Here is a 56,580-nt window from a genome sequence, read left to right as displayed (position 1 = left end):
GCGGCCTGACCGATCGTCTCCAGCAGCAGCCACAGTCGTGCGTCGTCGACCGAGCGGGCCTCCTTGGCGCTGCTGCGGGCCGCCCCGGCCGCCGCCTCCGCCTCCGCCAGCCGGGCCCGGGCACGACGCAGTTCGGCGTCCGCGTCGGCGGCGGCCCGCGTGGCCCGGCCCCGCTCGGTGGCCAGCAGCTCGTTCGCCCGACGCTCGCGGACCTGGCTCTCCCGGAGCGTACGGGCCAACTGCCGGGCCTCCTCACGCAGCTGGCCCAACTCCTCGCGTACCCGGGCCAGCTCGTCGCGGAGCTTGTCGGCCTCCACCCGGGCCACCGCCCGGTCATGCTCGGCCCGGGTGGCCCGCTGCTCGGCCTGCCGGACCAGTTCGGCCACCACCGCCGTGTCCGCCTCGGCGCGGACCGCCGCCCCGCTGGCGTCGATCAACTCCCGCCAGCCGCGTGGGCGGGCCAGATAGGCCAGGGCGGCCACCTCGACCGGGTCGGCGGCGGCGGGGGCGGTGCCCTCCACCACGGCGGTGCCCAGGTCACCGGCGTCGGCCAGGACCCGGGCGGTGACCCGCTGCCGGAACAGCGGATCGGCGGCGAGCTGGGCGGCGATCGCCGGCGCGCCGAGCCGGGCCCGTCGGTTCGGGGCGAACTTGGCGACCCGGCGCAGCGGCACGGGCACCTCGTCACCGGGCAGGCCGGGCAGCACCGCTGCGGTGAGCGAGACGATCCGCTGTCGCACCGGCTCGGGCAGGCTCGGCTCCGGCTCCGGCTGCCCGGGCTCCATCGGCCCGGGGTCCACCACCGGGTCGTCGGTGGCACCGTCACCGGCCGCGGGAACCGCGACGACCTGCTCCTCCTGCGGGAGGTTGTCGTCGTGCGGCTCGGTGAGGGGCATGTGGCAAGTCTCCCACCGCGACCGGGCCCACCGCCCGGTGAGTGAGCCGATCTCTCATCCTAGACCCGGCAGTGGCGGGTGGGACGGATGGGGCGCGAGTGTCGGACCGGACCGTTACGGTGCCGCGGATGGCAGCACAGGAGTTCCTGCAACCGGCGCTGGCCGGGCTCGACCCGACCGTCGGCGGCGTCGACCCGGCGCTGCCGCTGTACGCGACGACGTTCGTGGTGGTCGACCTGGAGACCACCGGCGGAGCTCCCGACGGCGGCGGCATCACCGAGATCGGCGCGGTCAAGGTACGCGGCGGCGAGCAGCTGGGGGTGCTGGCCACCCTGGTCAACCCCGGGGTGCCGATCCCACCCTTCATCACCGTGCTGACCGGCATCACCCAGGCGATGCTGCTGCCGGCACCGCCGATCGAGCAGGTGCTGCCGAGCTTCCTGGAGTTCGTCTCGGACGCCGTGCTGGTCGCCCACAACGCACCGTACGATGTCGGCTTCCTGAAGGCGGCCTGTGCGAAGCACGGCTACCGCTGGCCGAACCCTCGGGTGCTGGACACCGCGGCGCTGGCCCGGCGGGTGCTGCTGCGCGACGAGGTGCCCAACCGCAAGCTCGGCACCCTCGCCGCGTACTTCCGGGCCGCCACGCAGCCGACCCACCGGGCCCTGGACGACGCCCGGGCGACCGTCGACGTGCTGCACGGGCTCATCGGACGCCTCGGTGGGCACCGGGTCGACACCATCGGCGACGCCATCGAGTTCGCCCGCGCCGTCACCCCGACGCAGCGTCGCAAGCGGCACCTGGCCGACGGCCTGCCCCGCTCCCCCGGGGTCTACATCTTCCGGGCCGCCGACGACCGGCCGCTCTACGTCGGCACCTCCCGGGACATCGCCACCCGGGTACGCAGCTACTTCACCGCCGCGGAGAAACGCGCCCGGATCTCGGAGATGCTGGCCGCCGCCGAACGGGTGGAGGCGGTGGAGTGTGCGCACTCGCTGGAGGCCGAGGTGCGTGAGCTGCGGCTGATCGCAGCGCACGCACCGCCGTACAACCGCCGGTCGAAGTACCCGGAGCGGGTGGTCTGGCTGAAGCTGACCGACGGGCCGTACCCCCGGTTGTCGGTGGTCCGGGAGATCTCCCCGGGCGACCGCGCCTACCTCGGCCCGTTCACCTCGCGACGCGCCGCCGAGCTGGCCGCCGCCGGATTCCACGACGCGGTGCCGCTACGGCAGTGCACCCACCGGCTGTCGCTGCGCACCGTCACGCCGGCCTGCGCGCTTGCCGAGCTGGGTCGCTGCCCGGCACCCTGCGAGCACCGGATCTCTCCCGAGGAGTACGACGTCCGGGCGGTCACGCCGTTCGCCACCGCCACCACCGGCGATCCGCAGCCGGTGGTCGACGCCCTGCTCGCCCGGATCGAGGCACTCTCGGCCGACCAGCGCTACGAGGACGCGGCCGTGCTGCGCTCCCGCCTCGCCGCGGTGCTACGGGCCGCCGTACGCATGCAGCGCCTCGCCGCGTTGAGTGGGCTCGCCGAGGTGGCCGCCGCCCACCCGGCGGCCGGCGGCGGCTGGGAGCTGGCGTTGGTACGCCACGGGCGGCTCGCCGGGGCCGGCGTGTCCCCACCCGGGGTCCACCCTCGACCGACGTTGGCCACCATCCGGGCCACCGCCGAGACGGTGCCGCCCGGGCACGGCCCGGTCCCGGCGGCCAGCCCGGAGGAGTCCGAGCGGATCCTGTCCTGGTTGGAGCGACCGGAGACCCGGCTGGTCGAGATGTCCGCCGGTTGGTCCTCCCCGGTGGCCGGCGCGGCACGGTTCCGCGACCTGTTGACCAAGGCCGAGAGCGCAGCGTCCCGGCAACTCTGGTCCGAACGCTCATGAGCAACTGTCCGATCGGACTACGTCGACTCACTTACTCTGTTAAGGAAGTGCAGTCCTGCCCGTTTCGAGGGTCTGCTCCCGCTTGCCGGATTCCGGTGGTGGTGCAGCAGGCGTGAGGGGGTGTCCCAGGTGGACGTCAACGCCGGACACGGCGGCGCCCTGGGCGGTGCGCTCCCGACACAGCCCGGCGAGCTGCCCCTGACCAGACGACTCCGATCGCTACTGACCTGGCCGACCGCCGAGACCGAACCGGTCGCCCAACTGGTACGCACCCACCGCGCCATCCACACCGGCACCGACCCGGCGGTGCTGCGGCGCGCCTACACCATCGCGGACAACATGCACCGCGGCCAGTTCCGCAAGAGCGGGGAACCGTTCATCACCCACCCGCTGGCGGTCGCCCAGATCTGCGCGGAACTCGGCATGGACACCACCACCCTGGTCGCGGCGCTGCTGCACGACACGGTGGAGGACACCCGTTACACGTTGCAGGCCCTCGCGGAGGACTTCGACCACGAGGTCGCCCACCTGGTCGACGGGGTGACCAAGTTCGACAAGGCGTTCTACGGGCAGGCCGCCGAGGCGGAGACCATCCGCAAGATGATCATTGCGGCCGGCAAGGACGTCCGGGTGCTCATCATCAAGCTCGCCGACCGGCTGCACAACATGCGCACCCTGGGCGTACGCTCGGCCGCCTCCCGCGAGCGCATCGCCCGCAAGACCCAGGAGGTGCTGGTACCGCTCTGCGACCGGCTGGGTATCCAGACCCTCAAGCGGGAGCTGGACGACGTGGTGCTGCTGCACCTCGAACCGGACGAGCACGCCCGCATCGCGCGGCACGTGCACGACCGGCCCGGCTGGGACAGCTACCTCGCCGAGGTGGTCACCCAGGCCAGGGTGGCGCTGCGGCGCAGCCGGGTCGACGCGGAGGTGGCGCCACGGCCCCGGCACCTCTACTCGATCTGGAAGGACACCGTGGCCGGCGGCCACACCGCCCCGTTCGACCTGCCCCGGATCACCATCGTGGTGGACGGCCCGGCGACCGACTGTTACGCGGCACTCGGTGCGGTACACGGCATCTGGCGGCCGGTGCCGGGCCGGTTCAAGGATTTCATCGCCTCGCCGAAGAACAACCTCTACCGGTCCCTGCACACAAGCGTCTGCGGGCCGAAGAACCGTACGGTCGAGGTGCTGATCCGCACGACGGAGATGCACCGCGCGGCCGAGTACGGGGTGGCCGCCGACTTCCGCTTCCCCCGCTCCGGCGGGGCCACGGCCCGTTCGGGTCAGCTCGACTGGCTGCGCCGGGTGCTGGACTGGGAGCAGGATGCCGCCGACCCGGCCCAGTTCCTCCACTCGCTGCGCTGCGACCTGTCCGAGGCGCAGATCCAGGTGGTCGCCGACGGTCGCCAGATCGTGCTGCCCGCCGGCGCCACCCCGGTCGACCTGGCGTACGAGCTGGGTACCGACCGGGGGGACCGGTGCCTGGCCGCACGGGTCAACGGTCGGCTGGTTCCGCTCTCCTCCGAGCTTGAGGAGGGTGACGTGGTGGAGATCTTCACCGAGACCGACGAGGAGAGCAGCCTCGACGCCGAGGTGGCCCCCCGCGGGCCGCGTCGCGAGTGGCTGGGGTTCGTCAAGTCACCGCACGCGCAGATGCAGATCAACCGGTGGTTCGCCGAGCACAGCGAGCCGGGCATCTCGATCAGCGACAAGGTACGCCTGGGCCGCGCCACCATCGGGCTGGCCCTGCGTCAGCACAACCGAGGGCTGGCCAGCGATCTGCCGCTGCTGCGGCTGTCGGAGGAACTCGGCTACCCGGATCTGGAAACCCTGCTGGTCGCGGTCTTCGACCGGGTCATCGAGCCGGACGCCGTGGTACGCCAACTCATCGACCTGGTCGACCACCGTCAGTGACCGTCCTGGCCCCATGCGGTACCCGGCGTGCTCCTCGTGGCGCGAGCGCGCCTCACGGCCACTAGCCTGGAGCCATGATCCCCCGTACCCGCCGCACCGGACGCGCCGTCGCGTACCAGGTCTTCTACCGGCTGCCGTTGCCGGTCCGACGTCGGCTGGTCCGGATGGCCGTACCCAAGTACATCGTCGGCGCGGTCACCCTGCTCCGCGACAGTGAGGCGACGGGGGCCGGTCGGTTGCTGCTGCTACGCCAGCCGCCCGGCCGGGGCTGGACGCTCCCGGCAGGGCTGCTGCAACGCGGTGAGAACCCCGCCGTGGGCGCAGCCCGGGAGCTGTTCGAGGAGAGCGGCGTCCGCCTCTCCCCCACCCGACTCACCCCGGCGGTGCCCAACGCCATCGTGCACGCCAAGGGCTGGGTGGACGTGGTGTTCACCGCCGAGGTGCCGGCGTCGAGCACCGAACTGACCGTCGACGGCGCGGAGGTCTTCGAGGCCGCCTGGCACCCGCTGGACGATCTGCCGAAGCTGACCTGGCCGACCGCCCGCCTGCTCGCGTACTACGACATCGGTCCGCTGGCCGGGCAGTTCCCGCCACCGCTGCCCGACACGACGCCATGACCCGGCCCGACGGTGCCCCGACCGGCCGTCGGCCCACCACAGCCTCCGACCGGATCTGTGCGGTGGTGCTCGCCGCCGGCGAGGGCACCCGGCTGCGCCCACTGACCGAACGGGTACCCAAGGCACTCTGCCCGGTCGGCAACGTGCCCCTGCTGGACCGGGCGCTGGCCCGGCTCGCCGGCCTCGGCCTGAGCGGCCCGGCGACGGTGGCGGTCAACGCCTGCTACCTGGGCGACCAGGTGGTGCAGCGGGTGGGTACCCGGGCGCACCTCTCGGTGGAGCCGGGCAGCCCGCTCGGCACCGCGGGCGGTGTGGGACGGCTGCGGGACTGGATCAACGGCCGGGGCGTGCTGGTCGGCAACGCCGACGCCTATCTGGCCGACCCGGCGGCACCGCCCGGCCCCGACATCGCCGCGCTGCTCGACGGCTGGGACGGCGACTCGGTACGCCTGCTCGGCCAGCCGGCCGCCGACCCGACCGCACCGGGCACCTTCGACGGACACGTCTTCACCGGTTTCTCCCTGTTGCCGTGGCGGCTGGTCCGCGACCTGCCCGCCACCTTCGGCGACCTGGTACGCACGGTGTGGCGCCCGGCCGAGGCCGCCGGCCGGCTGACCGTGGTCGGCTACCGGGGCACCTTCATCGACACCGGCACCCCGGCCGACTACCTCGCCGCGAACCTGCACGCCGCCGGTGCCGGCTGCCTGATCGATCCGGCCGCCACGGTCACCGGCCCCTGTCACCGTTCCGTCCTGGGTGCGGGCGCCACCGTCCGGGGTGCGGTCAGCCGCAGCGTGATCTGGCCGAACGCCTCCGTCGGCGCCGACGAGCACCTGCACGACGTGATCCGCGTCGGCGCCGACCTGACCGTTCAGGCGGCCTGACCCGTCGACACACCGCGGCCGGATCCATCATGCGCAGCTTGCAGAAAATTCTTTGCATAAACTTTTCTGCGTAGCTACGTTGTCCGGCATGACCGATCCTCGCCAGGAACGACGGGTATCCGATCCCGCGGACCTCAAAGCGGTGGCCCACCCTCTCCGGGTGCGGCTTCTGGCTGCGCTGCGGGAGCACGGCCCCGCCACCGCCACCGAGCTCGCCCACCTACTCGACACCGAGTCCGGATCGACCAGCTACCACCTACGCGTACTGGCCCGGCACGGGTTCGTCACGGAATCCGCGCTCGGGCGTAGACATCCCCGGGAACGGCGCTGGGCCGCCGTGCACCTCACGACCGGTTGGAGCAACACCGAGCTCTCCGCGAGCGATGCCGGTCGGCAGGCTGCCGCGATGATGCGGCGTCGACAGGTCGAGGTGCTCGTCGGCGATGTCGAGCACTTCGAGGCGCACCTGGACGACCTGGATCCGGACTGGGTGGAGGCGGCAGGTATCGGCGATATCGTGACTCGGCTCAGCCGCTCCTCGGTGGCCGAGCTGTGGGACCGCTTCTATGCCCACCTCGACGAGCTGAGAGCACGGGACGAAGCCGATCCGACTGCGGTCACCGTGTCCATCGTGGTGGCCGGTTTTCCGCGCACCGAACGCCGGTGAGCATCGACGCTGCCCGGCGTCGGTACGCATCGCTGAACTTCCTCCTGTGGCTGCCGACCGGGCTCTGTCTGGTGCCGCTCGTACTGCTGATGCTCGACCGTGGCCTGTCGGTACCCACGATCGCGCTCATCACCGCGGTGTACGGTCTCACGGTTGCGCTGCTCGAACTGCCCACCGGAGGGCTGGCGGACGCGATCGGCCGCCGCCCCGTACTCGTTGCATCGGCGGTGGCCGGCGCCGGCGGCCTGCTGTTCCTGGGCCTGGCCGACACCATCGCACCGTTTCTGGCCGCCGCGGTGCTGCGCGGCGTCGCCCGCGCGCTGTCGACCGGGCCGCTGGAAGCGTGGTACGTCGACACCGTGCACGCGCACGCTGACCGCGATGTCGACCTGACCACCGGTCTGGCACGCGGTGAGGTCGCCGGGTCGCTGGCGCTGGCGGCCGGCACGCTCGCTGGCGGTCTACTGCCGCTGGCCCTGGGTGACACCGGCACGCTTCCGGCCCTGGCGGTGCCGGTGCTGATAGCGGCCGGGGTCGAGGTGCTGCGGGCCCTGATGACGGTCCGGCTGCCCGAGCCGCCGCGTCCACGTCTGAATATGGCGGCCGTCGTGCGTCGCGTGCCCGCCGGCGTCGTCGCTGGGCTACAGGTCTCGGCGCGGGACCGCGTACTGACCCGGGTGTTGCTCGCGGCCGGCGGAGCGGGTGTCGCGCTGGGTGCCATCGAACTTCTCACCCCGGCCTGGCTGGCCGAGCTGACCAGCGGCCCGACCGCGGCCGCCACGTACGCCGTGGTCGCAGCCACAGGATTCGGCGCCGACGCCGTCGGGGGAATGATCGCGGGTTGGACGGTACGCAGCTGCGGATCACACGCGCGGGCGGCAGCGACCGGAGTGGTCGTGTCCGCACTGTCCATGCTCGGACTCGCCGGTTGCGCCCTCCTGCGGGGGCCGGGTGCCATCGCGCTCGCCGGGCTGGCCTACTGTCTGCTGTTCCTCGGTCTCGGCGCGGCCTTCCCGGCACAGGCGAAGCTGCTCCACGACCGCGTCGAGGCGACCGAACGCGCCACAGTGCTGTCTGTACAGTCACTACTCATGCAGGTCGTGGGGGCGGCGGGGCTACCGCTGATCGGCTGGCAGGCCACCCGGCACGGTGTCGAAGCGGGCTACCTGATCGGCGCGGCGGTGCTGTTCGCGTCCGCCGCCCTCTTCGTGCGCCTGCCTCGCGCAGCCCCGCACGGCGCTGCTGGCACAGCGCCTAGCATGGGCGAGTACGCCTACGAACGGAGAGTTTCGTGATCACCGCGATCGTGCTGATCGACTGCGCCACCGACTCGATTCCCGAGGTGGCCGAGGCACTGGCGAACCTGCCGGGGGTGAGCGAGGTCTACTCGGTGGCCGGGCACGTCGACCTGATCGCCATGGTCCGGGTCCGCGAGTTCGACGAGATCGCCCAGATCATCGCGGGCAGCATCTCGAAGGTGCCGGGCGTGCTCAACACCGAGTCGCACATCGCCTTCCGCGCGTACTCCCGGCACGACCTGGAGGAAGCCTTCGCCATCGGGCTGGGCAGCACCGACTGAGCCGGTCCACCCCTCGCGGGGTGGACCGGCTCGTCTCGTACCGCCGGGTCAGCTCTGCTGCGGCACCGGGGTCTCGGTGACGGTGCCACCCGGAACCGGCGCCTCCTCGGTGAAGGTCTCACCCGGGGTCGGCGTGGTGCCGCCCGGAGCCGGGACGGTGCCACCCGGGCTGGGCGTACCGCTCGGGCTGGTCTCCGGGACCGGGATGCCCAGTTCCTCGGCCAACATCACCAGAGCGTCGTAGTGCGCCTGCAGGACCGGCAGCGCGGTCTGCGCCAGCTGGACCACCTGCGGTTCGGTACCCTGCGAGATCTCCGTCTGGGTCGCCTGGATGGCCTGGACGTGGCCGGCCAGTTCCTGGGTCACCCAGAGCCGGTCGAACTCCTCACCGCTGGCGTTGTTCAGCTGGTCGAGACCGGCCTGCTGATCGGTGGTGGGCTCGCTCGGCAGCTCGACGTTGAGCTGCCCGGCCAGATCCTGCACCGACTGGTCCAGTTCGGTGTGGTCCGTGACGAACTGCTGCCCCAGCTCCTTGACCTGCTGGTTCTGGCCCTTCTCCTGGGCCAGCTCACCGGCGGCGATCTCGTACAGGTTGACCTGGTGGACCGCCTGCAGGTACTGGGTGTCCTGTTCCGACGGCTGCGCCGCCGCCTGCGCCGCTGCGGCGGGTGCGACGCCCACCAGCACCAGCGCGGCCAGCAGGCCGAGGCGTTTGATACCCAACATGCTTCCTCCCCGTTGAGACGTTGGACCGCACGGATACCCGGCTGGCCGGGGTTATTCCTGTGATCCGGCGACGGCGGGAAGCGGCGACGACGTCCGGAAGCGGCGAAACGGGCGTGGCGCCCGCCGGAAACGGTCCGGCGGGCGCCACGTCACGTTGCGACGGATCTCAGGGGCGGGTCTCCCCGCTGGTGATCTCCTCCCGCTCCGGGCGCGGCTCGACCGGCGGGTGCCCCGGCGAGACCGGAGCCTCGGCCGGCCGCTCGATCGGGTAGAAGAAGCCGCGGATCGCCGGGCCGAGCGCACCGAGCCGGTTCATCTTCTTCGGTACCACCCAACCGGCGTAGTCCAGCTCGCCGTGCCCGTTGCCCGCACTGAGCGGCTGGTGCACCTCGACGAACCGGCCGTCCGGCAGCCGCCGGATGATGCCGGTCTCCACGCCGTGGGCGAGAACCTCCCGGTCGTGCTGCTGCAGGCCGAGACAGATCCGGTAGGTGACGTAGTACGCCAGCGGCGGCAGGAGCAGCAGACCGACCCGACCGGCCCAGGTCATCGCGTTCAGGCTGATGTGGAACTTGTCGGCGATGACGTCGTTCGCGCCCGACAGGGTCAGGATCACGTAGAACGTGAGGGCCATGACGCCCAAGCCGGTGCGGAACGGGACGTCGCGGGGACGCTGGAGCAGGTTGTGGCTGCGGTAGTCCTTCAGGTGGCGGGCCTCCATGAAGGGATAGAGCAGGGAGATCGCCACCAGGATGCCGGGTAGCACCACTGTCGGCCAGAACAGCGGCGGGATCACGTATCCCTCGCCGATGGGTATGGTGATCTCCCAGTCCGGCATCAGCCGGGTCGAGCCGTCGAGGAACATGACGTACCAGTCCGGCTGGCTGGCGGCCGAGACCACCCACGCCTCGTACGGGCCGAACAGCCAGACCGGGTTGATCTGGAACAGGCCACCCATCAGCGCGATCACGCCGAAGACGACCATGAAGAAGCCGCCCTGCTTGATCGCGTAGCGCGGGAACATCCGCTCGCCGACCACGTTGCCGTTCGTCCGGCCCGGCCCCGGCCACTGGGTGTGCTTCTGTTTGAACACCAGGCCCAGGTGCACGGTGATCAACGCGACCAGCAGGGCGGGGATGAGCAGCACGTGGGCGATGAAGAACCGGCTGATGATGATCGTGCCGGGGAACTCGCCGTTGAAGACCGCCGCGGTCACCCAGGAACCGATCACCGGAATGGACAGCATGATCGCCGAGGCGATCCGCAGGCCGGTGCCGGACAGCCCGTCGTCCGGCAGCGAGTAGCCGGTGAAGCCGGCCAGGAAGCCGACCCAGAACAGCAGCGAGCCGATGATCCAGTTGGTCTCGCGCGGCTTACGGAACGCGCCGGTGAAGAAGACCCGCAGCATGTGCACCACGATCGCGGCCATGAACAGCAGCGCCGCCCAGTGGTGCATCTGGCGCATGATCAGGCCGCCGCGGACGTCGAAGGAGATGTCCAGCGTCGAGGCGTACGCGGCCGACATCGGCGTGCCCCGCAGCGGGGCGTAGCTGCCGTTGTAGATGACCTCAGTCATCGCCGGCTCGAAGAAGAAGGTCAGGAAGACACCGGTCAGCAGCAGGACGATGAACGAGAAGAGCGCGATCTCGCCGAGCAGGAAGGACCAGTGGTCCGGGAAGACCTTGTTGAGCAGTCGGCGCAACGGGGTCGCCACCTGGAAGCGGTCGTCGACCGCTCGGGCGGTGTTGCCCGGCACCGCTGCCACGTCAAACTTTCGCCGCTTCACGGCCGCTCCCAGAAGTCGGGCCCGACAGCCTCGGTGTAGTCGGACTTCGCCACGAAGTAGCCCTCAGCGTCCACCTCGATGGGCAGCTGAGGCAAGCGCCGGCTGGCCGGACCGAAGATCGGCTTGGCGTTGTCGGTGATCAGGAACTGCGACTGGTGGCACGGGCAGAGCAGCCGGTTGGTCTGCTGCTCGTACAGGCTCGCCGGGCAGCCCGCGTGCGTGCAGACCTTGGAGTAGGCGGCGAAGTTGCCCCACATGTAGCCGCCGTGGCCCTCGCGCTCGTTGTTGCGGCGCGACTCCTCGGCGTCACCCTCCCGCAGGTGGATCAGCAGGGTGGGCGAGTCGGCGTACCGGTTGCTCACCCCGTGCTCCACGCCCGGGAAGACGGTGATCTGACCACCGGCGCTGATGTCGGCCGGCCGGATGGGCCGACCGTCCTCGCGGACCAGCCGGATCTTCTGACCGTCCCGGGGGACGAACCCGGTGGTCATCATCTGGTCGTCCTTGTGCGGGTCGGAGATCAGCCCGCCGACCAGGGGCGCCGCGGCGACAGCGCCGACCGGCAGCAGACCGGCCAGCAGCGACACCCCGAGCAGCGGCCGACGCTTGACCCCCAGCTCATCGGCCATGTAGGCCATGGTCTCGCCGGTGATCCGCTGGTCCTCGGCGGGCGGGGCACCCTCGTGCCGGTCCTGGATCGACACCTCCTTGGGCAGCAGCTTCTTGCCCCAGGTGAGGATGCCGAAGCCGATGCCGAGCAGGGCGACGCCGAGGGTCACCCCGAGCAGCGGGGTGTAGAGCTTGTCCCCGCCGCGGCCCGGCTCGTACTCCCAGGGCCACCAGATGTAGATGGCCAGGAAGGCGGTCGCCGCGAGCCCGGTCAGCAGGAAGAAGCCCGCCACCGTGCGGACCAGCCGCCGTTCGGCCTTGGTGCCCGGGGCCACCTGCGGCTCGTAGTGGACGATCTCGATGTCGTCCCGCCGGGCACCCTCCCGGACGATGTCGAACCGACTGAGCCGGGGGTCGTTCACGTCGAGCGGTTCCCCGCCCGGCACGGCCCGCTGCCCGGTCTGGCTGCTCATGGTCCCCCCGCTCACGACTTGCCCGCGATCCACAGGCTGGCGAAGACCAGCGCGACGATACCGACGAGGAAGATCGCCACACCCTCGGTGGAGGGTCCGTACCGGCCCAGGTTGAAGAAGCCGCCCGGGTCACCGTCGTCCTTCAGCGTCTGCTGGATGTAGGCGATGATGTCCGCCTTCTGCTCCGGCGTGATCTGGTTGTCGCCGAAGACGGGCATGTTCTGCGGACCGCTGAGCATCGCCGCGTAGATCTGCCGGTCGGTCGCCGGCGCGAGGCTCGGCGCGTACTTGCCCGAGGAGAGGGCACCGCCGCCACCGCTGAACGCGTGGCACTGCGAGCAGTTGATCCGGTAAAGCTCGCCGCCGATCGCGACGTTGCCGTCGGCGTGCAGGTTGTCACCGGCCGGAACGACCGGGCCGCCGCCGAGTTCCTGGATGTACGCCGCGAGCTGGTCGATCTCGTCGCGGGTGAACACCTCGGGCTTGCGCGCCGCCTGGGCCTCCTGCCGGGCCATCGGCATCCGACCGGTGCTCACCTGGAACTCCACGGAGGCGGCACCGACGCCGATCAGGCTCGGCCCGCGCCCCTCGACCCCCTGCGCGTTGCGACCGTGACAGGTCACACAACTCACGTCGAACAGCGCCTTGCCGTCGGCGGCGGCGGTGCTCAGCGGCGGGTTCTCCTGGGCGGCGGCGCCGGGGGCGAGGACGGTGTAGGCGCCGCCGGCCAGCATCAGCGCGGCGACCAGCCGGACCGCAGCACCCAGCCGGCGGCGGCCCCTGCTGGGCGCCCCGGGCCGCCCGCGCAGCCGCGCGAGCAGACCGCGTCGGCGGTCGTTGTCAGAAGTCATGACCTGTGTCCTTAACCGGTTGGACCTTGTGTTGCGGGGGGTGGAGCAGCGGCAAGGCGGCTGGCGCGCGCCAAGATCACTGGAGCCAGTAGATCATGGCGTAGAGCGCGATCCACACGACGTCGACGAAGTGCCAGTAGTACGACACCACGATCGCGGCGGTGGCCTGAGCCGGGGTGAACCGGCCCATGGTGGTGCGGATCATGAAGATCACGAAGGCGATCAGACCCCCGGTGACGTGCAGGCCGTGGAAACCGGTGGTCAGGTAGAACATCGAGCCGTAGCCGTCACCGTTGATCTTGACGCCGTGGTGCACCAGCTCGCGGTACTCGTTGAGCTGGCCGAGCACGAAGATCAGACCCATCACGAAGGTGATCGTGAACCAGCGCCGCAGCGCGTGGACGTCACCCTTCTCGGCGGCGAACACGCCGAGCTGGCAGGTCACCGAGGACAACACCAGGATCACCGTGAAGGTGGTCGCGTACGGGATGTTGAGGACCTCGGTGTGCTCCGCCCACTGCTCCGGCGCCGCTGCGCGGATGGAGAAGTACATCGCGAACAGCGCCGCGAAGAACATGAGTTCGCTGGAGAGCCAGACGATCGTCCCGACGCTGACCATGTTGGGACGCGTCAGGGAGTGGATCCGGCTCTTGTCAATGGCTGGGGCCGCAGTCACGCGGTCATTATTGCCGTTCACCACGGCCGGCGATCAGCGGGGGGTGAAACCAGCGCCAGGTGTGGCCCGATCGGTACCGTCCGGTTCGCCTGACCTAGGCTGATTGGTGTGCTGCACGCCGCTCCGATCACCTTGGCCGCTCCGACCGCGCCGCTGCTCGCCACGGCCGCGACCGGGTCGGCCGCGACCGAGGTGACAAGCGTCGGAGCGGTGGCGGCCGAATCGGCTCCGCCGCCGTTCTCCATCACCGCCGTGGTGACCGAGACCCGGCTGGACAGCTGGCTCGCCGTCGGCCTGGTCCTCGCCGCGGGTCTCTACCTCTACGGGGTGTACCGGCTGCGGCTCCGCGGCGACCGCTGGCCGGTCGCCCGGACCATCTTCTTCCTCGGCCCCGGCCTGGGCGGCATCGCCTCGGTTACGGTCAGCGGACTGCACGCGTACGACACCACGCTGCTGTCGGTGCACATGGTGCAGCACATGGTGCTGTCCATGGTCTCGCCGATCTTCCTGGCGCTGGGCGCACCGGTGACCCTGGCCCTGCGTACCCTGCCGACCGGTCCGCGCAAGCGGTTGCTCGCGGTGGTGCACAGCCGGATCGCCCGGATCTATACCTTCCCGCTGGTGGCGTTCGCCATCTTCGTGGTGAACCCGTTCGCGCTCTACTTCACCGACCTGTACCGCTACACGCTCGAGCACGCCTGGGCGCACGAGGTGGTGCACGCGCACTTCATCATGACCGGCTGCGTCTTCTTCTGGCCGCTGCTCGGCCTGGATCCGCTGCCTGGACGCTGGCCGTACCCCGGGCGGGCGCTGCTGATGCTGCTGTCGGTGCCGTTCCACACCGTGCTCGGGCTGACGATCATGCAAAGCACCACCCTCTTCGGCGGCGACTGGTACCCCTCGCTCGGGCTGAGCTGGGCCGACCCGTGGGAGGACCAGGTGCTCGCCGGCGGGATCCTGTGGGCCGGCGGCGAGTTCGTCAGCGTGACGATGCTCGCAGTCCTGGTGGTGCAGTGGATGCGCCAGGCCGAGCGGGAGGCCCGCCGGATCGACCGCGAACTGGACCGCCAGGAGGCCCGCCGACGGGCGGCGGAATCGACCGCCTGAGGGCAGCCCGGCGACCGGCCGGGGCGGCGTGTCACGCGCACCACACCGACCGGTACGATCAGCCACGCAGCTACGAAGTGGGAGCCGTTGGAAGCCATGAGCGAGCACAGCGAGCGAAGCAGGCTCAGTGCCATGGTGCCTCAGGACGGCACGAAGCGAAGCGGAGTGTCGGCATGAGCGACCGTCTGTGCACCGTCCTGCTCTACAGCGACGACCCGCAGGTGCGGGACCGAATGCGGCTCGCCGTCGGCACCCGACCCGCGGCCGACCTGCGAGTCGAGTTCGTCGAGGCGTCCACCTACGCCGAGTGCATCCGACTGGTCGACGACTACGAGATCGACCTGATGCTGCTCGACGGTGAGGCCAGCCCCGGCGGCGGCATCGGCATCGCCCGGCAGATCAAGGACGACCGTGACGACGCCCCACCGACCTGTGTGGTGATCGCCCGCGCCGCCGACCGCTGGCTGGCGTCCTTCGCCGAGGTCGACGCCACCCTCGTGCACCCGCTCGACCCGGTCACCACCGCCGCCACCGTGACCGAGCTGCTGCGCGCGGGCGCACCCGCCTGACGTCCCACTCCGGCACCGCCACGGCGCCGGGCGAGCCGGCGCCGGTCCCGTCCCACCCGTAACCGTCTGCTCGGGAGGCCCGCCATGGGCGATCGGACCTGGCCGCACCTGCTCACCGCGCTGCTGCGCGGCGAGGAACTATCCGCCGCCGACACCGCCTGGGCGATGGGCGAGATCATGTCCGGGTCGGCCGCGCCGGCCCAGATCGCCGGCTTCGCCGTCGCGCTGCGGGCCAAGGGCGAGACCCCGGCGGAGGTGACCGGGCTGGTCGAGGCGATGCTCAGCCGGGCCGTCCCAGTCGAGCTGCCGGAGGAGGTACGCGCCGAGGCGCTCGACGTGGTCGGCACCGGTGGCGACCTCGCGCACACGGTAAACATCTCCACGATGACGGCGCTGGTCGTGGCCGGTGCCGGCGTACGCGTGGTCAAGCACGGCAACCGGGCCGCCTCGTCCTCCTGCGGTACCGCCGACCTGCTGGAGTTCCTCGGCATTCCACTGGATCTCGGGCCCGATCAGGTGGCCCGGTGCGTAGCCGAGGCCGGGATCGGCTTCTGCTTCGCCGCCCGGTTCCACCCCGGCATGCGCCACGCCGGCCCGATCCGCCGGGAGCTGGGGGTGCCGACCGCGTTCAACTTCCTCGGCCCGCTGACCAATCCAGGCCGTCCCCGCTCGGGTGCCGTCGGCTGCTTCGACGCGACGATGGCACCGGTGATGGCGGCCGTCTTCGCGGCCCGGGGCGACTCGGTGCTGGTGATGCGCGGCGAGGACGGGTTGGACGAGTTCACCACCGCCGCCGCGACCCGGTTCTGGATCGCCCAGAACGGGGCCGTCAGGGAGACCGTGGTGGACTCGGTCGACCTTGGCGTACCCCGGGCCACCCTCGCCGACCTGCGCGGTGGCGACGCGGCCCACAACGCCGACGTGGCCCGGCGTCTGCTCGCCGGCGAGCCGGGACCGGTGCGCGACGCCGTCCTGGTCAACGCGGCGGCGGCCCTGGCCACCCAGGGATCCCTGGACGGCGACCTGACCGACGCGCTCCGCGCCGGCCTGGGCCGGGCCGCCGAGTCAATCGACTCCGGCGCGGCCGCCCGCACCCTCGACCGCTGGATCGAGGTCGCCCGCAGCGCCTGACCGGCCCCGCCGTGGCTGTCGGAGGGTCGTGGGAAACTACAACCGAGTAGTTCCGGCGACGTCCAACGACCGGCCGCCGAGCGAAAGGAGAGGTCCGTGTCGGAGCGCGAGCTTCACTGCGACACCTGCGACAGCATCCAGCCGTTCGAGGCACCGCCCTGTGTCGACGGCCACGGCGCCGACTGCCCCGAACGAGCCTGCACCGGCTGCGGCGCGGCGATCATCACAGTCGTCATCAGCCCGCCGCGCCGGTCGACCCGTCGCCGCACGGCGGTCCGACACCGCGCCGCCTGACCGGCCCACCCGCTCGACCACCGACGACGAAGAGAGGGCCCGCCCCGGTGGGGGCAGGCCCTCTCGCGTTCCGAGGCTCAGTGCTCGGCGGTACGCCGAGTGCCGCTGTAGTACTCGAACAGCAGGCCGCAGGCGGCCAGGATCACGGCCACCGCACCGAGGCCGAGCAGCCAGAACTGCCAGAACACCAGGCCCAGGCCGGCGATCGCGGCGGCCAGGGCGAGCCCGAACGGCCAGTAGCTGCCCGGGCTGAAGAAGCCGATCTCGCCCGCGCCGTCGGCGATCTCGGCGTCCGCCCGGTCCTCCGGGCGCAGGTCGATGCGGCGGGAGACGAACCAGAAGAAGCCGCCGCACATCGCGCAGAGCAGGAACGACAGCAGCAGGGCCACGGTGCCGATCCACTCGACCCGACCGTCCGAGTCGGCCCACGTCCAGCCGCCGTACAGGACGGTCGCGAACAGCAGGAACCCGGCGATGATCAGGAAGATACGCCACTCGGTCTTCATGCCGGTTGCCTCAGCTTCCCGTGCCGGCCGGAGCGGTGTCCGGGTTGAAGTTGCTCTCGGTACGCCGTGTCTCGAACGGCCTCGTGGTGGTCGCGTACGGCTCCTCGCCGATCGACGTCAACGCTTCCTGGGTCGAGGCACCACCCTGCTTGGCGGCGAGGAAGCGGTCGAAGTTCTCCGGCGAGACGACCCGCAGCTCGAAGTTCATGAAGGCGTGGTAGCTGCCGCACAGCTCGGCGCAGCGCCCCACGTAGGCGCCCTCGGTCTCCAGCGAGGAGACCTCGAAGACGTTACGGATGCTGCCGGGCATGACGTCCCGCTTGAACAGCATCTCCGGCACCCAGAACGAGTGGATGACGTCGCGGCTGGTTTCCTCGAACCGGATGGACCGGCCGGTCGGCAGCACCAGGATCGGGATGACCTCGCTGGTGCCGAGCACCGACGCGGTGGTCTCGGCGTCGACGCCCTGGCCGTCGCGGTAGTTGAACTGCCAGTTCCACTTGAAGGCCACGACCTCGACGGTGACGTCGGGGTTGTTGGTGGTCTTCACCACGTCGGTCTGCACCACCGCGGTGTAGTAGAAGAGCACCGAGACGATGAGCACCGGCGCGATGGTGTAGAGGAACTCCATCGGCAGGTTGTAGCGGGTCTGCACCGGCAGCTCGTTGCCGCGCTTGCGGTAGCGCACCACGCACCAGAAGATCAGGCCCCAGACGAAGAAGCCGACCGCGAGTGCCGCGACGCACGAGGCGATCCACAGGTCGTACATCCGCCGGGACTCGGGAGTGATGCCGCCCTGCGGCCACCCGAAGCCCCCGAACGCCGCACCGACGTCACAGCCCGTGAGCAGGACCAGCAGCGCCGCCCCACTGAATCCGAGCCCGGCGAGACGCCCGGCACGACGCCCCCGCCGCCCACCGGCTCGCGGGGATGCGCTGCGCCGTACGGCCGTCGGCCGTACCTCCGAACTCCTTGCGACCACCTGGTCCTGCCTCCCTAGCGCGCCGCGGTGTCCTCGTTTCGGCCGGCTCCGCCGAGCGGAGCCGCCGCACCGGCGGCAAAGGCGTCACCGACGGTCGCAGATTACTCGACCATGACGGGCTGGACCCGGTTGGGGTCGTTGTCCGCACCCGACGGGGGATCTTGTGCCGACCGAGGCGATAGCGTGGGCAGACGTGACTTCCTCCCCCGTCTACCTGGACGCGGCCACCGCCGCGCCGCTGCATCCGGTCGCCCGGCAGGCGCTGCTGGCGGCACTCGACGACGGCTGGGCCGATCCCGACCGGCTCTACTCGCAGGCCCGGCGCGCCCGCCAGTTGCTCGACGCCGCCCGCGAGGCCACGGCCGAGACCCTCGGCGTACGCCCCGACGAGCTGTCCTTCACCGCCAGCGGCACCAACGCCGCACACACCGCAGTGCTCGGTGGGCTGCGCGGCCGTCGACGGGCCGGCCGGGTCCTGGTGCACTCGGCGATCGAACACTCAGCCGTGCTGCACGCCGCCGAACAGCACGTCGCCGGCGGCGGCGCGGCCGTCGAGGTGCCGGTCGACCGTCTCGGCCGGCTGGACCTGGACGCCTGGTCGTCGGCGGTCACCGGTGCCCAGGTGGCGTCGGCCGCGCTGATCGCGGCCAGTCACGAGGTGGGCACCGTACAACCGGTCGAGGCCGCTGCGGCGGCCTGCGCCCGGGCCGGCGTGCCGCTCTACGTCGACGCCGCGCAACTGGTGGGCCGGGTACCGGTGCCGCCCGGCTGGTCGGTGTTGACCGCGAGTGCCCGCAAGTGGGGCGGTCCGCCCGGCGTCGGACTGCTCGTGGTGCGCAAGGGCACCCGCTGGGAGTCACCCTGGCCGACCGACGAGCGTGAATCGGGGCGTACACCCGGCACGTTGAACCTGCCGGCGGTGGTGGCGGCGGCGGCGAGCCTGCGCGCGGCGGCGGCCGACGCGGCAGCCCAGGCGGCGCGGCTGTCCGCGCTGGTGGACCGGATCCGGGCCCGGGTGGCGGCCGAGGTGCCGGACGTGGAGGTGGTCGGCGATCCCGAGCATCGGCTACCGCACCTGGTCACCTTCTCCTGCCTGTACGTCGACGGGGAGGCGCTGCTGCACGCCCTGGACCGCCGGGGCTTCGCCGTCTCGTCGGGCTCGTCCTGCACCTCGTCCACGCTGCGCCCGTCGCATGTGTTGGAGGCGATGGGGGTGCTCTCGCACGGCAACGTCCGGGTCTCGCTGCACGCCGGAAGCACCGAGGCCGACGTGGAACGCTTCCTCACCGAGCTGCCCGGCATCGTCGCCGACCTGCGGGAACAGGCGGGGGTGACGGGGTTGTGAGCGCCACCGACGCCACCGGTGACACACCGGACAGCCCCGCCGGGAACGCATCCAGCGACCCGTCCGGTGAGCTTCCTGACGAGGTGCTCGACTGCCTCGGCCAGCGCTGCCCGCTGCCGGTGATCGCCCTGGCCCGCCGCCTGCCGGAGCTGCCGGTGGGCACGGTGATCCGGGTGCTCGCCGACGACCCGGCGGCCGCGGTCGACATCCCGGCCTGGTGCCGGATGCGCGGCCAGGAGTTCCTCGGCTCCCACCCCGGCCCCACCTACCACATCCGCCGAACCCACTAACCCGCCCAGCCCCCAACCCACCCGCGTTGATCATGAGGTTAGCGGCACCGTGGAGATCGAACACTGCCGCCAACCTCATGATCAACACAGACCCCCGACAACGGCATGCTGTTGCACGTCAGGTCACGCTCGACTTTCGAGTTAGGGGAGCATGTGTGGGCGGATCTCGTCGGCGGCGTGGTCGCCGTAGGACTCGGCGAGGCGCTTGACGAACACGTCGCGGCGCACCTGGTACTCCTGGGTGCCGACGGTCTCCAGCACCAGTGTGGCGAGCAGGGAGCCGACCTGGGCGGCCCGCTCCAGCCCGACCCCCCAGGACAGCGCGGTGAAGAAGCCGGCGCGGAAGCCGTCGCCGACACCGGTGGGGTCGACCGCCTGGGTCTCCCGGGCGATCGGCACGTGGATCGTCTCGATCTCCCGCCCCGCGATCTCCACCCCGTGCTTGCCCAGCGTGGTGACCCGGATCTTCACCCGGTCGAGCAACTGGTCGTCGGAGAGGCCGGCCTTGCTCTGCAGCAGCGACTTCTCGTAGTCGTTGGTCATCAGGTAGTCGGCGCCGTCGATCAGCGCGACCACGTCCTCGCCGGGCATCCGGGCGAGTTGCTGGGACGGGTCGGCGGCGAACGGGTAGCCACGCTCGCGGCACTCGGCGGAGTGACGCAGCATCGCCTCCGGGTCGTTGGCGCCGACCAGCACCAGGTCCAACCCACCGAGGCGCTTGGCGACCGGGTGCAGCTCGATGTTGCGGGCCTCGCTCATCGCGCCCGCGTAGAACGAGGCGATCTGGCACATGTCGGTGTCGGTGGTGCAGACGAAGCGGGCCGTGTGGGCGATCTCGCTGACGTGCACCGAGTCGCAGTCCACCCCGTGCCGCTCCAGCCAGGAGCGATAGTCGGCGAAGTCGGCACCGACGGCGCCGAGCAGCACCGGCTGGAGGCCGAGCTGCCCCATGCCGAACGCGATGTTTGCCGCCACCCCGCCCCGGCGCAGCACCAGATCGTCCACCAGGAAGGAGAGCGAGACCTTGTGCAGCTGATCGGCGATGAGCTGGTCGGCGAACCGGCCCGGGAAGCTCATCAGGTGGTCGGTGGCGATCGAGCCGGTCACGGCGATCTTCATGGCAACCCTCGGGATCGGCAGCAGAGCCCGATCAGCCTACCGGCACCGCGATCCCCAAGCGACCACCCGACTCCACCCCGCCGACCCCACCCTCACTTCGATCCGACCCACCCTCACGCCGGTCCGACCCCACCCTCCCGGATGATCAAGAAGTTTTGGCCGCGCCGCTGGCCGTATCGCGACCAGAACTTCTTGGTCAACTGGGTGGACGCGGCGGCGGCCGGGGTGCAGAGACGCGGACGGCGGTACGGCCGCTGGGGCCGTACCGCCGTCCGCGTGATGAGGAACCGGACTCAGCTGAACGAGTCTCCGCAGGCGCAGGAGTTGCCCGCGTTGGGGTTGTCGATCGTGAAGCCCTGGGCGTCGATCCGGTCGGCGAAGTCGATGGTGGCGCCGGCCAGGTAGGGGGCGCTCATCCGGTCGACGACGACCTCGACACCGTCGTAGTCGGTGACGACGTCACCGTCGAGCGAACGCTCGTCGAAGAAGAGCTGGTACCGCAGGCCGGAGCAGCCGCCCGGCTGCACGGCGACCCGGAGCCGCAGGTCGTCGCGGCCCTCCTGCTCAATCAGGGCCTTGACCTTCTGCGCCGCGACGTCGGTGAGGACGACGGACGTGGGGGCCTTGGCCTCGGTCGACTCGGTCTGCGCTGGCGTGGTCACGTGGAATTCTCCCTGCGGCGCGTCGGTGTGGTCCTCCCCTGGCCAACGTCAGCCGCCGGTCAGCGATTCCCACAGTGGTCCAGTTCTTGATTGTAGGCCGCCGGTGGCCGCGCGACCCGGCGGCGTGACCAGGCACTCGCCGGTTCAGCGGCTCCACTGCCGGGCCAGCCGGGCACCGAGCGCCCGCAGCCCCTCCGCCGGGCGCTCCAGCGCGGCGGCCAGCCCGCCGCGCTCCTCGCCGCCGAAGTGCTCCACCAGGCTGTACGTGTCGGTCACTCCGACCGATGCCGCCTCCCGCCGCCCGGCGCTTACCTGGCCGGCGAGCACGACGCAGGGTACGCCCCGGTCACGGGCCGCGCCGGCCACTCCGGCCACCACCTTGCCCCGCAGCGACTGGTGGTCGAACCGGCCTTCCCCGGTGACCACCAGATCAACCTCGTCGAGCACGGTTTCCAGTCCGACGGCCCGGCTGACCAGTCCGATGCCGGACTCGCACCGCCCGCCGAGGGCGAGCAACGCGGCACCGGTGCCGCCGGCAGCGCCGCCACCCGGCAGCGCGCCCAGCCCACTGGGGCAGCCGGGCAGGTCCCGTTCCAACACCTCGGCCCAGCGCGCCAGCGCGGCGTCGAGCAGCAGCACGTCGGCCCGGTCGGCGCCCTTCTGCGGGCCGAAGACGTTGCTCGCCCCGTGCAGACCGAGCAGCGGGTTGTCGACGTCGGTGGCCGCGATCAGCCGGGCCTCACGCAACCGGGGCAGACCGTCGAGCTTCGCCGCGGCGGTCAGGGCGGCACCGCCGTACGGCAGGGCCGCGCCGGTGCCGTCCAGACCCACCGCCCCCAGGGCGGCGAGCATTCCCGCGCCGCCGTCGTTGGTCGCCGAGCCACCGAGCCCGACCACCACCGTGCGCGCCCCGGCCTCCACCGCGGCGGCGATCAGCAGACCCAGACCGTACGACGTGGTGGCCAACGGGTTCCGCTCGGCGGTGTCGAGCAGGTGCAGCCCACAGGCCTGCGCGCTCTCCAGCCACGCGACCGCACCTTCGTCGGTGAGCAGCATCTCACCGGTGGCCGGACGGCCCAGTGGATCGGTCGTCGGCACCGGCACCCGCCGACCGGGCAGCGCCTCGGCGAGCACGTCGAGGAAGCCCGGTCCCCCGTCGGCCAGTGGTCTGACCAGCAGGTCGTCGCCGGGTGCCACCTCCCGCCAGCCGTCGGCCACCGCGGCGGCGACCTGCGGGGCCGGCAGCGTACCGGCGAACTTGTCCGGGCAGAGCAGTACGCGCATGCCTGGCAGTGTGGCAGCCCACACCGGCACGGGCGGCACGACGGTCACGCTGTGGGACCATGGAGGGCGTGACGTCGACCTGGGTTGAGCCCTCCAACACCGCCACTGCGTTGCTGCTCCTCGGCCGCGGCAGCGACCCCGCCACCGAACGTGGCGTGGAGTGTCCGGGTGACCTGCCGGCACCGAGCGACCCCGACCTGGTGGCCCGTGCCACGGCGGCCAAGGCCGCCCTCGGCGACCGGGTCTTCGTGCTGGGTCACCATTACCAGCGCGACGAGGTGATCCAGTTCGCCGACGTGACCGGCGACTCGTTCAAGCTGGCCCGCGAGGCCGCAGCCCGCCCGCAGGCCGAGTTCATCGTCTTCTGCGGTGTGCACTTCATGGCCGAGAGCGCGGACATCCTCACCTCCGACACGCAGCAGGTCGTACTGCCCGACCTGGCCGCCGGCTGTTCGATGGCGGACATGGCCGCGCTGCCGCAGGTGGAGAACGCCTGGGAGGTGCTCACCGAGCTGGGCCTGGCGGAGCGCACCGTCCCGGTCACCTACATGAACTCCTCGGCGGACATCAAGGGTTTCGTCGGGCGCAACGGCGGTGTGGTCTGCACCTCGTCGAACGCGAAGCGGGCCCTGGAGTGGGCGTACCAGCAGGGTGAGAAGGTGCTCTTCCTGCCCGATCAGCACCTGGGCCGCAACACGGCCGTGCTGGAGATGGGCTACTCCCTCGACGACTGCGTCCTGTACGACCCGCACAAGCCGAACGGCGGGCTCAGCGCGGAGCAGCTGCGCGAGGCGAAGATGATCCTCTGGCGCGGGCACTGCTCGGTGCACGGCCGGTTCACGCTGGACAGCGTCAACGACGTGCGGGAGCGGGTGCCGGGCGTCAACGTGCTGGTGCACCCGGAGTGCCGGCACGAGGTGGTGCAGGCCGCCGACCTGGTCGGGTCGACGGAGTACATCATCAGGACCATCGAGGCCGCCCCGGCCGGCTCCGCGTGGGCCGTCGGCACGGAGCTGAACCTGGTCCGGCGGCTCGCGCTGGCCCACCCGGACAAGCAGATCATGTTCCTGGACCGGGCGGTCTGCTACTGCTCGACGATGAACCGGATCGATCTGCCGCACCTGGTCTGGGCGCTGGAGGAGCTGGTCGCAGGTCGGGTGGTGAACCGGATCACGGTCGACCCCGACACCGCGCACCACGCCCGGGTGGCCCTGGACCAGATGCTCGCACTGCCCGGAGCCTGACCTCAACCGGGCGTCACCCTCTGTCACGCTCGCTGTACGCGAAAGTGCCGGATCACCGATAAATGCCCTCCGAGGCGGTGTGACCGGATCCATTCTCATCACGGAGGGCTATGCTGCCGGGCGACGACACACGCGGGCGCGGGCGTTTGGGCGCGACCGCTCCCCGGGTAGCGAACCGGTGGTGTCCATCCATCGAAACGGCAGCACGCACGCGCTGGAGGTTGCGTTGACCGACGACGTCCTGGTCGTACACGGAGGCACGCCGCTGCAAGGGCGGATCCGCGTGCGCGGCGCGAAGAACCTGGTCTCCAAGGCGATGGTCGCCGCGCTGCTCGGCGACAGCCCGAGTCGGCTGTTCGACGTACCGAAGATCCGTGACGTTGAGGTCGTCCGGGGCCTGCTCGGGCTGCACGGCGTCAAGGTCACCGACGGCGACGAGGACGGCGAGCTGGTCTTCGACCCGGCCAACGTGGAGAGCGCCAGCACCGATCAGATCAACGTGCACGCCGGCTCCAGCCGGATCCCGATCCTGTTCTGCGGGCCGCTGCTCCACCGCCTCGGGCACGCCTTCATTCCGGACCTCGGCGGCTGCCACATCGGGCCCCGGCCGATCGACTTCCACCTGCAGGCGCTGCGGGAGTTCGGTGCGACCGTCGACAAGACCCCCGAGGGGCTGCACCTGTCCGCGCCGAACGGGCTGCACGGCACCAAGTTCGCGCTGCCCTACCCGAGTGTGGGCGCGACCGAGCAGGTGCTGCTGACCGCGGTGATGGCCGAGGGCGTCACCGAGCTGCGCAACGCGGCCGTGGAGCCGGAGATCGTCGACCTCATCTGTGTCCTGCAGAAGATGGGCGCGATCATCAAGGTGCACACCGACCGGGTGATCGAGATCCAGGGCGTACCGAAACTGCATGGTTACACCCACCGGCCGATCCCGGACCGGATCGAGGCGGCGAGCTGGGCCGCGGCGGCGCTGGCCACCCGTGGCCACGTCGAGGTGCTCGGCGCGGAGCAGGCCGACATGATGACCTTCCTGAACGTCTTCCGCTCGGTCGGCGGCGAGTACGAGGTGACCGACACCCGTCCGCCTCGGCCCGGACAGCCGGGTCAGGAGGGCGGCATCCGCTTCTGGCACCCGGGCGGCGAACTCCAGGCCACCGCGCTGGAGACCGACGTGCACCCGGGCTTCATGACCGACTGGCAGCAACCGCTGGTGGTGGCCCTGACCCAGGCTCGCGGGCTGTCCATCGTCCACGAGACGGTCTACGAGCAGCGGCTCGGCTACACCGAGGCGCTGAACTCGATGGGTGCGAACATCCAGGTCTACCGGGACTGCCTGGGTGGCACCCCGTGCCGCTTCGGCCGGCGCAACTTCAAGCACTCCGCCGTGATCGCCGGTCCGAGCAAGCTGCACGCCGCCGACCTGGTCATTCCCGACCTGCGGGCGGGCTTCAGCCACCTGATCGCCGCGCTGGCCGCCGAGGGCACCTCCCGGGTCTACGGCGTCGACCTGATCAACCGGGGTTACGAGGACTTCGAGGCCAAGCTCGCCGATCTGGGCGCGCAGGTGGAGCGGCCGTAGTCGGCTCGACGCCGCCCGCCGCGCGTTCGCCGCACCGCGATGTGCACCGGGCGCGCGGCGTTGGCTACCCTTGCCGCGTGCCGTCGCTGTTTCGCCGCAAGTCCGCCGACCTCGCCGATCCCGCCACCGAGCCGCTGACCCCGGCGCAGGAGGAGGCGGCCGAGGCGGCCCGGTCCCGTGCCTACACCCCCGCCAAGGGTCGGGAGACGCCGAAGCGACCTGTCACCGGCCGTCGACCCGCCGGGGCGACGAAGCCGCTGAGCAAGGACGAGGCGAAGGCGCTGCGCCGGCAACAGCGCGCCGAAACGGCCGCGGAGTTCCGGCGTGAGGGCGGTCCCCGCGACCGGGGTCCGGAGCGGCTGCTGGCCCGCAACGTGGTCGACTCCCGGCGTACCGTCGGCACCTGGTTCTTCGGTGGGGCCCTGGTGGTGCTGATCGGCTCGAACCAGGCGATGCCGCCGGTGATCCGGCTGGCCTCCAACCTGCTCTGGGGCGCGCTGGCGCTGGGCGTGGTGGTCGACTCGGTGCTCATCTCACGCAGGATCAAGAAGCTGGTCCGCGAGCGGTTCCCGAAGTCCACCCAGCGGATGGGGTCGCTGTACCTCTACGCGATCATGCGGTCGATCACCTTCCGCAAGCTGCGTACGCCGGAGCCGCGGGTCGCCATCGGCGACCAGATCTGACCGCGACTCCCGGCACGCCCAGCACGGCGTGACCGATCCTCGAACCGAACCGCTTCGCCGTGCTCGCACCGGAGCTGTCTGAGCGAGCCCACCCGGCACCCGGGCAGCGGCGACGGGCGGCTGACGGTGGGTGCAGCATCGCCGGAAGCCCGATACCGGCATAGGGATAAATGTCCGGATCAGTAGGATAACGTTTGGGTTGACGAGGGTGCCGCAGTGGCGGTGACCGAGCCCGCGCCGCTACCCTCCATGCGCAGCCATTCGGTGCCCGGACGAGCGATTTCGCCGGCCTCCGGGGTGCCCAGCGCGACCATTTCCGACGAGGTGACATCGCCGTGAGCGAGCGGACGCGAGCCGACCACCGGGGCGCGACCGTGAGCGAGCGGGCGCCGGCCCTGGGTTCCGGCACGGGCCAGACCGGAAGATTCGACCGTCACGGTTGCGCAGGGCAGGCTCCAACTCACCGTGTCGCGGCCAGGGCCGCGTCCCGGCGACGTCCCGGCCGCAGCGACAGGTCCTGCGGATGAGTCGCGGCTACGCCGACCGGTGGCACGATCCCGCCGAGCCATCCTGGGTCGTCGAGCCGACGAGCGAATGGCAGCCGCAGTTCCCTGGCCAGCGTTATCCAGGTGACATCGGAGTCGAGCACCAGCCGCCTGCCGCACGAGGTCGAGCGAGCGCCGTCGGACGTGCCGAGGTGCCACCGCTCGCGCCGACCCGACCCGACGGCACGTACGTCGGTCGGTCCTGGGACGAGGAACCGGACGGCTGGCCGGGGCGGCACGAGATCCTCGACCGTCGACCCGCCGACGGCTCGAACGGTTCGCGACCGTACGACCGGTCGGTGCCGCCCGGCACCCGGCCGGAGCAGTCGCGACCCGAGGGACGGCGCTCGTCGTATGGTGAGCCGGCCCGGGGCCGCGACGGGGTCGTCTGGTCGGACTTCGGACCGCAGGCCTCCGGTCCGGGCGCGCCGTCGCGCCGCGACCAGCGCGACCCGGACCGATACGTCGATCGCCGCGACCAGCGGGACCCCGACCGGTACCCCGACCGTCGCGACCCGGACCGCCCCCGCGACCAGCGCGACCCCGACCGGTACGCGCGCCGCGACCCGGAGCGGTACGCCCGGCGGGAACCCGAACGGCGTGACCCGGACCGCCGCGACAACCGGTATCCGCGACCCGAACCGGAGCGACGGGGCCAGCGCGAACCCGACCGGTACGCGGATCGGCCGCGCCACTCCGAGCCGACCGGGCGCGACGATTACCGGCGTGGCGCACCGGTGTCCCCAGCCCCCCGCCCGGAACCCGGCTGGGTTGCGGAGGTCGACGAGGAGACGCGTCGGCCCGCCGCCGCACACCGCCCGGTCGAGGGTGCCGACCGCCGCACGGCTGAGGACGCCGCCCAGCGCCCTCGCTACCAGTGGAGTCACCACCCCGGGCAGCCGAACCGCACCGATGGTCCGGTGGTGGACGGTTACCGCAGCGACTTCGTCGGCGGCGGCGACCCGGACGCCGCGCCGTACCCGGACGGATTCGTCGACGAGGAACCGGCCCGTCCCGCCTCAGACGAATGGGACCGCCCGGACCGGGCCCGCCGACGGGGTCGCCAGGAGCCGCCAACGCCGGACCAGCAGGCGTACGACGCTCCGTCGCGCGGCGACCTGCCCTGGCCCGCGCCCGGACCGCTGCGGCCGAGCAGTGGGCGGGACCATCGCGAGTACCAGCGGCCGACCCCGCCGGAGCAGGATGCCGACCGGCGACCGAGCGGCGTACCTGACGGTCCCGGCCCGCAGCGGTTCGACGACCGGCCGGCCGCTGCGCTGCCCGACCCCGACCGGCCAGTCTCCGCGGCACCCGATCAGGACCCACGCCGCCGTCACCTGTCGGTGGTGCCGGACCGTCCGGTCTCCCCCGCGGCCGGGCGGGCCCGACCGGTCTCCCCCGCCCCGCAGCACCACCAGCCGGAGGTCGGTCACCCGCAACGGGCTCGCCCCGCCGCCGTTGCCGGGGACCGGAGCGACAGCCGCCAACCGGGCCAGGACCGTGGTCCGACCGGGCGCCCCGACCGGAACCGGACCGACCTCCCCGGCCAGGACCGGGACCGGCCCGCCGCCGCCTCCGGTGCCGATCGGGCACCGGCCGGGGACTCGGTCCGACCGGCACCCCTGCACCAGCACGAGGTGCGTCCCGCGCCGTTGCACGAGCACCAGGTCCGACCGGCTCCCCTGCACGACCAGCCGGTCGTCGCCTCGCCACCACCGACGTCGGCGCCCTCGGTCGCCGCTGCATCCCCCGTCACCCCGCCCCCGGCCCGGCCGGTCTCCGCGCCACCGACCCGACCGCCGGTCTCCGCACCGCCGGCCCACCGACCGGTCTCCGCACCACCCACCCGGCCGCCGGTCTCCGCACCACCGGCGCAGCCGCCCGTCGGCGCGCCGGCCGCCCGGCCGGTCTCCGCACCGCCCACCCATCGCCCGGTCTCCGCGCCACCCAACCGGCCACCTGTCTCCGCACCGTCGGGGCGGACGTCCGAGCCGGCCGGCATCGACCAGGCACCGCTCGGCCCGCCACCGGCGGCCCGCCAGCCCACCCGGTACATCCCTCCAGCGCCCGAGCCGTCCACGCCCGCGCCCGCGCCGGCGCCCGCCCGTTCAGCGTCCGACGGCCCGCAGAGCTGGTTCGGGCCGGCCGCCGAGCCGCCCGCCGCGGCGCAGGCCGGGCCCGCCGCCACGCAACCACGGGAGCAGCTCACACCCCCCGCCTCGGGGTCGCACGCCGAACCGGCACCGCCCGCCTTCTCCGTGCCACCGAACGTCGCGCCGCTCGACGACGTCGACGTCCCCGCACCACCGGTCTCGGCGGTCCCCACCTCGGCACCGCCGCTGCCCGAACGGCCGGTCGGACCACCGCCGACCGCACCGACCTCGGCGGCGCCGGTCTCCGCGCCGCCGTTCCCGGTTCCTCCGGTTTCCGCGCCGCCGGCGTACGGAGCGCCGGTGCCCGTACCGTCCGGCGAGCCCGACCTCGGTGCACCGGTCTCCGCCGTGCCGGCGTCGGCAGCAGCACCGGTCTCCGCCGTGCCGGCGTCCGCACCGCCGGTTTCCGCACCGCCGGGTGACACCGCGTCATCCGGCGACCCGGCCCAGGCCGCCGACCACACCACCGGGTCCGGCGCCGGCGAGCGTCCGGGCAGCATCAGGTTCGGTGACGTCGACGACGGGATGCCGCCTGCTGACGGCACCGGCCCGGTCGACGACGTGCTCGCCACATCGTCCGTGTCCGGCCCGCCGGCCGACGACGAGCAGGGCTCCGACGACGCGGACGACAGCGAGCCAGTACCCGAACCGCCGGCCGATCCCGAACAGGTGTTGGCGGGCTTCCGCTGGCGTCTCGACCCGGTGACTTTGCGCGAGATCGTGGACGACCCGGAGGAACTGCGGGAGGTCCGGGAGCGGCTCACCGAGAAGCTCGCCTCGGCCCTGGACAACCGGTCCCGGGCCCGGCTGCTGAGTCTGCGCGCGGTGGCCTCACGGGTCCTTGACGACCTGGACGACGCGCTGGACGACGGCCGGATGGCGCTGACCTACGCCGAGGCGACCGGGGAGTTGCGTCGGGCCGCGCTCGCCCAGGCCCGGTTGGCCCACGTGCTGCGCTGGCGCGGCGAGTTCGCCGAGGCCGACCGACTGTTCGCGGAGGCCAACTCGATCGAACTGCCCGACCGGCTGCGCGCCGCACTGCACGAGCACGCCGCCCGCTGCTGCCACGACCAGGGCCGGCTGATCGAGGCGTGCCATCACTTCGAGCGGGCTCTCGACCTGCGTGGCGAGCAGGACGCCGAATTGCTGGCCCGGGTCCGGACCGGCCTCGACGCGGTCGCCGCCAAAGCTGAGGAGAGCGGCTTCGGGCCGTACCCGCGTAGTTGGGACGAGGTGCTGGAGCGCGACCGGGCGCCGGTGCCGGCACCCGACGGCGGCCAGGGCCTGTGGGGCTACGCGGACGCCGACGGCGACATGGTGGTGCCCGCCCGGTACGCCGAGGCACAGCCGTTCCGGGACGGCCTGGCCTGGGTACGCGGACCCCAGAGCGACCGGTGGTCGTTGATCAACCTGGCCGGCGAGACGGTGCTCGGGCCGACCTACCTGGCGGCTCGGCCGTTCTCCGACGGCCTGGCCTGGGTGGTGCGGGACGAGAGCGGTTGGCACGCCGTCGACACCACCGGCGAGGTGGCGGTGCCGCCGGGTTTCGCCGACGTACGGCCCTTCCACAAGGGCGTGGCGGTGGTACGCCGGGAGGGCTGGGGTGCCGTCGACCGCACCGGCCGGATCGTGGTGCCGACCCGCTACCACGGCTTCCACACCACGCTGGCCGACGGTCACTACGTCGACGGTTTCACCGAGGAGGGCCTGGCCGTGGTGGACCTGGCTGGTCGCAAGGGTGTGGTGGACCGTAGCGGGCAGGTGATCGTCGCACCGGCGCACCCGGCGTTGCTGATCCACCCGGTCGCCTTCCTGGCCACCAACAGCGCCGGGAACTGGGGTGCGTTGGACCGGCGGGGCGAGTCGTTGATCGACCCGATGTTCCACCATCCGAGTGCGGTCGTCGCCGAGATCGACGGGCTGCTCGCCGACGCCAACCCGGTGCTCTGAAGAACGTGTTTGCGGAGGCCGTGCCCTCCGGCGCCGCCCCAGACGACGCGCGGCCGGGCTGTCGCCGCGCCACCGGTGCAGGTCAGAGTCAGGCCGACGCCGTCGACCGCTTCCGGGCGCGGTGCAGCCGGGCCTGCCCGGTCTTGGGCCCCAGCCGGCACGGGTGGCGACGTTCGGTGCCGGGGTCCGACACGCGCCGATGACCGGGGGTGCGCTGGTGACCGGGGGTGCGGGGGGCGATTCTCCGGCTCCGCCGCCGGTCACCCGCCCGGCCGGGCGTCGAACCGTCCCGTGCGCCGACGGTGGTCACGGCACTGGCCGGTGGGTCGGTTGGTCGGCCGGTCCGGTCGGCTGCTGACCGGGCGGCGGTCCCAGCAGCTCGATCCCGTGCCGCGCGGAGGCGTGCCCGAGGGCGGCCGGATCGATTGGTGCCGGGTCCGGCAGCCGGCGTTCGAGCGCTGGCACTCCGACTTCGGCGACGTACTCCTCGAAGCCGGCGGGGGTGGTCAGTTGCAGCACCCGCAGCGGTTCGTCCGGACCGACCACGAAGGTGTGCGGCAGACCCGCCGGCAGCAGCACGAAATCACCCGGCGCGGCGGTCAGCACCGCGTCGTCGCAGTAGAAGGTCGCGGTGCCGGACAGCAGGTAGAACATCTCGTCCTCGACCTGGTGCCGGTGCAGTGGCGGCGCGAAGCCGGGCGGGTTGACGAACTCCACGGCGGTGAGCCGTCCGCCGGTCTGCGCACCGGTCGCCTTGACGGTGACCAGGTTGCCCAGGAACCAGTACGCCTCCCCATCGTCGGGCCGGCGTACGAACGGATGGACGGACATGGTGCCTCCCAGGGACGACGACCTTCGCTGGACAGCGAGCTATTGGATAGCCAGCCGCTATTAGATAGCTAGGAGTCTAGTGAATACATTGCTAGTATGGCGACGCCATGGATGAAGTCAAGGGCGGAAGACCGACCAGGCCGTACCGGTCCCGGATCCGCGAGGAAAATGCCCGCCGCACCCGGCAGGCCGTGGTCGCGGCGGCGACCGACCTCTTCGTCACGCGGGGCTACACGGCCACGTCGCTGGCCGACGTGGCGGTCGCGGCGGGGGTGGCCAGGCCAACCGTGTTCGCCGCGTTCGGCTCCAAGGCGGCGCTGCTGCGTCAGGTGCTCGACGAGGCGCTCGCCGGCGACGACGAGCCGGTGCCGGTGGCGCAACGCCCCTGGTACCGGCCGGTCTGGGAGGCCGCCACCGGGCGCGCGGTGCTCGACGCGTACGCCGGGGTCTGCACCCTGATCGGTGGGCGGACCGCCCGGGTGTTCGAAACCGTCCGGCGGGCCGCCGACGGCAGCCCCGAGGTGGCCGAGGTCTGGCAGACGCTGCTGCGCAACCGGCGGCTCGGCGCCACGATGGTGGTCGAGCGGCTGTGCTCCCTGGGCGGGCCACTGCGCCAGGGCTCCGACGTCGAGGCTGCCATCGACGAGGTGTGGTTCTACAACGACCCGGCACACTACGGCGCACTGGTGCTGGAGCGCGGCTGGACCGAGGAGACCTTCCGGCACTGGCTCGCTCGCAGCCTGCGCCACGCACTGCTGTCGGACCCGGACTGATCACCGCCTCCTGCCGGGTACACCAGGGCGGGCTAGGGTCAGAACATGGAATTCCGACACCTGGGCCGCTCCGGCCTCATGGTCAGTGAGATCTCGTACGGCAACTGGATCACCCACGGTTCACAGGTCGAGGAGGAAGCGGCGTTCGCCTGCGTGCGAGCCGCCCTCGACGCCGGCATCACCACCTTCGACACCGCCGACGTGTACGCCGGCACCCGCGCCGAGGACGTCCTCGGCCGGGCGCTTCAGCAGGAACGGCGCGAGGGTCTGGAGATCTTCACCAAGGTGTACTGGCCCACCGGGCCGGGCCGCAACGACCGGGGCCTGTCCCGTAAGCACATCATGGAGTCGATCAACGGATCGCTGCGCCGGCTGCGTACCGACTACGTGGACCTCTACCAGGCCCACCGGTACGACTACAGCACCCCGCTGGAGGAGACGATGGAGGCGTTCGCCGACGTCGTGCACTCCGGCAAGGCGCACTACATCGGCGTCTCCGAGTGGAAGGCATCGCAGATCCGCGAGGCGCACGGCCTCGCCCGGGAGCTGCGCATCCCGCTGGTGTCCAGCCAGCCGCAGTACTCGATGCTCTGGCGGGTCATCGAGAGCGAGGTCATCCCCACCAGCGAGGAGCTGGGTCTGGGTCAGATCGTCTGGTCGCCGATGGCCCAGGGCGTGCTCTCCGGCAAGTACCTGCCGGGCCAGCCACCGCCCTCCGGTTCCCGGGCCACCGACGAGAAGTCCGGCGCGGGCTTCATCGCCAAGTGGTTGACCGACGACGTGCTGACCCGGGTGCAGCAGCTCAAGCCGCTGGCCGAGCAGGCCGGGCTGACCATGGCCCAGCTGGCCATCGCCTGGGTGTTGCAGAACCCCAACGTGTCGTCGGCCATCATCGGGGCGTCACGCCCCGAGCAGGTGCACGACAACGTCAAGGCGGCCGGCGTGAAGCTCGACGCCAGCCTGCTCAAGGCGATCGACGAGATCGTCGAGCCGGTGACCGAGCGGGACCCGGCGCGTACCGAGTCGCCGGCCGAACGGCCCTGACCCCCACCCCGCCCGGCCGGCGTACCGCACGCGTCGGCCGGGCGGACGGCGTCTCGGCCGGGCTCAGCCCTGCCAGAAGCGGATCAGGTCCAGACCTGTCGCGTACAGCCAGGGCGGCAGGCCGAGCACGTCGCCGATGGCGAAGACGGCGGTGAAGAACCAGCCGCCGATCGTCGGATTCCACAGCAACGCGAAGAGCAGGATGAACCCGTACGGCGCGAACAGGTCGTACATCCGCCGGTACTGCGGAGTCAGCCACGGCTGGATCATGTTGCCGCCGTCCAGCCCGGGCACCGGCAGCAGGTTGAGCAGGCTGGCGGTGATCTGGAGGAAGGCCAGCAGGGCCACCGCCGCCCAGAACTCCACCGGCCCACCGCCGCCCGTACCGAGCCGCAGCACCACCACCAGCACGAGCGCGAACAGCACGTTGGTGGCGGGCCCGGCGAGGCTGACCAGGGTGTGCCGTAACCGCCCCGGAATGACGTGCCGGTCGACCCAGACGGCGCCACCGGGCAGGCCGATCCCGCCGAGCAGTACCACCACCACCGGCAGCGCGATGGACAGCAACGGGTGGCTGTACTTCAACGGGTTCAGCGTCAGGTAGCCGCGGTGGGCAACCCCCCGGTCGCCGCTGCGGTACGCCACCACGGCGTGGGCGTACTCGTGCAGGCACAACGAGACGAGCCAGCCGGAGACGACGAAGCCGAACACGGTGAGCCGGACGTTGCCGATCCCGTGCCAGGTCAACACGGCGCTGGTCACCAGCAGGGCGACCAGTGCCAGGAAGACCGGGCTGGGCCGGAAGGCCGCCCGGGGCACCCCGAGCACCAGCGGCTCGGAGTCCCTGGGTGTCATCACTCCGCCGCGGGCAGCAGGCTCATCCGGTACTCCACCCGATCGTCTTCGAGGAGCGCGACCGAGGTGACGCCGGACGCCGCGAGTTCCCGCCAGGTCTGACCGATCCAGGACTCGGCATCCGCCTGGCTGCCGAACGACTCGGCCGGCCCGTCGACCGACTCGCCGTTCGCGCCCTCGTACCGCCAGCTCCACGCCATGTGCGCGTCTCCCCTCGCCGCTGCTGCCCCCATGGGACGGACCTCCGCCAGCGTAGTCGTACCGCACGGCCGACGACCGGGCCACGGGCATCGATCGACGACCGGTACCGTGGCCCGGTGCTGACTCAAGGGGGCGTGCTCAGCGGGCGGTACCGGCTGGTTGAGCAGGTGGCGACCGGCGGGATGGGCGCGGTCTGGCGAGCGACGGACCTGCTGCTGGGCCGCGAGGTGGCGGTGAAGGTGCTGTTGCCGGCGTTGACCGCCGAACCCGAGTTCACCACCCGCTTCCGGGCCGAGGCACGGATGCTTGCCGCGCTGCGGCACCCCGGGGTGGTCGCGGTGCACGACGTCGGCCAGGCCACGCTCACCGACGGCAGCCAGGTGGACTACCTGGTGATGGAGTACGTCGAGGGCGAGCCGTTGAGCGCCCGGCTGCGCCGGCTGGGCCGGCTGGACCCGGCCACCACCATGTCCGTCGTGGCCCAGACCGCCGAGGCGCTGCACGCCGCCCACCTCGCCGGCATCGTGCACCGGGACGTGAAACCGGGCAACCTCCTGGTCAAGGCGGACGGCAGGGTGGTGCTTGTGGACTTCGGCATCGCCCGCTCGGGCGCCACGGCCGGGATCACCGCCGCTTACACGGTGCTCGGCACCGCCTCGTTCATGTCCCCCGAGCAGGCGGGCGGCCAGCCGATTTCCGGGCTGAGCGACATCTACGCTCTCGGCGCCGTGGCGTACCTCTGCCTCGCCGGCCGGCCTCCGTTCGTCGGAGACAACCCGCTCGACGTGGCCCTACGGCGGCTGCGGGAGGAGCCACCCCCGCTCCCGCCGGACGTTCCCCCGCCGGTGGCCGCACTGGTGTTCAGAGCCATGGCCAGGCAGCCCGGCGACCGACACGCCAGCGCGGCGGACCTGGCCGCCACTGCCCGCGCCACCGCGCCGGAGAACGCCGCACACCCCGGGCCGAGCGGTATCGCGGTGCCGCCGCCGGCTGCGCGTCCGGGGCAGGGTGGCCTGGCCATGCCCGCGCCGGTCGGGGCCGGGTCCGGTACCGGGACGGTCACCGTGGCGAGCGCGCCGACGCGACCGGGCAGTGGCCGGCGGTTCGGCGCTCCGGCCATGGTCACCGCGGTGGCCGGTGTCGTGATCGTCGCCGCGGTGGGGGTGGCGCTCGCGGTGGTGTCGCAGCCGGGCGCCGAAGGCGCCGACCCTCCGGTGGCCGCGTCCGCGTCGGGCGCGGCGGGACTGGTCACCGCCGGGGAGACCGGCGCGCAGGGCACGGGTGAGCGGTCGGCGAGCCGGTCACCGACAGCCTCCGTACCGGCGACGAAGGGCACCTCGTCGCCGTCACCGGGACGCGACGACGCCGGGACGGCCAGCCCCCAGCCGACCCGTTCCGCTTCGCCATCGCCCCGGCCGAGCGCCAGACCCAGCGGCGACGAGCAGGCGAACCCCTACACCGCCACCCAGGCGTGCGGCAGCGGCTACCGGGTGATCAACTCGGCGCCGTTGACCGCCGACGGTCGCCGGCAGGCCACCGTCCACCTGCTCTACCACGCGGGTACCGGCTCGAACTGCGTGGTGACGCTGAAGGAGAGCGCGGTCGGCGCGCAGACGGCGGTCTCGGCTTTCCTGGAGGTACGCGGACGCGGGCGGTCCACCGACGACGGCTCGTTCCGCTACTACGCCGGCCCGGTGCGGGCCGAGGCGGCCGGGACCTGCGTCAAGTGGGGCGGCTCCGCCGGTGGCGCCAGCTACAGCAGTCCCTTCGAGCACTGCGACTGAGCCTGCCGTGACCGGGTATGTGTTTCGGGAACCCGACGCACAGGAGGCGACAATGACGACACCGATCCCGCAGATGGACACGGCGGAACTGCGCGACATCGCGGTGCGCGGCGGAATCGAAGGGGCGCGGGAGATGGACCGGAACGAACTGATCGACGCCCTCCAGGCCCGTCCCGGTGAGGGTGCCTGGCAGGAGGATCCGAAGCCGGCGAACGTCAACCCCAACGACTTCAGGTACCGGGCCCCCGAGCGGCACTGACCACGCCGCGGGGCGGTGGTGCGGTGCCGCACCTGCGGTGCCCCGGCCGTCCCGCTGGACGTAAGGTACGCAGCATGTCCCTAGACGGGTGGAACACGCTTCTGGTCCTCGGTGGCATCCGGTCCGGCAAGTCGGAGTTCGCCGAGTCCCTGGTCGCCGACGCGCCCACGGTCCGCTACCTGGCCACCGCCGCCGACCCGGGCGACGACCCCGAGTGGGCCGCGCGACTCGCCGCGCACCGCGCCCGCCGGCCCGAGACCTGGAGCACCGAGGAGACCGCGACCGACCCGCGTCGCCTCGCGGACGTGATCTCCACCGCCCGGCCGGAGGACACGCTGCTCGTCGACGACCTCGGCGGCTGGGTGACCGTCCTGCTCGACCCGGCTCACCAGCCGGCCGACGACAACGCCACGGTCGACGAACTGGCCGCCGCCGTGCGGTTCTGCGCCGCGCGGTTGGTGCTGGTCAGTCCCGAGGTCGGGCTCTCCCTGGTGCCCACCACTCCGCTGGGCCGGGCGTTCACCGACGCCCTCGGCGCGGTCAACCGCGCCGTCGCGGACGCCTGCGACACGGTGGTCCTGGTGGTCGCCGGTCAGCCGTGCCGGTTGAAGCCCGCCGTCGGCCAGCCCACAGGCGCCGCCGAGGCGTCACCGGCAGCCGTGGCCGCCCCTGGTCAGCAGGCCGCTGGCGGCGCCACGGTGCCCGCCCAGGCCGGCCCGGCCGGCGAGCTGCCGGTCACCGCCAGCCCGCCGCTGCCCGGCTCGCCGCCGGTGACCACCCCGCAGGTGACCGCCGGACCCGACACCGTCGGCACCGGCGGGACGGCACCCACCAGGACCCTCCCGATGGCCGCGACCGACCTGGTCATTCAGCCCGGCATGGAACTGCCCATGCCCGACGAGTACGCCGGACCGCAGGCCGTCGAACGGCTGGCGGGCCTGGACGTGCCGGGCACCGGGCTCGGCGCGCTGGAGCAGGTGGTCTCGTTCGCCGCCGCCACCCAGGGCACTCCCACCCCGACGCCCTGGCGGTCGGTGCGGGTGCTGCTGGTGCACGGCGACCACGCCGGCGGGGTCGCCGCCGGCACGGTGACCGGTGAGTCGGCCCGGCGGGCCGAGCAGGCCCGAGCCGGGCAGGGTGTGCTCGCCCGGCTGGCCGCCGAGAGCGGGGCGAGCCTCCAGGTGGTGGACGCCCCCGCCGCCGCGCCCATCGAGCACGGCCCGGCGCTGGACGCCGAGCAGGTGGAGTCGGCCCTGCGCTACGGCTGGCGGCTGGCCGAGGAGGCGGCGGATGCCGGCGTACAGCTGCTGGTGCTGGCCGCGTGCGGCGCCGGCGCCGAGGCCACTGCCGCGGCGGTGCTGGCCGCGACCGCCGGTGCCGAACCGTCCGCGGTGCTCGCCCGGGTGGTCACCGCGGGCGGCGAGATCGACGACGTGGCCTGGATGGCCCGCTGTGCCGCGGTCCGCGACGCCCTGCACCGCACCCGTCGTTCCTCCCGGAACGGCGTGGGCGTGCTCGCCGAGTTGGGCGGCGGGGACATCGCCGTCGCCACCGGCATCCTGCTGGGTGCGACCGCCGGCCGGCTGCCGGTGCTGCTGGATGGACCCGTCGGAGTGGCCGCCGGGCTGATCAGCCGGGACCTGGCCGGACAGGCCCGGCACTGGTGCCTGCTGGCCGACGACGGCGGTCACCCGGCCGTCCGGCTGGCCGCCGACGTGCTCGGCCTGGATCCGTTGACCCAGCTGCGGCTCGATCTCGGCGAGGGGGCGAACGCACTCACCGTCCTACCGCTGCTGCGCTCGGCGCTGGCGCTGTCCGCCGCGCTGCCATCCCGCCCCGAGGGCGACGACAGCGAGGACGAGGGCGGTGAACCGGGCCCGGTCGAGGAGGCGGAGCCCGATTTCCACGAGCCGGAACCCGAGGGGCCCGGCCCGACCACCACCGCGCCGGCCGCCGAGCCGGCGGAGACCTCCGCCGCACGTGCCGGCTGAGCCCCGGCTCGGCGACGGGGCGCGGCTGGCGCTGACCACCCTCACCATCCTGCCGCTGCGCGTCGGCCGGATCGACCGGGCCACCGCCGGTACGGCGATGACGCTCGCCCCGGCGGTCGGCGTGCTGCTCGGTGTGCCGGTGGCCGGCGTACTGCTGCTGGTGGACGCCGGCACCGCGCCGCTGGTCGCCGCCGGGGTGACCGTCGCAACGGCCGCCCTGCTCACCCGGGGGCTGCACCTGGACGGGCTGGCCGACACCGTGGACGCGCTCGGGTCGTACCGGCGCGGACCGGCCGCTCTGGAGATCATGAAGAAGCCCGACGTGGGCCCCTTCGGCGTGGTCGCCCTGGTGCTCGTCCTGCTGGTGCAGGCCGCTGCGCTGGCCGAGCTGGCCGGCCGGTCCCGCCCGACGGTGTTCGCTGCCGTGCTGACGGCCACTGCCGCTGGGCGGCTCGGGGTGACGCTGGCCTGCCGACGCGGTGTGCCGGCGGCGCGACCCGAGGGGCTGGGTGCGCTGGTCGCCGGCAGCGTCGGGCCGGTCGCGTTGGCCGCCGCCACCGCCGCCGTCGCGCTGCTGGCGGTCGCGGCGGTACCGCAACACCCGTGGCAGGGCCCGCTTGTCGTCCTGACGGCGCTCGCCGTCGCGGCCGGGCTGCTGCGGCACGTGGTACGCCGGCTCGGCGGGATCACCGGAGACGTGCTCGGCGCGACCGTCGAGCTGGTCACCACGCTCGTCTACCTGGGACTGGTGCTGTCCGGCTGAGCTGGCCGCCCGGCGCCGGGTAGCGTACCTGCGACGACAGAACCGGCGCGGCCACCCTGGGGACGACATGCTCATCACCGACGATTTCCTGCCCGTTCCGGTCCCGGAGTCACTCAGCGCGACCTATCTGGTGCCGACGGCGGGACTGCCGTCGGTGACCGCTCGGACGGCCGTCGGGAAGTTGGCCGGTCGGCTCGCCGAACCGGTGTACGGGCTGGCCCGGCAGATGCTCGACAGTCCGCTGATGAGCGTCGACATCCGGCCCGTCGGCGAGTTTCCCGAGCTGCCGCCGGACCTGCTCACCGCGTTCGGGGCGAGCGAGGCGCAGCTGGACCGGCTGGCCGCGGCGACCCACCTGGTGGTGGTGCAGGCGGAGTACCGGCCGGGCTGGCCGCCCGCCCACGAGTGGGCCGCCCGGGCGGTGGCCGCGGCGGTCGCCGAGGCGGTGGGCGGCGACGTGGTGGACGTCTTCGGCCTGCAGTTCCTGGACCCGGCCGCGGCGCTGCGCTCGCTGCCCGACGCGGAGGGCCGGGTCCGGCTGGTCGACTGGGTACTCGTGCCCTACTCGTCGGACGCCGAGGGGCTCTGGTTCACCACCAAGGGGCTGCGCCGCTTCGGCCTGTTGGAGTTGCAGACCCAGGGGGTGCCCGACCATCTCACCCGGGCCTGGGGGGCGGTGATGACCGGTGCCGCCCGGCGGCTGCTGCGGGACTGGACCGACGGGCTGGCCGGCGAGGAGGTCCCGGCGTTCGTGCAGCTACCGGTGCTGGCCACGGTGACCGGGCACGACATCGCGGTGGCGTACGGCAATCCGGAGCAGCACGGGGCGACCGCGCCGGTGCTGCTGCGCCTGGAGCTGGACCCGGCCACCGACCCGGACGCCGACTCCTTCCTCAGCCTGCGCCCGCCGGCCGGACACCCCGGTCCGGCCGGGCGCTACTTCGCCAACGCCTGCGCCACGCTCTTCTCCGGGATCCAGCCCGACGTGCGGTACGCCCGCTCCGGTGACGCGATGAGCCGGGCGGTCGCCACCGCTCGCGCCGGGCTGGCGGACATCCGGGCCCGGTTCCGCGACGGCCAGCTGCCACCGGAGACACAGCTGGTGGTCAAGTACGGGCTGCCGGGCGACGACGGCCCGGAGTACGTCTGGGCCGGGGTGACGGACTGGGATTCCCCGGACCGGATCGTCGGTGCCAGCGCCAGCGACGCCAACACCGACCCCACCGTACGAATCGGCTCCCCCGTCGTGGTGGAGGTCGCCGACATCGTCGACTGGGCCGTCCTCGACACCAGCGGCGTCATCGAAGGCGGCTGGACCCAGGCCGTCCTCGACGCCGGCCAACCCCCCACCCCCTAACCCCAACTCCCCCACCCCACCCAACTCCCCACCGCACCCCCCGGACCACCTCGTTGATCATGAGGTTAGCGGCAGTTGTTGATCTTCAAGCTGCCGCTGACCTCATGATCAACGGGAGCAGGAGGGGTGGGTGGGTGGGTGGGTGGGTTATTTGACGGAAGGGTGGATGAAGGGGGGGCGGGTCAGGTGGACGGGGGTGCGGCGGTTGCGGATGTCCACGTGCAGCTCGGCGCCGTCGGGGAGGGCGGGGGCGGTGTCGATCAGGGCGAGGGCGATGCCCTGCTTCAGCGTGGGGCTGAAGGTGCCGCTGGTCACGATGCCGACCCGGGTGCCGCCCGCGTACACGGGCATGCCGGGGCGGGGAATGCCGCGGTCGACGACGACCAGGCCGCGCAGCGTACGCGCCGGACCGGCGGCCTTCTCCGCGACCAACGCGTCGCGGCCCCAGAAGGCCGGCTTGTCCCAGCCGACCGCCCAACCGGAGCGGGCCTGCACCGGCGTGATCTCCAGCGAGAGGTCCTGCCCGTGCAGCGGGTACCCCATCTCGGTGCGCAGCGTGTCCCGGGCGGCCAGCCCACACGCCCGCGGTGTCGGCTCGGCGGCGAACAACGCGTCCCACACCGCGACCGCGTCGCCGGCCCGGACCACCAGCTCGTAGCCCAGTTCGCCGGTGTAGCCGGTACGGCACACGGTCAGCTCGACCGGGCCGAGCGCCGCCCGGGTGAAACTCATGTACCCGTGCTCGGTGGGCAGACCGAGCCCGCTCAGCAGTTCCGCCGACCGGGGCCCCTGCACGGCCAGTACGGCGTACCCCTCGTGTTCGTCGGTGATCGTGACCTGCGGCGGCGCGGCGGCGCGCAGCCGGCGTACCACCTCGGCGCTGTTCGCCGCGTTCGGGATGAGGAAGACGTGGTCGTCGGCGTGTAGGTAGGCGATGATGTCGTCCACCACCCCACCGGTCGCCTCGTCGCAGCAGAGGGTGTACTGCGCCCGGCCCGGCCCGATGCGGCCCAGGTCGTTGCTGAGGCAGGCGTTGACGAACTCCGCCGCCCCCGGCCCGGTCACCCGCACCTTGCCCAGGTGTGACACGTCGAACACGCCGACATCGGTACGCACCGCGGTGTGCTCGCGCAGCACCCCGCCGCCGGCGTACTCCAGGGGCATTTCCCAGCCGCCGAACGGAGCGAACTTGGCGCCGAGCGCGGTGTGCCGGCCGGCCAGCGGAGAACGACGCAGCCGGGTCGCGGCGGCGTCGGTGGTCACCTCGGTCATGGGTGGCAACTTACCGGGACGCAGCGGGCTGGTTAGCATCGGCGGGACCGCCGGATGACCCGGCGGGGCAGCAATGACGTCCGGCGGGTAAATCATCCGCCGGGGAACTCCACCGCCGGTACGCCACCACGCGACCGGCCCGGCCCGCCCGGGAGCAGCCTCCGTGACATCGCCCAGCACCACCCTGAGCCTGGTCGACACCGACCCCGCCGAGCTCGCCGTCGACGCGATCGTGATCGGCGTGCACAGTACGACCGGCGAGCAGGACGCCACCAGCGGCCCCGCCGGCGCCCTGCTGCTCGCCAGCGGCGCCGAGAGCATCGCCGCCGCCTTCGACGGCAAGCTGACCGAGACGCTGGCGCTGCTCGGCGCGACCGGCGGCCCGGGCGAGGTGATCAAGTTGGCGACGCTGGGCACGGTCACCGCGCCGGTGCTCGCCGCCGTCGGCCTCGGCCCGGAGCCCAGTGGTGCGGCACCCGCCCCGGAGACGCTGCGCCGGGCGGCGGGCGCCGCCGTGCGGGCCCTGGCCGGCGCGGCCCGGGTGGCGATGACGCTGCCGTTGCCCGACGACGCCGACGCCGCCGACGCGCTGCGCGCGGTCGCCGAGGGCGCGCTGCTTGGCGGTTACCGCTTCGCCGGGTACAAGACCCGTCCGCAGCCGACCCGCCGCGAGCCGGTCGCCGAGGTGCTGGTGGCCGTCCCGGACGCTGCGGACGCGGCAGCACAGGCCGAGGTGGTCCGGGCGCAGACGGTGGCCGGCGCGGTCCGGCGTACCCGCGACTGGGTCAACATCGCCCCGAACGAGCTGCGCCCGCCGGCCTTCGCCGACGCGGTCGCCGAGGCGGGTCGGGCGGCCGGCCTCGACGTCGAGGTGCTCGACGAGGTCGCACTGCGCGAGGGCGGGTACGGCGGCATCATCGCCGTCGGTCAGGGCTCGGAGGCCCCACCGCGACTGGTCAAGCTGACCTACACCCCGGACGGTGGCGGCACCGGCAAGCGGGTCGCCCTGGTCGGCAAGGGCATCACCTTCGACACCGGCGGCATCTCGATCAAGCCGGCACAGGGCATGTGGGAGATGAAGTCCGACATGGCCGGGGCGGCGGCGGTGGCGGCCACCATGCTGGCGGTGGCCGAGCTGAAGCCGTCGGTGGCGGTCACCGGGTACGTGCCGATGGCGGAGAACATGCCGTCGGGGACCTCGTACCGGCCCGGCGACGTGATCACGATGTTCAACGGCAAGAAGGTGGAGGTGCTCAACACCGACGCCGAGGGCCGGATGATCCTCGGTGACGCGATGGCCCGGGCCTGCGCCGACGGCTGTGACTACCTGTTCGAGACCTCCACCCTGACCGGCGGTCAGGTCGTCTCGCTGGGCAAGCGGATCTCCGGCGTGATGGGTACGGCCGAGCTGTGCGAGCGGGTCCGCGGTGCCGGTGACGCCGTCGGCGAGCCCGCCTGGCCGATGCCGCTGCCGGACGACGTGCGCAAGGGAATGGACTCCGACGTCGCCGACATCTCGCAGGTCAACGCGGGCATGGACCGGGCCGGCCACATGCTCCAGGGCGGTGTCTTCCTGCGTGAGTTCGTCACCGACGACGTCGCCTGGGCGCACATCGACATCGCCGGTCCCTCGTACCACTCGGGCGAGGCGACCGGCTACTGGACCAAGGGCGGCACCGGCGTCCCCGTCCGTACCCTGCTCCACCTGATCGACGACGTAGCCACCAACGGCTGAGGTGTGCGCAAGGGGTCCCTCGTCGTCGGGTGAGGGGCCCCTCCAGCGGGTCAGTACTGCTCGGGGCGGCGTTTGCGGCGCTCGTTGTAGTCGCGCATGCGTTGCGGGTAGCCCATCAGCGCCACGTCGTAGATCGGGATGCTCAGCCGGTACGCGAACCGCCGCGCGCCGTCCGGCCCGTCGATCCGGCGTCGGGTCCACTCGCCGTCGTCGGCGATCAGGATCACGGTGGTCTCGGTGACGGTGGTACGCGGCTCGATGTACGCCTCGACGCCGTTACGGGTACGGATGAAGTTCTCAAGATGCTCCAGATCGGCCCGATTGGCCGTACGGTCAGGGTCAGCCGCACGTGCCCGCTTGCTTCGCCGGAACAGTCCCACCGAGCCGTCTCCCCAGTCGTGGCGTATCGAAGGCAGAGCCAAGGGTACGTGGCGGCAACGTGTCGTTGGGCACCTCGGTACGCGGGTGCGCCACGGTGGTGACAAGATGGCCGAGGTGGGGTGTGTCCGTGTTACCCCACCGTGACCCCCGATGCAGCGAAGCGACCTGGGAGTTGGACGTGAGCGAGCCGAACGACGCAACCTTCGACATCGTCATCCTCGGAGGTGGTAGCGGCGGTTACGCGACCGCACTGCGTGCCACCCAGTTGGGTCTTTCCGTGGCGCTTGTGGAGAAGGGCAAGCTCGGGGGCACCTGCCTGCACAACGGCTGCATCCCGACCAAGGCGCTGCTGCACGCGGCCGAGATCGCCGACCAGACCCGCGAGTCGGAGCAGTTCGGTGTGAAGGCCGAACTGGTCGGCATCGACATGGCGGGGGTCAACTCGTACAAGGACGGCGTGATCTCGCGGCTCTACAAGGGCCTGCAGGGCATGCTCAAGGGCAACAAGTCGATCACGATCGTGGAGGGGCACGGCAAGCTGGTCGCGCCGAACGCGGTCGAGGTGGACGGAAAGCGGTACACCGGCCGCAACGTGGTGCTGGCCTCCGGGTCGTACGCCAAGAGCCTGCCGGGCCTGGAGATCGACGGCGAGCGGGTCATCACCAGCGACCACGCGCTGACCCTGGACCGGGTCCCCGCCTCGGCGATCGTGCTCGGCGGCGGCGTGATCGGCGTCGAGTTCGCAAGCGTGTGGAAGTCCTTCGGGGTGGACGTGACGATCGTCGAGGCGCTGCCCCGGCTGGTCGCCGCGGAGGACGAGGAGTCGTCGAAGGCACTGGAGCGGGCCTTCCGCAAGCGGAAGATCAACTTCAAGGTCGGCAAGCCGTTCGAGAAGGTCGAGAAGACCGACAACGGCGTGAAGGTGACAATCGCCGGCGGCGACACCGTCGAGGCCGAGCTGCTGCTGGTCGCCGTCGGCCGGGGCCCGAACACCGCCGACCTCGGCTACGAGGAGCAGGGCGTGAAGCTCGACCGCGGCTACGTGCTGACCGACGAGCGGCTGCGCACCAACGTGCCGAACGTCTACGCCGTGGGCGACATCGTGCCCGGTCTCCAGCTCGCCCACCGCGGTTTCCAGCAGGGCATCTTCGTCGCCGAGGAGATCGCCGGCCAGAACCCGGCGGTGATCGACGAGGCGGGCATTCCCCGGGTCACCTACAGCGACCCGGAGCTGGCGTCGGTCGGCCTCACCGAGGCGAAGGCCAAGGAGCAGTACGGCGCTGACAAGATCAAGACCTACAACTACAACCTCGGCGGCAACGGCAAGAGCCAGATCCTCAAGACGGCCGGTTTCGTGAAGCTGGTGCGGGTCGAGGACGGTCCGGTGGTCGGCGTGCACATGATCGGCGCGCGGGTCGGCGAGCTGGTCGGCGAGGCGCAGCTGATCTACAACTGGGAGGCGTACCCGGGCGAGGTGGCGCAGCTCGTGCACGCCCACCCGACGCAGAACGAGGCCCTGGGCGAGGCGCACCTCGCGCTCGCCGGCAAGCCGCTGCACGCGCACGCCTGACCACGACGTACCCGCGGCGTCCGGCGACGGGCGACGCTCCCCCCACCAGGGAAATGAAGGAGTCTGGAGAACATGCCGGTATCGGTCACCATGCCCCGGCTCGGCGAGAGCGTCACCGAGGGCACCGTCACGCGCTGGCTCAAGCAGGAGGGCGACACCGTCGAGGTCGACGAGCCGCTGCTTGAGGTGTCCACCGACAAGGTCGACACCGAGATCCCGTCCCCGGCGGCCGGGGTGCTGACCCGGATCGTGGTGGGCGAGGACGAGACGGCCGAGGTCGGCAGCGAGCTGGCGGTAATCTCCGGCGAGGGCGAGTCGGCCGGCGGCGGAGCCGCCCCGCAGCAGCAGGAAGCCCCGGCCGAGCAGGCCGCGGAGGCCGCGGCGGAGCCGGAGGCCGAGGCGGAGCAGCCGGCCGTCGAGGAGCCGGCCGAGCAGCCGGCGCAGGCGGCCCCGGCGCCGTCGGGCGAGGGCACCCCGGTGCAGATGCCGGCCCTGGGCGAGAGCGTCACCGAGGGTACGGTCACCCGCTGGCTCAAGCAGGTCGGCGAGACCGTCGAGGTCGACGAGCCGCTGCTGGAGGTCTCCACCGACAAGGTCGACACGGAGATCCCCTCACCTGTCGCCGGTACCGTCCTGGAGATCAAGGTCGCCGAGGACGAGACCGCCGAGGTCGGTGCGACCCTGGCCGTGGTCGGTGCCGCCGGTGGCGCGCCGGCCGAGTCGAAGCCGGAGCCGAAGCCCGAGGCGGAAGCCAAGCCCGAGCCGACGCCGCAGCCGCAGCCCGAGCCGCAGGCGGAGCCGAAGGTGTCCGAGCCGACGCCCGGCCTGTCGTACAACGAGCCGGCCGCCGAGGCCGAGACGGCGCAGGAGCCGGTCAAGGCCGAGCAGGCGGCGCAGCCGGCAGCCCCCACCCCACAGCGCGCGGCGGCACCGTCCAACGGCGGCGAGCAGGCGGCCGGTTACGTGACGCCGCTGGTACGCAAGCTGGCCAGCGAGCACAACGTGGACCTCGCCTCGGTCAACGGCACCGGTGTCGGCGGTCGGATCCGCAAGCAGGACGTGCTGGAGGCGGCGGAGAAGGCCCGCGCCGCCAAGGCCGCTCCCGCCCCGGCGGCGGCCCAGCCGGCCGCGGCCACCCCGACGAAGCCGGCCGCCAAGCCGCAGCCGAGCGCCAAGCGGGGCACCACCGAGAAGCTGCCACGCATCCGCGCGGCCATCGCCAAGCGGATGCTGTCGTCGCTGCACGAGATGGCGCAGCTGACCACGGTGGTCGAGGTGGACGTCACCAAGGTCGCCAAGCTGCGGGCGCAGGCCAAGGAGTCGTTCCAGCAGCGGCACGGTGTCAAGCTGTCGTTCCTGCCGTTCTTCGCGCTCGCGGCCATCGAGGCGCTCCAGGCGTACCCGATCGTCAACGCCAGCATGGACCTGGACGGCGGGACGATCACCTACCCGGACGCCGAGAACCTCGGCATCGCGGTGGACACCGAGCGGGGCCTGCTGGTGCCGGTCATCCACAACGCCGGTGACCTCAACCTGGGCGGTATCGCCAAGCGGGTCGCCGACCTGGCCGAGCGGACCCGGACCAACAAGATCAGCCCGGACGAGATCGCCGGTGCGACCTTCACGCTGACCAACACCGGCAGCCGGGGTGCCCTCTTCGACACCCCGATCGTGCCGTCGCCGCAGTCGGCGATGCTGGGTACGGGTGCCGTGGTCAAGCGTCCGGTCGTGGTGAACGACCCGGATCTGGGCGAGGTCATCGCGGTACGCCAGATGGTCTACCTGGCTCTGTCCTACGACCACCGGCTGATCGACGGTGCCGACGCCGCCCGCTTCCTCACCGCGGTCAAGGAGCGCCTGGAAGCCGGCAACTTCGAAGCCGAACTGGGCCTCTAGCCCCAGCACAGCAGCAGAGCGCCCCGGTCCACAAGGACCGGGGCGCCCTACTGCCCCCTCCCACCCCACCCACCCCACGCCTACCCACCCACCCACGTCTGTTGATCATGAGGTTAGCGGCGTTTTTGATCTCAGAACGTGCCGCCAACCTCATGATCAACGCGGCCCCACGGCCCGGGAGGGTGGGTGGGGTGGGTTCTGGGGCTAGGGGGTGAGGGTTTGGGTGCTGGTGGTCCAGAGGTGGTGGGCGGATTCGGGGTCGAGGGCGTAGTCGGCTACGCCGGTGCGGGTGCCTGGCTGGTTGGGGCCGGCCTGTTGACAGTCCTCGAAGTAGCGGCCGCCGACACCGTCGAGCAGGGGTGAGGTGGCCACCAGGACGGAGGTGCCGGCGCCCTGCTCCGGGGTCTTCCAGGGTGGCGCGGCCGGGCCACTCTGGGCGCGCAGCTTGGCCAGCTCCTCCTCGGTCACGTACCGCTGAAGATTGGTGCGGATCGTGCCGGGGTGCAGCGCGTTGACCAGGATGCCGTCGTCCGCCCAGCGCCGGCTCGCCTCGACGGCGAAGAGGATGTTGGCGGTCTTGGACTGCCCGTACGCGGCCCAGGGCTCGTAGGCCCGGCGCTCGAAGTGGATGTCGTCGAAGACGACCGGCGAGCGCAGGTGCGCCGCCGAACTGACCGAGACGATCCGGGCGCCCTGCGCGGCGGCGAGTGCCGGGCGCAGTCCGGTGGCGAGCGCGAAGTGCCCCAGGTGGTTGGTGGCGAACTGCATCTCCCAGCCCTGTGGGGTACGCATCTCCGGCGAGGCCATGAGGCCGGCGTTGTTGACCAGGATGTGCAGCGGGCCGTCCCAGTTCGCCACGAAGGTGGCAACCGAGGCCGGGTCGGCCAGGTCGAGCGGGGCCACGGAGACCCGGTCGTTGCCGGTCGTACCGATAATCTGCGCCGCCGCCTGGTCGCCCTGCTCGCGCTTGCGGACGGCGAGGGTGACGTCGGCACCGGCGGACGCGAGCGCCCGGGCGGTCTCCACGCCGATGCCCGACCCACCGCCGGTGACGACGACCCGACGGGTGGTGAGGTCAATGCCTGCGACGACCTCCAGCGCGGTGGACTCCGCGGTGAACGGGGTGCTGACAGGTGTGCCGATGGTCATGATCCATCCTTGTCTCAGATGTGCGGCGGGTCTGTCCGCCGCTACGATCAGAAGCGGAGGCTCCTCCGTTACCACCAGGCTAACCGGAGGCCCCTCCGTTTGCCAACCGGACGGAGGTCGACTGTCAGGAGGAGTACGTGCCGGAGCAGCCATCCCGACCGTTGCGCGCCGACGCGCTGCGCAACCGCCAGCGACTGCTGGAGGCGGCCGTCCGGGCGTTTTCCCGGTCCGATGCGGAGGTAACCCTGGAGCAGATCGCCCGGGACGCGGGAGTGGGAATCGGCACGCTCTACCGACACTTCCCCACCCGTGAGGCCTTGGTCGAGGCCGCCTACCGCAACGAGTTGGAACGCCTCTGCGACTCCGCCGCCGAGCTACTCGAACGGCTGCCACCGGAGGTAGCAACCCGGGCCTGGATGGACCACTTCATCGACTACCTCGCCACCAAGCGGGAGATGGCCGACGCGCTGCGGCTGGTGATCGCGGCCGGCACCAACCCGTTCGCGCAGAGCCGGGACCGGCTGATCGCGGCCGTGGACCGACTATTGACGGCGGGCGCGGCGGCCGGCACCGTCCGATCGGACGTGGACCCCGGCGACGTCCTCGCCGGACTCAGCGGAGTCTCGCTCGCCGCCGGTGGACGGGAGCAGCGCGACCAGGCCCAACGCCTGCTCGACCTGCTGATGGACGGCCTGCGGTACCGCCGGCCGGACTGATCGGAAACGGGCGTACGCCCAGGCCAGCGCTGCCAGACTCAGCGCGTGGGCGACATGGGCTGGCGGGGGCGGCTCGGGCCGGCCGTCGGCATCGCACCCGGCGCCCGGGTCGACAAGTTCGAGATCTTCTTCGACCTGGTCTTCGTCTTCTCGTTCTTCATCATCACCCGCGCCACCGCCGCCAACATCAACGGCCGCCAACTGCTGCACGCCGCCCTCGTGCTGGCCGTGCTCTGGTGGTGCTGGGTGGTGCACACGGTGGTGGCCACCCGGATCCGCATCGGCGAGGGCTTCGTGCCGGTGCTGATGGTCGTCGGGATGGCCGCGCTGTTCTGCTTCGCCCTCGCTCTGCCGCAGGCGTTCATGGACCACAAGGACGAGGCGGGGCCGGTCGTGGTCGCGGTCAGCTACGTGGTCATCCGGGCCATCCACCTGATCCTGTTCCTGCACGTCGTGCGGAACGATCCGGCGGAACGCCGGCAACTGCTCCGGTACGCCCCCGAGCTGGCGCTGAGCACCATTCTGCTGCTGGTGGCCGCGCTGCTACCCACCCACATCGCCGATGCCGGGACCGCCGCCCTCGTTCGGGACGCGCTCTGGGTGAGCGTGGTGCTGCTCCAGTACGGCACCGGGCTGCTGGCCCGCACCTGGGGCTGGCAGGTGACCTCGGCGGAGCACTGGACCGAACGGTACGACCTGATCCTGATCATCGCGCTCGGCGAATCAGTGATCTCCGTCGGCGTCGGCAGCAACCTGCTCGGTCAGGCACCGACCTGGCCTGGGGTGACCGCCGCCGTGCTCGGAATCTTCTTCACCGCCGCCCTCTGGTGGGCGCACTACGACCTGATCGGCCCGGCCGCCCGGATCGCCCTGCACGCCACCCTCGGTCCCGCCCGGGTGCTGATGGCCCGCGACGCCTACGCCTACCTCTACCTGCCGATGATCGCCGGGATCATCCTGTTCGCCCTCGGCGCCGAGGGCATCGTGCACGAAGTCGCCGAACCCGGCGTACCGGTGACCGAGCCGGCGCATGGGCCGGACGTGCCGATGCTGTTCGGCGGGGTGTTCCTCTACCTGCTCGGGAACATGCTCTTCCAGCTACGCACCCTGCACACGCTGTCCTGGACCCGGGTCGCCACGCTTGTCGTCCTCGTCATCGGCGTCCCGGTCGCCATGCCGATGCCGGGCCTGGCCGCCCTCGGCCTGCTCACCGCGATCTGCGTCGGCCTGGTCTTCGCCGAGGTCATCCTGATCTCCGAGGCCCGGCACACGCTGCGCGCGGTGGTCTTCGAGGAGCGCACCGCCCACGAGACCCACGAGGCCGCCTACCGCGCCCGCTGGCACGGCCAACCCCCCGGCACGACCTGACCCACGATCCGGGCGAGTCGCAGCTTCCTCCCCTAGCGTGAGGCTATGGCAGAGCACGCGCCCCGGGAGATCACCCAGCGGGAGTTTCGCATAGAGTCCGGGTCGATCATGCGAGGCGATGACGTTCAGGTACGCGCCGACCTGCCGGCTTAGGTGAGCGGGCCGCTCATTCCAGTGCTTTCCGGTACGTGCTGCCGTGCTCCTGGGCGCCAGCGATCACGAATCACCGGCCCAGCAGGGCCTGCGCGGTGAGCCAACGGTGCAGCGTCATGGCCAGTTGTACGGGCTGGTCGAGCTGGACCAGGTGACCTGCATCCTCGATCAGCTTGAGCTGGGCGCCCGGGATGAGGTCGGTCAGTCGGTGGGCACGGTCGACCGGAATCCAGGTGTCGTCCGTGCCCCACACCACCAGGACCGGCAGGTCCAGACGGGGGTAAAGGTCCTGGATCTCGTCGGTGTAGCGCTGGTCCGCCTGGGCGATCTGCCGGTAGAAAGCGGCCTGCCCGGTCGCATCGAGCCACGGAGACACGAGTGCCTGCATCTGGTCGGGTGTGAGACCCCGGTGGCTGGCTCCGGCGATGTAGGCCCGGAGTGCTCCTTCGTGGACGGCGGGCGGCATGGCGCTGAAAACGTCGGCGTTCTCGCGTACCAGCCGGAAGAAATCCGACCCCCAGGGAGCGAGCGCCACCACGTCGACAAGCGCCAGCGACGCGAACGAACAGCCGTGCAGGAGACGAGCCCGCAGCGCGACGGCGCCGCCGTAGTCGTGCGCCACGACATGTGGGGACGGCAGCTCCCAGTACGAGAGGAGGTCGGCCAGCAACTCACCCTGGACGTCCAGCGACACCCGGTGCTCTGGCAGCTTCGAGGAGAGCCCGTAACCGGGCATGTCCCACAGGTAGACCGTGAACTGGTCGCTCAGGGCCTCGGCGTAGGGGCCCCACAACTGCGACGACCACGGCGTCCCGTGGCACAACACGACGGCGGGCCCGGAACCCGTCCGACCCCATCGGACCGTACGTCCGCGCCACTCGAACTCTTCCGTCAGATCCATCCGGCCAAGATTGCCAGACGGTCATCGGTGCGAGCAGCTTCGGCTGGCTACGCTGCCCTCGTGAGCGGAGGACGCGAGCAGCCGGTCGAAGAAGCGCTCGCCGTGTTGCGGAGCGAGTTCGGGGCCGATGACGGCTCCTTCCTGTTGCAGCTACGCATCGATCTGGAATGGGATCGCGCGGCCATCGCCCGCCTGGCGGCGGCGATGCGCGTCGTCTGTGAGCGGTACGACCGCCGCGAGGCGCCCGACCAGTGGCTGGTGGAGGGCTGTCGCTCGATCCCGAGTTGGGTTGCCGGGCATACCGCGCACCCCAGCTTCCCCCGGCCAGAACCCGAGAGCTACTACGTCGCGAGCCTCGACCGGCTGCGGGACCTGGCCGCCTGCTTCCTCCACGGCATCAAATGACGTCGGCCACCATCTTGGCGGCTGCCGACCGCCCGACCGCACCGACCGAGAGCTGCTGGACGAGGTCGCCAGCGACGAGTGGTGGCAGGACGTCACCCTGCCGATGCTGGAGTTGGTGCGACGCCGGTTCCGGTCTCTCGTGCGCCTGATCGAGCGGGGCAAGCGCACCATCGTCTACACCGACTTCGTCGACCAACTGGTGAGCTGACCGAGATCGCCATTCCGCAGGCGCGGGTCGGGACCGACTATGAGCGGTTCCGGATCAAGGCGCGTGCCTACCTGGGCCAGCACGAGGATCACATGGCGTTGCAGAAGCTGCGCCGCAACCGGCAGCTCTCCCCCACCGACCTCGTCGAGTTGGAACGGATGCTCGCCGAGGGCGGTGTCGGTGCCGCCGACGACATCGAGCGCGCCCGGCGATCGGCCGACGGGCTGGGGCTGTTCATCCGGTCGATGGTCGGCATGGACCGCGAGGCCGCCACCGAGGCGTTCAACGAGTTCCTCGACGGACAGACGCTGACCAGAAACCAGATCCACTTCATCCACATGATCATCGGTCACCTGACCCAGAACGGTGCCATGGAGATCGGCCGCTCTACGAGTCGCCGTTCGCCGAGATCACCCCACATGGCCCGGAGTCGCTGTTCGCCCCCGACGGGCGCTTCATACTGCCTTCTCTGCGGTTGCTGTTGGGATTCGAACGGTTTCGGTTGTCCGGTGGGCTTGCCAGGGTGGTCGGCGTCAGCCCAGTCTGTCGTGGTTGGAGGTTACCGTCGGTCGGGCGCTCTGGGTGTGGCGGTGTCAGCTGAGCAGGTTGGCCAGTTGTTCGTAGGTGGGCGCGAGCTGCCGCAACGTCTGGGCGGCGGCGTTCGTGTGTCCGTTGACGAGGTCGTGCTGGAGGCTGCCGACCAGCCGGGCCTGCTGGGTAGCGATGGCGGCGGCTTCGTCGCGGTCGATGCTGGTGAGCGCGGTCGCGGCATCGGTGAGCCGCCGAGCGCCGACGCGGATCGCGAACTGCGTCAGGTGATCGTGTGTGTCGGGGTCAAGTCCGTCGGTGACCAGGTCAGCGAGGCGGTGCACGGCGGTGGCGCCGCCAGTGGTGCCGGGGGGCACGGCGAGGTCGTCGCGCCCGCGCAGCCAGGCGACCGCGCCGGGCAGGGCCGTGCGCAGCGCCGCGTCGGTGGTGATCACGCGGGCCTGCTGGAAGTCGCCGCGCATCGTGTACGGCTCGGCGCGGTAGAAGGTGATCGTGTCGGCGCGCCACGCGGCCAGGAAATCCTGGGTGGGCAGGGTCGCGTAGGGGCAGCCGTGCGGATCGTGGAACCGGACCAGTGTGTCGTCGGCTTCCAGGACGGCAACGTAGTGGTCCGACCCGATCGGCCCGGTCATTCCGGGCAGATGACGCAGCAGGCCCATTTCCAGCGGTCCGGCCAGGACAGGGCCGGTCTTGACGGCCTCCTCGAGTTTCGCCAAGGCTTGTTCGCCGTCGTCGGAGTTCTGCCGTCGGCAAGTCCAGCCGAGCAGCGCGATTGCGTCGTCGATGCCGCGGTCGTCCCAGCCGTGCGGGTTGAAAAGCGGCACCCGTCCGCCGAGCAGGTGCATGCCGAACGGCGAGCCGGTGAGCACTTCGATGATCGATGGCGAAGGGGCTGTGGGCCCCAGGGCCATGGCCAGCGAGTTGGCGTAGCAGTAGGGTCCGGACCCGATGTAGGGGTGCATGTTTCAATTTCTTTCGTTGGTCGAGATGGGGTAGGTGACGTCGAGGAGGGCACCGTCGGTGCCGGGCCGGATCTCGACCGGGCTGGCAAGGCTTACCAAGCGGTTCGCGTCGATCCATGCCTCCACCGTCTCGTAGGCGCGCAGGATGTCGGGGAACCCCGCGTCGGCTTCGGCGACCGGCAGGTAGATGTCGGTGCCGGCCGGCGACAGTCGGACTCGCAGGTCATCGACGGGTTCGATGGAGCCGGTGAACGGTACTGCGATCTCGACGGGTCCGTCGCTGTCGTGCGTCACGAATCCGTGGAAGTGCACCAACGTTGGCCCGTTGTGCGGCAGGCCGACCGTCTGCAGCCGGTCGCGGATGCGTCCCTGCGCTTCCGTGACGAAGGTGTCCAGCTCGCCGATGTGTACGCGCCGTTCCTGGCACAGCAGCTTGCGGAGTGGCCTCGCTCGCAGTCTTGGACGGACGGTGGTCGGTGCGGCGGCACCGTCGAGAGCCTCGATCAGCTCACGCCGGCGCCGCAGTTGGGCCTCCTGGGCGGCCAGCCACGCGCGCAGTTCAGCCTGGCGGCCTTGTGGGCTCAGCTCGATCAGAGTGGCGATGCGGGCCAGCGGCAGATCCAAGGTGCGCAGCCGGGCGATCAGCCGACCGCGGGAAAGCTGGTCGCAGTGATAGCGGCGGTAGCCGGTGGCCGGGTCGATGCCGACCGGCACCAGCAGCCCTTGCTCGGCATAGAGCCGCAGCGCCTTCGACGACAGCCGGGTCGCTGCGCCGAACTCGCCGGGCAGCATGAGGTCCGCGTCGTCCACCCGCCCAGCCTGGGCCATGCCCTTGGGGCGAGGTCAAGCTCATTCGCCTTCGGCTTCTTCAGCACGGCGGTGCCGGTGCTGGAGCGGGCCCGGCACCGCTCGTTTGATGGGTCAGCCCTGGCCGGTCGACGTGGGCGGCGGTGGGGGCACGTCGCAGTACTGCATCATTCACATTGGCCTCGGACGTCGTGGGCCGGACCGGTGTGAGTCGGAAGGACGCGGCGACCTTTTGCTGGTAGATCTCCCGGCTGGCCGGATCCCAGGGGATGCACCAGCGTCCGCTCGGACCGCGCCGCGCGGGTACCTGCCCGAGACGCAGCCAGTTGTAGACCGCGTCGGCGGGGATGCCGAGCTCGGTCGCGGTCTGTTTGACGCTGACCTCGCCGGCTTGGACGGCAACGGCGCGCGGACCGAAGATCTTGTAGGCGTCGCGGACCCGGGCGACGCCTCCGGCGGTGAATGGCTTGCCTTTGCCGGTGGTCAGTCCGGCCGTGTTGAGCATGTCGGCGAGTTCGGCGCTGGTGTGGGTGGCGCCGTGCTGACGGATCAATTTCAATGCCGCCATCGGGGTGCGGCCGGGACCGGGGCGGGCGACGGCCAGTTCGCCGGTGGCACCGGTGTGCCAGCGCACCCCGATCCGCATGGTCTGCGCATCCGGCTCGGGCAGCAGGGTGACATCGGCGATCAGGCTGCGCAGCAGCCGTTTCCGGTCGCAGGGGCTGGTGGTCTCGGCGTGCCACAACCTTGGCAGGTCCTGCGCGAGGGCCTGCAACGAGGTGGTGGCCGGCAAGGCCGGTTTGGCGGCCTGCGCGTTGGCCAGCGCCGCCTCCGCCTCGGTCAGCGCGGCGAGTCTCGCCTCCCACCGCGACTCCAAAGTCCTTGTCACCAAACGGTTTTCCGGTTCCACATTGCTGAAGGCCCGCTCGGCGCGGTCGGCTTCGTAGCGAGCCTGCTGCACCGCCAGCTCCACGGCTCGGTGACTGCGGGTGTGCCGTTCGGCAACCTCCTCGGCCGCACCGACGGCCATGCCGATCTGCTCGGGGGTGATCGTGTCCAGGAAATGGAGTTCGATTTCCGACATTTGCCCCTTGAGGCCGAGCAGGGTGCGGTCGTTGACGTTGGCCAGGTCGTACACGCCGTCGGTGTCGATCAGCAGCGTGTCGGTCAACCGGGCCAGCTCCATCAGCCTGGTCAGGTCGGCGCTCGAGCGGCCGAACCGGGAGACCTCCAGGCCCAACACCGCGCCGACCTCGCCCATCGGGAGTACCTTGACTGACGAGCCGTATAGGGCACGGGTTCCCGCCGACGTGGACCGCATCGACGCGATCCTCACCTCCGTACGCGCCACCGCCGCCCCCGCCCACGGGGTCGCCTAAAGGACGTCTCGTAACTCGGTGGAGGCGTTGCCGGGTAACGATGTTGGTGTCATCCGGTGAGGATGATGTTGTGGAGGTGGGCGATGCCGGATGCGGTGTCGGTCAATGTGTGGGCGGCGCGGCGGTAGTCGCGCAGGATTTTGAAGTTCTTCATGCGGGCCAGGGCGTGTTCGACCTGCGCTCGGACGGTGCGGTGCTGCTTGTTCAGGTCTTTCTTCCAGTCGGGTAGTTCGCTGCCGTCGGTGGGTTTGCGGTAGGGGA

The 56,580-nt window shown here is 71.8% G+C and carries 53 protein-coding genes and 1 pseudogene (1 of these 54 only partly in view); 31 read left to right on the top strand and 23 right to left on the bottom strand.

Annotated features, from left to right (window positions below; genetic code table 11):
* On the bottom strand, positions 1–896 hold the 5' portion of the coding sequence (locus tag ACFY2A_RS13265) for an NYN domain-containing protein (RefSeq protein WP_387171387.1). 535 nt of this gene lie to the left of the window's left edge; the window shows 896 of its 1,431 coding nt (coding positions 1–896); it begins with the start codon at positions 894–896; its stop codon lies off the left edge, out of view.
* A gap of 128 nt (positions 897–1,024) precedes the next feature.
* On the opposite strand from ACFY2A_RS13265, the gene ACFY2A_RS13260 reads away from it, so the two are divergent.
* The 7 genes from ACFY2A_RS13260 (at position 1,025) to ACFY2A_RS13230 (ending at position 8,443) form a co-directional block, all read left to right on the top strand.
* Positions 1,025–2,779, top strand: a complete 1,755-nt coding sequence (locus ACFY2A_RS13260; RefSeq protein ID WP_387171385.1) for a DEDD exonuclease domain-containing protein — start codon at positions 1,025–1,027, stop codon at positions 2,777–2,779.
* 129 nt (positions 2,780–2,908) lie between these two features.
* The gene (locus ACFY2A_RS13255) at positions 2,909–4,696 is read left to right on the top strand and encodes a RelA/SpoT family protein (protein WP_387171383.1); all 1,788 of its coding nucleotides are present in this window, start codon (positions 2,909–2,911) and stop codon (positions 4,694–4,696) included.
* Positions 4,697–4,770: 74 nt separating this feature from the next.
* The gene (locus tag ACFY2A_RS13250) at positions 4,771–5,313 is read left to right on the top strand and encodes an NUDIX domain-containing protein (RefSeq protein ID WP_363924519.1); all 543 of its coding nucleotides are present in this window, start codon (positions 4,771–4,773) and stop codon (positions 5,311–5,313) included.
* Positions 5,310–6,197 (top strand): sugar phosphate nucleotidyltransferase, encoded by an 888-nt coding sequence (locus tag ACFY2A_RS13245; protein ID WP_387171381.1) that lies wholly within the window; start codon positions 5,310–5,312, stop codon positions 6,195–6,197. The genes ACFY2A_RS13250 and ACFY2A_RS13245 overlap by 4 nt, the downstream gene beginning before the upstream one ends.
* An 88-nt stretch (positions 6,198–6,285) precedes the next feature.
* On the top strand, positions 6,286–6,864 hold the full coding sequence (locus tag ACFY2A_RS13240; RefSeq protein WP_363924521.1) for a helix-turn-helix domain-containing protein: 579 nt from the start codon (positions 6,286–6,288) through the stop codon (positions 6,862–6,864).
* Positions 6,861–8,159, top strand: a complete 1,299-nt coding sequence (locus ACFY2A_RS13235) for an MFS transporter (RefSeq protein WP_387171379.1) — start codon at positions 6,861–6,863, stop codon at positions 8,157–8,159. The genes ACFY2A_RS13240 and ACFY2A_RS13235 overlap by 4 nt, the downstream gene beginning before the upstream one ends.
* Complete coding sequence (locus ACFY2A_RS13230; RefSeq protein ID WP_164449239.1) at positions 8,156–8,443, top strand: Lrp/AsnC family transcriptional regulator; 288 nt, start codon at positions 8,156–8,158, stop codon at positions 8,441–8,443. Before ACFY2A_RS13235 ends, ACFY2A_RS13230 begins: the two co-directional genes overlap by 4 nt.
* Positions 8,444–8,491: 48 nt before the next feature.
* Here ACFY2A_RS13230 and ACFY2A_RS13225 read toward each other — a convergent pair whose 3' ends face one another.
* From ACFY2A_RS13225 to ACFY2A_RS13205, 5 genes are all read right to left on the bottom strand, one after another.
* Entirely contained in the window at positions 8,492–9,169 is a 678-nt protein-coding gene (locus ACFY2A_RS13225) for a DUF4142 domain-containing protein (RefSeq protein WP_363924523.1), read from the bottom strand.
* Between the two features lie 166 nt (positions 9,170–9,335).
* The gene (locus tag ACFY2A_RS13220; protein ID WP_387171377.1) at positions 9,336–10,955 is read right to left on the bottom strand and encodes a cytochrome b N-terminal domain-containing protein; all 1,620 of its coding nucleotides are present in this window, start codon (positions 10,953–10,955) and stop codon (positions 9,336–9,338) included.
* A complete protein-coding gene (locus ACFY2A_RS13215) occupies positions 10,952–12,037 on the bottom strand; it encodes a ubiquinol-cytochrome c reductase iron-sulfur subunit (protein WP_387171375.1) in 1,086 nt (361 codons plus the stop codon). Before ACFY2A_RS13215 ends, ACFY2A_RS13220 begins: the two co-directional genes overlap by 4 nt.
* A gap of 11 nt (positions 12,038–12,048) precedes the next feature.
* A complete protein-coding gene (locus ACFY2A_RS13210; protein ID WP_363924526.1) occupies positions 12,049–12,888 on the bottom strand; it encodes a cytochrome c in 840 nt (279 codons plus the stop codon).
* A 76-nt stretch (positions 12,889–12,964) separates the two neighbouring features.
* On the bottom strand, positions 12,965–13,564 hold the full coding sequence (locus ACFY2A_RS13205; RefSeq protein WP_363924527.1) for a heme-copper oxidase subunit III: 600 nt from the start codon (positions 13,562–13,564) through the stop codon (positions 12,965–12,967).
* A gap of 153 nt (positions 13,565–13,717) precedes the next feature.
* Between ACFY2A_RS13205 and ACFY2A_RS13200 the strand changes: the two genes are divergently transcribed.
* From ACFY2A_RS13200 to ACFY2A_RS13185, 4 genes are all read left to right on the top strand, one after another.
* Complete coding sequence (locus tag ACFY2A_RS13200) at positions 13,718–14,671, top strand: cytochrome c oxidase assembly protein (RefSeq protein ID WP_387171738.1); 954 nt, start codon at positions 13,718–13,720, stop codon at positions 14,669–14,671.
* A gap of 173 nt (positions 14,672–14,844) precedes the next feature.
* On the top strand, positions 14,845–15,240 hold the full coding sequence (locus tag ACFY2A_RS13195) for a hypothetical protein (protein ID WP_099850856.1): 396 nt from the start codon (positions 14,845–14,847) through the stop codon (positions 15,238–15,240).
* Between the two features lie 84 nt (positions 15,241–15,324).
* The gene (trpD, locus tag ACFY2A_RS13190; RefSeq protein ID WP_363924528.1) at positions 15,325–16,371 is read left to right on the top strand and encodes an anthranilate phosphoribosyltransferase; all 1,047 of its coding nucleotides are present in this window, start codon (positions 15,325–15,327) and stop codon (positions 16,369–16,371) included.
* 96 nt (positions 16,372–16,467) lie between these two features.
* On the top strand, positions 16,468–16,665 hold the full coding sequence (locus ACFY2A_RS13185) for a hypothetical protein (protein ID WP_387171372.1): 198 nt from the start codon (positions 16,468–16,470) through the stop codon (positions 16,663–16,665).
* A gap of 77 nt (positions 16,666–16,742) precedes the next feature.
* Here the strand turns inward: ACFY2A_RS13185 and ACFY2A_RS13180 are convergent, their stop codons facing one another.
* The gene (locus ACFY2A_RS13180) at positions 16,743–17,171 is read right to left on the bottom strand and encodes a cytochrome c oxidase subunit 4 (protein ID WP_363924530.1); all 429 of its coding nucleotides are present in this window, start codon (positions 17,169–17,171) and stop codon (positions 16,743–16,745) included.
* Between the two features lie 10 nt (positions 17,172–17,181).
* Positions 17,182–18,153 (bottom strand): cytochrome c oxidase subunit II, encoded by a 972-nt coding sequence (gene coxB / locus ACFY2A_RS13175; RefSeq protein ID WP_363924531.1) that lies wholly within the window; start codon positions 18,151–18,153, stop codon positions 17,182–17,184.
* 193 nt (positions 18,154–18,346) lie between these two features.
* Between coxB and ACFY2A_RS13170 the strand changes: the two genes are divergently transcribed.
* Positions 18,347–19,498, top strand: coding sequence for a cysteine desulfurase family protein (locus ACFY2A_RS13170; RefSeq protein WP_387171370.1), 1,152 nt, complete (start codon positions 18,347–18,349; stop codon positions 19,496–19,498).
* 83 nt (positions 19,499–19,581) lie between these two features.
* Entirely contained in the window at positions 19,582–19,788 is a 207-nt protein-coding gene (locus ACFY2A_RS13165) for a sulfurtransferase TusA family protein (protein WP_363924564.1), read from the top strand.
* A 141-nt stretch (positions 19,789–19,929) separates the two neighbouring features.
* On the opposite strand, the gene ACFY2A_RS13160 is transcribed toward ACFY2A_RS13165, so the two are convergent.
* From ACFY2A_RS13160 to ACFY2A_RS13150, 3 genes are all read right to left on the bottom strand, one after another.
* Complete coding sequence (locus ACFY2A_RS13160; RefSeq protein WP_363924533.1) at positions 19,930–20,907, bottom strand: carbohydrate kinase family protein; 978 nt, start codon at positions 20,905–20,907, stop codon at positions 19,930–19,932.
* Positions 20,908–21,200: 293 nt separating this feature from the next.
* Positions 21,201–21,569, bottom strand: a complete 369-nt coding sequence (gene erpA, locus ACFY2A_RS13155; RefSeq protein WP_013735179.1) for an iron-sulfur cluster insertion protein ErpA — start codon at positions 21,567–21,569, stop codon at positions 21,201–21,203.
* Between the two features lie 144 nt (positions 21,570–21,713).
* Entirely contained in the window at positions 21,714–22,853 is a 1,140-nt protein-coding gene (locus ACFY2A_RS13150; RefSeq protein WP_363924534.1) for a glycerate kinase, read from the bottom strand.
* Positions 22,854–22,921: 68 nt separating this feature from the next.
* On the opposite strand from ACFY2A_RS13150, the gene nadA reads away from it, so the two are divergent.
* The 3 genes from nadA to ACFY2A_RS13135 all read left to right on the top strand — a co-directional run bounded on the left by nadA (position 22,922) and on the right by ACFY2A_RS13135 (position 26,362).
* Positions 22,922–24,097, top strand: a complete 1,176-nt coding sequence (gene nadA / locus ACFY2A_RS13145) for a quinolinate synthase NadA (protein ID WP_387171368.1) — start codon at positions 22,922–22,924, stop codon at positions 24,095–24,097.
* A gap of 226 nt (positions 24,098–24,323) precedes the next feature.
* Positions 24,324–25,679, top strand: coding sequence for a UDP-N-acetylglucosamine 1-carboxyvinyltransferase (gene murA, locus ACFY2A_RS13140; RefSeq protein WP_363924565.1), 1,356 nt, complete (start codon positions 24,324–24,326; stop codon positions 25,677–25,679).
* Between the two features lie 77 nt (positions 25,680–25,756).
* Positions 25,757–26,362, top strand: coding sequence for a DUF3043 domain-containing protein (locus ACFY2A_RS13135; protein ID WP_387171366.1), 606 nt, complete (start codon positions 25,757–25,759; stop codon positions 26,360–26,362).
* A 460-nt stretch (positions 26,363–26,822) separates the two neighbouring features.
* On the opposite strand, the gene ACFY2A_RS13130 is transcribed toward ACFY2A_RS13135, so the two are convergent.
* Positions 26,823–27,011 carry a hypothetical protein gene (locus ACFY2A_RS13130; protein WP_363924537.1) on the bottom strand — a complete coding sequence of 63 codons (189 nt, stop codon included), beginning with the start codon at positions 27,009–27,011 and terminating at the stop codon, positions 26,823–26,825.
* A gap of 48 nt (positions 27,012–27,059) precedes the next feature.
* Between ACFY2A_RS13130 and ACFY2A_RS13125 the strand changes: the two genes are divergently transcribed.
* Positions 27,060–31,010 carry a WG repeat-containing protein gene (locus tag ACFY2A_RS13125; protein WP_387171364.1) on the top strand — a complete coding sequence of 1,317 codons (3,951 nt, stop codon included), beginning with the start codon at positions 27,060–27,062 and terminating at the stop codon, positions 31,008–31,010.
* Between the two features lie 306 nt (positions 31,011–31,316).
* Here the strand turns inward: ACFY2A_RS13125 and ACFY2A_RS13120 are convergent, their stop codons facing one another.
* A complete protein-coding gene (locus ACFY2A_RS13120) occupies positions 31,317–31,841 on the bottom strand; it encodes a quercetin 2,3-dioxygenase (protein ID WP_387171362.1) in 525 nt (174 codons plus the stop codon).
* A gap of 107 nt (positions 31,842–31,948) precedes the next feature.
* Here ACFY2A_RS13120 and ACFY2A_RS13115 point away from each other — a divergent pair, with 107 nt between their 5' ends.
* On the top strand, positions 31,949–32,614 hold the full coding sequence (locus tag ACFY2A_RS13115; RefSeq protein WP_387171360.1) for a TetR/AcrR family transcriptional regulator: 666 nt from the start codon (positions 31,949–31,951) through the stop codon (positions 32,612–32,614).
* 45 nt (positions 32,615–32,659) lie between these two features.
* Complete coding sequence (locus ACFY2A_RS13110) at positions 32,660–33,658, top strand: aldo/keto reductase family protein (protein WP_387171358.1); 999 nt, start codon at positions 32,660–32,662, stop codon at positions 33,656–33,658.
* 63 nt (positions 33,659–33,721) lie between these two features.
* Here ACFY2A_RS13110 and ACFY2A_RS13105 read toward each other — a convergent pair whose 3' ends face one another.
* Positions 33,722–34,513 carry a site-2 protease family protein gene (locus ACFY2A_RS13105; protein WP_387171356.1) on the bottom strand — a complete coding sequence of 264 codons (792 nt, stop codon included), beginning with the start codon at positions 34,511–34,513 and terminating at the stop codon, positions 33,722–33,724.
* Positions 34,513–34,713, bottom strand: coding sequence for a hypothetical protein (locus tag ACFY2A_RS13100; RefSeq protein ID WP_203996708.1), 201 nt, complete (start codon positions 34,711–34,713; stop codon positions 34,513–34,515). Before ACFY2A_RS13100 ends, ACFY2A_RS13105 begins: the two co-directional genes overlap by 1 nt.
* 117 nt (positions 34,714–34,830) lie before the next feature.
* Here ACFY2A_RS13100 and ACFY2A_RS13095 point away from each other — a divergent pair, with 117 nt between their 5' ends.
* The 5 genes from ACFY2A_RS13095 to ACFY2A_RS13075 all read left to right on the top strand — a co-directional run bounded on the left by ACFY2A_RS13095 (position 34,831) and on the right by ACFY2A_RS13075 (position 40,868).
* Positions 34,831–36,498: a protein kinase gene (locus tag ACFY2A_RS13095; protein ID WP_387171354.1), complete on the top strand. Its 1,668-nt coding sequence runs from the start codon at positions 34,831–34,833 to the stop codon at positions 36,496–36,498.
* Between the two features lie 52 nt (positions 36,499–36,550).
* Positions 36,551–36,757: a hypothetical protein gene (locus ACFY2A_RS13090; RefSeq protein WP_363924544.1), complete on the top strand. Its 207-nt coding sequence runs from the start codon at positions 36,551–36,553 to the stop codon at positions 36,755–36,757.
* A 74-nt stretch (positions 36,758–36,831) separates the two neighbouring features.
* The gene (locus ACFY2A_RS13085; protein WP_387171352.1) at positions 36,832–38,748 is read left to right on the top strand and encodes a bifunctional adenosylcobinamide kinase/adenosylcobinamide-phosphate guanylyltransferase; all 1,917 of its coding nucleotides are present in this window, start codon (positions 36,832–36,834) and stop codon (positions 38,746–38,748) included.
* Positions 38,738–39,511, top strand: a complete 774-nt coding sequence (locus ACFY2A_RS13080) for an adenosylcobinamide-GDP ribazoletransferase (RefSeq protein WP_387171350.1) — start codon at positions 38,738–38,740, stop codon at positions 39,509–39,511. The genes ACFY2A_RS13085 and ACFY2A_RS13080 overlap by 11 nt, the downstream gene beginning before the upstream one ends.
* 67 nt (positions 39,512–39,578) lie before the next feature.
* Positions 39,579–40,868 carry a DUF2314 domain-containing protein gene (locus ACFY2A_RS13075; RefSeq protein WP_387171348.1) on the top strand — a complete coding sequence of 430 codons (1,290 nt, stop codon included), beginning with the start codon at positions 39,579–39,581 and terminating at the stop codon, positions 40,866–40,868.
* Positions 40,869–41,015: 147 nt separating this feature from the next.
* Here ACFY2A_RS13075 and gcvT read toward each other — a convergent pair whose 3' ends face one another.
* Positions 41,016–42,140 carry a glycine cleavage system aminomethyltransferase GcvT gene (gene gcvT / locus ACFY2A_RS13070; protein WP_387171346.1) on the bottom strand — a complete coding sequence of 375 codons (1,125 nt, stop codon included), beginning with the start codon at positions 42,138–42,140 and terminating at the stop codon, positions 41,016–41,018.
* A 163-nt stretch (positions 42,141–42,303) separates the two neighbouring features.
* Between gcvT and ACFY2A_RS13065 the strand changes: the two genes are divergently transcribed.
* Entirely contained in the window at positions 42,304–43,875 is a 1,572-nt protein-coding gene (locus tag ACFY2A_RS13065) for a leucyl aminopeptidase (protein ID WP_387171344.1), read from the top strand.
* A 50-nt stretch (positions 43,876–43,925) separates the two neighbouring features.
* On the opposite strand, the gene ACFY2A_RS13060 is transcribed toward ACFY2A_RS13065, so the two are convergent.
* On the bottom strand, positions 43,926–44,255 hold the full coding sequence (locus tag ACFY2A_RS13060) for a hypothetical protein (protein WP_363923399.1): 330 nt from the start codon (positions 44,253–44,255) through the stop codon (positions 43,926–43,928).
* A 179-nt stretch (positions 44,256–44,434) separates the two neighbouring features.
* On the opposite strand from ACFY2A_RS13060, the gene lpdA reads away from it, so the two are divergent.
* Positions 44,435–45,826: a dihydrolipoyl dehydrogenase gene (gene lpdA / locus ACFY2A_RS13055; RefSeq protein ID WP_363923397.1), complete on the top strand. Its 1,392-nt coding sequence runs from the start codon at positions 44,435–44,437 to the stop codon at positions 45,824–45,826.
* A 72-nt stretch (positions 45,827–45,898) separates the two neighbouring features.
* A complete protein-coding gene (gene sucB, locus ACFY2A_RS13050) occupies positions 45,899–47,722 on the top strand; it encodes a 2-oxoglutarate dehydrogenase, E2 component, dihydrolipoamide succinyltransferase (protein WP_387171341.1) in 1,824 nt (607 codons plus the stop codon).
* A gap of 204 nt (positions 47,723–47,926) precedes the next feature.
* Here the strand turns inward: sucB and ACFY2A_RS13045 are convergent, their stop codons facing one another.
* Complete coding sequence (locus ACFY2A_RS13045) at positions 47,927–48,871, bottom strand: SDR family NAD(P)-dependent oxidoreductase (RefSeq protein ID WP_387171340.1); 945 nt, start codon at positions 48,869–48,871, stop codon at positions 47,927–47,929.
* A 137-nt stretch (positions 48,872–49,008) separates the two neighbouring features.
* Here ACFY2A_RS13045 and ACFY2A_RS13040 point away from each other — a divergent pair, with 137 nt between their 5' ends.
* Both ACFY2A_RS13040 and ACFY2A_RS13035 read left to right on the top strand, forming a co-directional pair.
* On the top strand, positions 49,009–49,587 hold the full coding sequence (locus tag ACFY2A_RS13040; protein WP_387171338.1) for a TetR/AcrR family transcriptional regulator: 579 nt from the start codon (positions 49,009–49,011) through the stop codon (positions 49,585–49,587).
* A 45-nt stretch (positions 49,588–49,632) separates the two neighbouring features.
* Complete coding sequence (locus tag ACFY2A_RS13035; RefSeq protein WP_387171336.1) at positions 49,633–50,955, top strand: low temperature requirement protein A; 1,323 nt, start codon at positions 49,633–49,635, stop codon at positions 50,953–50,955.
* 223 nt (positions 50,956–51,178) lie between these two features.
* On the opposite strand, the gene ACFY2A_RS13030 is transcribed toward ACFY2A_RS13035, so the two are convergent.
* Positions 51,179–52,009: an alpha/beta fold hydrolase gene (locus ACFY2A_RS13030; protein WP_387171334.1), complete on the bottom strand. Its 831-nt coding sequence runs from the start codon at positions 52,007–52,009 to the stop codon at positions 51,179–51,181.
* A gap of 60 nt (positions 52,010–52,069) precedes the next feature.
* Here ACFY2A_RS13030 and ACFY2A_RS13025 point away from each other — a divergent pair, with 60 nt between their 5' ends.
* Together ACFY2A_RS13025 and ACFY2A_RS13020 are read left to right on the top strand one after the other, a co-directional pair.
* On the top strand, positions 52,070–52,414 hold the full coding sequence (locus tag ACFY2A_RS13025; protein WP_387171332.1) for a hypothetical protein: 345 nt from the start codon (positions 52,070–52,072) through the stop codon (positions 52,412–52,414).
* Between the two features lie 300 nt (positions 52,415–52,714).
* Positions 52,715–52,942: pseudogene (locus ACFY2A_RS13020) on the top strand (type I restriction-modification enzyme R subunit C-terminal domain-containing protein); the annotation flags it as partial.
* Between the two features lie 273 nt (positions 52,943–53,215).
* Here ACFY2A_RS13020 and ACFY2A_RS13015 read toward each other — a convergent pair.
* The 4 genes from ACFY2A_RS13015 to ACFY2A_RS13000 form a co-directional block, all read right to left on the bottom strand.
* A complete protein-coding gene (locus ACFY2A_RS13015) occupies positions 53,216–54,133 on the bottom strand; it encodes a hypothetical protein (RefSeq protein ID WP_387171330.1) in 918 nt (305 codons plus the stop codon).
* Between the two features lie 3 nt (positions 54,134–54,136).
* Complete coding sequence (locus ACFY2A_RS13010; protein WP_387171328.1) at positions 54,137–54,925, bottom strand: MerR family transcriptional regulator; 789 nt, start codon at positions 54,923–54,925, stop codon at positions 54,137–54,139.
* 76 nt (positions 54,926–55,001) lie between these two features.
* A complete protein-coding gene (locus tag ACFY2A_RS13005; protein ID WP_387171326.1) occupies positions 55,002–56,201 on the bottom strand; it encodes a hypothetical protein in 1,200 nt (399 codons plus the stop codon).
* Between the two features lie 167 nt (positions 56,202–56,368).
* On the bottom strand, positions 56,369–56,580 hold a 212-nt coding region (locus ACFY2A_RS13000), incomplete at its 5' end, for a transposase family protein (protein ID WP_387171324.1).

This window comes from Micromonospora sp. NPDC000442, assembly GCF_042898635.1.
Taxonomy (GTDB): Bacteria; Actinomycetota; Actinomycetes; order Mycobacteriales; family Micromonosporaceae; genus Micromonospora.
Note: the sequence above shows the minus strand (reverse complement) of the source record. Positions and strands in the feature narration are given on the sequence as shown.

Excerpts from the sequence above, each read along its gene's own strand:
- ACFY2A_RS13260 (WP_387171385.1), top strand. The coding sequence starts at position 1,025 with ATGGCAGCACAGGAGTTCCTGCAACCGGCGCTGGCCGGGCTCGACCCG.
- ACFY2A_RS13250 (WP_363924519.1), top strand. The coding sequence starts at position 4,771 with ATGATCCCCCGTACCCGCCGCACCGGACGCGCCGTCGCGTACCAGGTC.
- ACFY2A_RS13245 (WP_387171381.1), top strand. The coding sequence starts at position 5,310 with ATGACCCGGCCCGACGGTGCCCCGACCGGCCGTCGGCCCACCACAGCC.
- ACFY2A_RS13240 (WP_363924521.1), top strand. The coding sequence starts at position 6,286 with ATGACCGATCCTCGCCAGGAACGACGGGTATCCGATCCCGCGGACCTC.
- ACFY2A_RS13225 (WP_363924523.1), bottom strand. The coding sequence starts at position 9,169 with ATGTTGGGTATCAAACGCCTCGGCCTGCTGGCCGCGCTGGTGCTGGTG.
- ACFY2A_RS13215 (WP_387171375.1), bottom strand. The coding sequence starts at position 12,037 with ATGAGCAGCCAGACCGGGCAGCGGGCCGTGCCGGGCGGGGAACCGCTC.
- ACFY2A_RS13210 (WP_363924526.1), bottom strand. The coding sequence starts at position 12,888 with ATGACTTCTGACAACGACCGCCGACGCGGTCTGCTCGCGCGGCTGCGC.
- ACFY2A_RS13195 (WP_099850856.1), top strand. The coding sequence starts at position 14,845 with ATGAGCGACCGTCTGTGCACCGTCCTGCTCTACAGCGACGACCCGCAG.
- trpD (WP_363924528.1), top strand. The coding sequence starts at position 15,325 with ATGGGCGATCGGACCTGGCCGCACCTGCTCACCGCGCTGCTGCGCGGC.
- ACFY2A_RS13180 (WP_363924530.1), bottom strand. The coding sequence starts at position 17,171 with ATGAAGACCGAGTGGCGTATCTTCCTGATCATCGCCGGGTTCCTGCTG.
- ACFY2A_RS13160 (WP_363924533.1), bottom strand. The coding sequence starts at position 20,907 with ATGAAGATCGCCGTGACCGGCTCGATCGCCACCGACCACCTGATGAGC.
- ACFY2A_RS13150 (WP_363924534.1), bottom strand. The coding sequence starts at position 22,853 with ATGCGCGTACTGCTCTGCCCGGACAAGTTCGCCGGTACGCTGCCGGCC.
- ACFY2A_RS13120 (WP_387171362.1), bottom strand. The coding sequence starts at position 31,841 with ATGTCCGTCCATCCGTTCGTACGCCGGCCCGACGATGGGGAGGCGTAC.
- ACFY2A_RS13115 (WP_387171360.1), top strand. The coding sequence starts at position 31,949 with ATGGATGAAGTCAAGGGCGGAAGACCGACCAGGCCGTACCGGTCCCGG.
- ACFY2A_RS13110 (WP_387171358.1), top strand. The coding sequence starts at position 32,660 with ATGGAATTCCGACACCTGGGCCGCTCCGGCCTCATGGTCAGTGAGATC.
- ACFY2A_RS13105 (WP_387171356.1), bottom strand. The coding sequence starts at position 34,513 with ATGACACCCAGGGACTCCGAGCCGCTGGTGCTCGGGGTGCCCCGGGCG.
- ACFY2A_RS13100 (WP_203996708.1), bottom strand. The coding sequence starts at position 34,713 with ATGGCGTGGAGCTGGCGGTACGAGGGCGCGAACGGCGAGTCGGTCGAC.
- ACFY2A_RS13090 (WP_363924544.1), top strand. The coding sequence starts at position 36,551 with ATGACGACACCGATCCCGCAGATGGACACGGCGGAACTGCGCGACATC.
- ACFY2A_RS13085 (WP_387171352.1), top strand. The coding sequence starts at position 36,832 with ATGTCCCTAGACGGGTGGAACACGCTTCTGGTCCTCGGTGGCATCCGG.
- ACFY2A_RS13075 (WP_387171348.1), top strand. The coding sequence starts at position 39,579 with ATGCTCATCACCGACGATTTCCTGCCCGTTCCGGTCCCGGAGTCACTC.
- gcvT (WP_387171346.1), bottom strand. The coding sequence starts at position 42,140 with ATGACCGAGGTGACCACCGACGCCGCCGCGACCCGGCTGCGTCGTTCT.
- sucB (WP_387171341.1), top strand. The coding sequence starts at position 45,899 with ATGCCGGTATCGGTCACCATGCCCCGGCTCGGCGAGAGCGTCACCGAG.
- ACFY2A_RS13045 (WP_387171340.1), bottom strand. The coding sequence starts at position 48,871 with ATGACCATCGGCACACCTGTCAGCACCCCGTTCACCGCGGAGTCCACC.
- ACFY2A_RS13030 (WP_387171334.1), bottom strand. The coding sequence starts at position 52,009 with ATGGATCTGACGGAAGAGTTCGAGTGGCGCGGACGTACGGTCCGATGG.
- ACFY2A_RS13015 (WP_387171330.1), bottom strand. The coding sequence starts at position 54,133 with ATGCACCCCTACATCGGGTCCGGACCCTACTGCTACGCCAACTCGCTG.
- ACFY2A_RS13010 (WP_387171328.1), bottom strand. The coding sequence starts at position 54,925 with ATGCTGCCCGGCGAGTTCGGCGCAGCGACCCGGCTGTCGTCGAAGGCG.
- ACFY2A_RS13005 (WP_387171326.1), bottom strand. The coding sequence starts at position 56,201 with ATGGGCGAGGTCGGCGCGGTGTTGGGCCTGGAGGTCTCCCGGTTCGGC.